This is a genomic window from Achromobacter sp. Marseille-Q4962, assembly GCF_943737005.1.
GTDB lineage: Bacteria > Pseudomonadota > Gammaproteobacteria > Burkholderiales > Burkholderiaceae_B > Achromobacter.
The window spans coordinates 56629-111251 of the sequence record NZ_CALSFU010000003.1 but is presented as its reverse complement, the minus strand read 5'-3'; the positions used below and the strand labels follow the sequence as shown (position 1 = coordinate 111251).

Below are 54623 nucleotides of genomic sequence, written 5' to 3'. Positions count from 1 at the left end.
CAGAACGCGTAGCCCGAGCCGTCCGGATGGTGCATGCCGCGCGCGTTGTTCAGGCAGAACTGGAAGATGAGCGCGCGCGCGCGGTTGGGGTTGCGCAGCGTGAACGCCGGGTGCGACATGAGCTCGCGCGCGGTCTGCACGGTGGCGTGGCGCGCCGTGGCCTGCAGGCTGAACCATTTGTCCACCACCAGGGGGTTGTCCTTCCAGCGCGCGTAGAAGCCGGCGAGCGCCTGCTGCGGGTACTCGCCATGGCCGTAGTTCAGCAGCGCGCCGAGCGCGGCCAGGCTGTCGGTCATGTTGCCGGCCTGCTCGTACTGCTGCCGGGCCAGCCGCTGCGCTTCGTGCTCGCCCGCCGCCATGAGGTGGGCCAGCGCGAGGTTCTTCAGGGCGCGCTTGCCCGCGGGCTCGGGGGCGGGGCTGTAGGGGCCGGGCGTCTGGTTGGCGTCGAAGGCGGCGCGGAACTCGGCCTGGAGCTGCCTGCCCAGCTCGGCGCGCAGGAAGTCGCGCGCCACCGCCAGGGCCGGCGGGTCGATCGCTTGCATGCGTTCGGCCAGGGTCTTCTCCGACGGCAGCGCCAGTGCCCGCGCCCGGTAGGCCGCGTCGATGGACGGGTCGGTGAGCAGGGCGCGCCAGGCGGCGATGAAGGCCGGGGCCGCGTGCAGCGTGCGGCCCGCCTGGCGGGCGCCCGCCAGCGCCAGGATCTGCCGCGTGGCCAGTTCCTGGCCGGCTTCCCAGCGCGCGAACGGATTGGGGTCGTGCGCCGACAGCAGCGCCAGTTCCTCGTCGGTCCAGTCGTAGACCACGATGACGGGGGCGGAGAAGTCGCGCAGCAGCGAGGGCACCGGCGGCGCGTCGATGTCGTCGAACACCCACTGCTGGCTCTCGGTGGTGAGTTCCAGCAGGGCCGTGTCGCGGACCTGGCCTTCGTGGCGCAACGGCAGCGGCCTGCCTTCGCGGTCGAGCAGGCCGATGGCGAACGGAATGTGGAAGGGCGCCTTCACGTAGTCCGGGCCGGCCTTCTTCTCCACGCCGACCGGCGCGCATTCCTGCGACAGCGTCACCTTGCACTGGCGCGCGGCCGCGTCGTGCTCAAGCTTCACCGTGACGTGCGGCGTGCCCGCCTGGCGGTACCAGCGCCGGAACACGGAAAGATCGCGGCCCGGATGCTGGCGCATGTAGACCGATTCCATGGCGGCCACGAAATCGTCGCAGGTGACGGCCTGGCCGTCGTGGCGGCGGAAATACTCGTCCATGCCCGCGCGAAAGCCTTCCTCGCCCAGCAGCGTATGCTGCATGCGGATCACTTCCGCGCCTTTCTCGTAGACCGTGGCGGTGTAGAAGTTGCCGATTTCCTGGTAGCTCTCGGGGCGGATGGGGTGCGCCATGGGGCCGGCGTCCTCGGGGAACTGCGCCGCCCGCAGCGCCACCACGTCGTCGATGCGCTTGACGGTGCGGGCGCTGGCCGCCGCCGTGGCGTCCAGGCCGCGCGCCATCATGTCGGCGCTGAATTCCTGGTCGCGGAAAACCGTGAGCCCTTCCTTGAGGCTGAGCTGGAACCAGTCGCGGCAGGTTACGCGGTTGCCCGTCCAGTTGTGGAAGTACTCGTGTCCGATGACGGATTCGATGCCCTCGTAGTTGGCGTCGGTGGCCGTTTCGGCGTCGGCCAGCACGTAGGCCGCGTTGAAGATGTTGAGGCCCTTGTTCTCCATGGCGCCCATGTTGAAGTCATGTACGGCCACCACCATGAAGCGGTCCAGATCCAGCTCGAGCCCGAAGCGTGTCTCGTCCCAGCGCAGGGCGCGCACCAGCGAGTCCAGCGCCCATTCCGTTTTGGTTTCCGAGCCGGGGTCGCTGTAGACCTGGAGCAGCACCTCGCGCCCGCTGGCGGTGCGCACGCGGGTTTCGCGGTGCGTCAGGTTGCCCGCCACCAGGGCGAAGAGATAGCAGGGCTTGGGAAACGGATCTTCCCATTGCACCTCGTTGCGTCCGTCGGGCAGGGCGCGCGCCGCCACCAGGTTGCCGTTGGACAGCAGCACAGGATACTGGCCGGGGGCGCGCAGCGTGACGCGGTAGCGCGACATGACGTCGGGCCGGTCGGCGAACCAGGTAATGCGGCGAAAGCCCTCGGCTTCGCACTGGGTGAAGAAATTGCCGCCCGAGACGTAAAGTCCCATGAGCGTGGAGTTGGCGTCGGGCCGGCAGCGGCTCACGGTTTCCACCCGGCACTCGGAAGGCAGGCCATGGAGGGTAAGGCTGTGTCCGGTCAGGCTGTAGCGTTCCGGGGGCAGGGGCTGGCCGTCCACCGCCACCGAGACCAGCTCCAGTTCCTCGCCGTCCAGGACCAGCGCCGCGTCGTTGCCGGCGTCGGCTTTGCGCCTGACTTGCATGATGCTGCGCACCTCGGTGGACTCGGGCGCGAGGTCGAAACTCAGGTCGACTTCGGGGATCTCGTAGGGGTAGGGCTGATAATCCTTGCGGTAAACGGTGATGGGCGTATCGGTACGCATGGAATTGCCGTCCGGAATGAGGGAAGAATCCCAATTGTAGTGGGTGCCCGTCCGCCGCGCCGGAGGCCATTTGGCCGAGCCCGGCGCAATGCCGGCCATGGCGCGATCCACGGGCAAAACTTTTGGCGCCCCCGCATGTCCAACCTCGGTATCATGGCGCCAACGCGCGTGAAGGAGCAGCAAATGTCGTGGTTGTCGAAATCCGGAGCCTGGCGGTGCGCGGGCATATTCGCGGTGCTGGGGGCGGTGGCGCTCAGCGGGTGCGCCGCGCCGTCGGTTTCCGCTCACGTCACCTCATTCCAGCAATGGCCGGCGGGCGTCGAGGGCCAGACATACCGTTTCGTACCGGCCGACGCGTCTCAAACCAACAATCTCGAGTACCAGTCTTTCCAGGACACGGTGCGCGCCGCCATCGGGGCGACCGGCCTGGTGGAGGCGCCCGCAGGCGCGCCTGCCCGCTTCGACGTGAGTTTCCATTATGGCGCCAGCCAGACCCAGGTCACGGTGCGGCGTCCGTACGATCCGTATTTCTACGGCGGCTACGGATACGGTTATGGCGGCTTCTACGGGCCGGGGCCCTGGGCGCCCTATGGCGGATACTGGGGTCCGGCCTGGGTGGACGTGCCCGCCGTGGCGTACCGCAATTCGCTTACGCTGCAGATCCGCGATACGCAGCGGGGCGGAAAGGAGGTCTACCGCTCCACCGCCTATATATTGAGCGACCGGGGCGACCTGCTGCGCATGATGCCTTACCTGACGCGTGCAATATTTGATAATTTTCCCGGCAATAATGGCGCCGAGCGCGAGGTGGAATACCCGCTGCAATAAAGCGCGGCAGGCCGCCGGATCATTGCAATGTTAATAAAAAATCGGCGCACCGGAACGGTGCGCCGATTTTCTTTCAAAAAGCTTTCATTCCTTGATGAGGAAGCTCTCGCGCGAGGCGCCATTGGCTTCTTCGGCGGCGAGCCAGCGCGGCGCCTTGCCGCGGCCGCTCCAGGTTTCGCCTGTTTGCGGGTGACGGTATTTCGGCGCCACGGCGCGCTTGGCGGCGGTGGCGGCGCGCGCGGCGCCTCCCGCCTTGCGGCGCGAAGCGGTGCGGGCCGGCTTGGCCGCGCCGAAGGCGGCGGCGATCTCCTCCGGGGTAATGTCATATTCGCGCATGGAATTGACGATGGAGGTGATGACCGGCTTGCGCCGCTTGTTTTGAAGGGCTTCCGCCTTCTTCTGGAGCTTGGTGATTTCCTTTTCGATCTTTGCTTGCAGAGCTGCGTAGGATTCTCGGGCCATGGTTTATTCCTGATTATGGAACTGCTTTATCGCCGGCAGAGTCTTGTTTAATTGTTGTGCCCCGAATAATACAGAAATTATGGGCGCCGCACGCATAAGTCGGACCAATTACTTTGTATCAAATGCACCGAGGTTCGCGAGGATTCCCGGGGAAAACTCCCTGGTTGTGCAACTATTGGGAAGGATTTCCCCAAATATGGGATGACGCATCCTCGATGCATCGGGGTTTATTTTGTTACCCGCCAGTAGGTTTTATGGATGCGCGCGGCGGACGCGGCTTTTTTATCCCGGCGCGTTCCGAAGGCCACGATTTCTTGTATTCGTTCTTATCTGTTGAGAGCGTCGCCGTGACAGGCGGCATATAAGCTGCTATTTGGCAAGCCTGTTTGGCGGCCCGTGCGGCCAAAGGGCTGCGTCAATATCCGTTCCATTAATCCGGGCGCCGCGCCCGGGAAATCTGACGCGGCCCGCGGCGGCGGCCGCGGCCCCGGGCGAACGGCGGCGCCCGACGGCGCGTGGCGGCGCGCCGTTGCGCCTCGTTGCGCTCCGGTCCGCGACGGCCGGCCCCGGTCGGCGTTACGATAGCGTCCTGCAATTCATTTTCCGGCGCGCAGCCGGGCATCCGAAACCATCCATGAAAATCACCGATCCCGCCATCGCTTCCCTGGCTACCGCCAAATCGCTGCTGCTCGACCCCTGGGGGCTGACCGAGGCCGACATGGCGCGCGCGCTGGGCGAGATATTCACGCACAAGGTCGACTACGCGGACCTCTATTTCCAGTACACACGCAGCGAAGGCTGGAGCCTGGAAGAGGGCATCGTCAAGACGGGCAGCTTCTCGATCAGCCAGGGCGTGGGCGTGCGCGCCGTCAGCGGCGAGAAAACCGCCTTCGCCTATTCTGATTCGCTGTCGCCCGAGGCGCTGCTGTCTTCCGCCCACGCGGTGCGCGGCATCGCCCGGCGCGGCGCGGGCAAGGTCAAGGTGGCCGCGCACGTCGAGCCGGAAGCGGGGCGCAGCCTCTACGCGGACATCGACCCGGTCGCGACCCTGACCGCTCCCGAAAAGGTGGCGTTGCTGGAACGGGTGGAGCGTATGGCGCGCGCCCGCGATCCGCACGTCATCCAGGTCATGGCCGGCCTGGGCGCGGAATACGACGTGGTGCTGGTCGCCGGCAGCGACGGCCGGCTGGCGGCGGACGTGCGGCCGCTGGTGCGGCTGTCGCTCACCGTCATCGCCGAACGCAACGGCCGGCGCGAGATGGGCCATGCCGGCGGCGGCGGCCGCCTGGGACTGTCGTACTTTTCCGACGAAGTGCTGCAAGGCTACGTGGAGCGCGCCGTGCACGAGGCGCTGGTCAACCTGGAGGCGCGGCCGGCGCCCGCGGGCGAAATGACAGTGGTGCTGGGATCGGGCTGGCCCGGCATCCTGCTGCACGAGGCCGTGGGCCACGGGCTCGAGGGCGACTTCAACCGCAAGGGCTCCAGCGTGTTTTCGGGGCGCATCGGCCAGCGCGTGGCGTCCAAGGGCGTCACCGTGGTGGACGACGGCACCTTGCCCGACCGCCGGGGCTCGCTGAACATCGACGATGAAGGCAACGCCACCCAGCGCAACGTGCTCATCGAAGACGGCATTCTGCGCGGCTACATGCAGGACACGCTCAACGCCCGCCTCATGAAGACCTCGGCCACCGGCAACGGCCGGCGCGAGTCGTTCGCCCACCTGCCCATGCCGCGCATGACCAACACCTACATGCTCGCGGGCGAGACCCCGCCCGAGGAGATCGTCTCCTCGGTCAAGCGCGGGCTCTATGCCGTCAATTTCGGCGGCGGCCAGGTCGACATCACGAGCGGGAAGTTCGTGTTCTCGGCGTCCGAAGCCTACATGATCGAAAACGGCAAGGTCACCTATCCCGTGAAGGGCGCCACCCTGATCGGCAACGGCCCCGACGCCATGAACCGCGTCAGCCTTATCGGCAACGACCTGCAGCTCGATTCGGGCGTGGGCACCTGCGGCAAGGACGGGCAGAGCGTGCCGGTGGGCGTGGGCATGCCTACCGTGCGCATGGAAGGGCTCACGGTGGGCGGCACCGCCTGAGCCGCGCCGCCGCCTCCGGTTCTCCGCCGCCGAGCGCGGTTCGCGGCTTCCCAAAAGGAAGCGCTTTCCGCCTCGGGGCGGTCCGGCGGAAAAAAACGGGCGTGACGGCCCGTTTTTTTTGTGCTAGAGTTTTTCCCCATGAAATTCGCGTCCCCCGCTTTTTACTTTTACTTTTATGGTTTTCTGAAGCCGCTGGCGGAGGAAGGGACGCGCTCAATCTGAAGTTTGGAAAGAATCCCCCCAAAAAAGCCGCCAGCGAACTGGCGGCTTTTTTTGTGCCGCCGGTAAAGGAAAGGATTCCCGCGGCGGGCAACCCAGGAGCTGTACCGTGTCACACAATACCGACGACCTTCGCATCCGTGAAATCAAAGAACTGAATCCCCCCGCGCACGTCATGCGCGAATTCCCCTGCTCCCGCGAAGCTTCGGAAACCGTGTTTGCCGCCCGGCAGGCCATGCACCGCATCCTGCACGGCATGGACGACCGCATGATCGTCGTGATCGGGCCGTGTTCGATCCACGACACCCGCGCCGCCATCGAGTACGCGCAGCGGCTCAAGCCCGTGCGCGACCGGCTCGGCGCCGACCTGGAAATCGTGATGCGCGTGTACTTCGAGAAACCGCGCACCACGGTCGGCTGGAAGGGCCTCATCAACGACCCCGGCCTGGACGGCAGCTTCGACATCAACCGCGGCGTGCGCGTGGCGCGCGAGCTCCTGCTGGACATCAATTCCATGGGGCTGCCGGCGGGGTGCGAGTTCCTGGACATGATTACGCCGCAGTACATCGCAGACCTGGTTTCGTGGGGGGCCATCGGCGCGCGGACCACCGAGAGCCAGGTGCACCGCGAACTGGCGTCCGGGCTGTCCTGCCCGGTGGGGTTCAAGAACGGCACGGACGGCAATGTGAAGATCGCCGTGGACGCCATCAAGGCGGCGTCGCAGCCGCATCACTTCCTGTCGGTGACCAAAGGCGGGCACTCGGCCATCGTGTCCACCGCGGGCAACGAAGACTGTCACGTCATCCTGCGCGGCGGCAAGACGCCCAACTACGACGCCGCCAGCGTGGAGGCCGCCTGCCAGGAAATGGCCAAGTCGGGTCTGGCGCAGCGGGTCATGATCGACGCCAGCCACGCCAACAGCAGCAAGAAGCCCGAGAACCAGCCGCTGGTGGTCGAGGACGTGGCGCGCCAGATGGAAGCGGGCGACCCCCGGCTGGTGGGCATGATGATCGAAAGCCACCTGCTCGGCGGGCGCCAGGATCTGGTGCCCGGCACGCCGCTGGTCTACGGCCAGAGCATCACCGACGGCTGCATCGACTGGGACGCGTCGGTCGCCGTGCTGGAGCGGCTGGCCCACGCGGTGCGCGAACGCCGCCGCGTGGCGCTGACCTCCGGCAAATAGGGCAGGCAGCCGCTGCGGCGCAGCATGGCGGGAAGCGTAGAATGCCTGGATTCCCCGAACCCGAGTCTGCACATCATGAACGCTCCCTCGCCTGCCGAATCCCTGCGCCGTCCGATTCCCCCCGCTTGTCTCGACGCCTTGCGCGCGCGTTTCGGAGAGCGTTTCTCCGAGGCGCACGCCGTGCGCGAGCATCACGGCCGCGATGAGTCGCCGTACCCGGCCATGCTGCCCGATGCCGTGGTCTTCGCGCAGTCCACCGAAGAGGTGGCCGAGATCGCGAAGCTCTGCAATGCGCACCGGGTGCCCATCATTCCCTATGGCGCGGGCTCGTCGCTCGAAGGCCACATCCTGGCCATCCAGGGCGGCATCAGCATCGACCTGTCCCAGATGAACCGGGTGCTCGCGGTCAACGCCGAAGACCTCACCGCCACCGTGCAGGCTGGCGTGACGCGCAAGCAGCTCAACGAGGAAATCCGCAGCACGGGCCTGTTCTTCCCCATCGATCCGGGCGCCGACGCCAGCCTGGGCGGCATGGCGGCCACGCGCGCCTCCGGCACCAATGCCGTGCGCTACGGCACCATGCGCGAGAACGTGGTGTCGCTTACCGTGGTGACGGCGGATGGCCGCGTCGTGCGCACCGCCGGCCGCGCCCGCAAGTCTTCCGCGGGCTACGACCTCACGCGCATTTTCGTGGGCAGCGAGGGCACGCTGGGCATCATCACCGAAGTGACGGTGCGGCTGTATCCGCAGCCCGAGGCGGTGTCCGCCGCGGTGTGCAATTTCCCCACGCTGGACGCGGCGGTCCAGAGCGTGATCGAAATCATCCAGATGGGCGTGCCGGTGGCGCGCGTGGAATTCATGGACGCCGCCAGCGTGCGGGCCGTGAACCAGCACAGCAAGCTGACGCTGCGCGAGACGCCGCTGCTGGTGTTCGAGTTCCACGGCAGCCCGGCGGGCGTGCAGGAGCAGGCCGAGACCGTGCAGGCCATTACCGCCGAACACGGCGGCATGGACTTCGAATGGGCCGAACGGCCCGAAGACCGCAGCCGGCTCTGGACCGCCCGGCACAACGCCTACTTCGCCGGCCTGCAGCTGCGGCCCGGATGCCGTTCCAGCACCACCGACGTCTGCGTGCCCATCTCGCGCCTGGCGGACTGCGTGCGCGAAACCGTCGAAGAGCTCGACCGCGCGAGCTTCCCCTACACCATCGTGGGGCACGTGGGCGACGGCAACTTCCATGTGCTCATGCTGCTCGACGCCGACAGCAAGGAAGAGTGGGAGGAGTCCGAGCGCATCAACCACAACCTGGTGCGCCGCGCCATCGCCGCCGACGGCACCTGCACGGGCGAGCACGGCGTGGGGCTGCACAAGATGCAGTTCATGGCCGAAGAGCACGGCGAAGACGCGCTCGACCTGATGCGCAGCCTCAAGCATGCCTTCGACCCCAACAACATCCTCAACCCGGGCAAGATCGTGTCCTGGTGAGCGGCGCGGCGCACGGGGCCGGGGGAACCTCGCTGCCCGGCCTGCCGCGGCCGTTGCGGCCAGATTTGGTTGCACATTTCACAATCGGTTTGACACCGCCGCGATTGTCCGAATCGCGCAACAAGCCCGCCGCCGTCCCGCCTTGCGCGGCGCGGCGTAGCGGGCAGGCCCGCGCTCCCGCCAATGCGCCCTCAAGCGCGCCTCGGCGTTTGCCGCGGCGCAGCGGGTGCGGGTAAATCCCGGCCTGCACTGGCCGACCGCTCGCGCTATTGTTGCGCTCATGAATTCACTGGTCGAAACCGGCCTTGCCCAAGCGCAGGCGCCTTATTCGCCGCAGCAGCTGGCGCAGGCCCTGCAGGCCGTGCTGCCGGCGCATTGCGTGCTGTTCCGCGAAGAAGACACCCGTCCTTACGAGTGCGATGGCCTGTCCCTTTACCGCACGTTGCCGGCGGTGGTCGCCCTGCCCGAAACCGAGGAGCAGGTGCAGGCCGTCATGCGCGTCTGCAAGCGGCTCAACGCGCCGGTCGTGGCCCGGGGCGCGGGCACCGGGCTTTCGGGCGGCGCCATGCCGCACGCGCAGGGTGTGCTGCTGGGGCTGTCCAAGTTCAACCGCATCAAGCAGATCGACCTGGCCAGCGCCACCGCCGTGGTGGAGCCGGGCGTGCGCAATCTCGCCATCTCGGAAGCGGCCGCGCCCTACGGCCTTTACTACGCGCCCGATCCGTCCAGCCAGATCGCCTGTTCCATCGGCGGCAACGTCGCCGAGAATTCGGGCGGCGTGCATTGCCTGAAGTACGGCCTTACCGTGCACAACGTGCTGCGCGTGCGCATGGTGACCATAGACGGAGAGGTGGTGGAACTGGGCTCCGATGCGCCCGATGCGCCCGGCCTGGACCTGCTGTCGGTGTTCATCGGCTCGGAAGGCATGCTGGGCGTGGTGACCGAAGTGACCGTCAAGCTCGTGCCCCGGCCCGTCTGCGCGCAGGTCGTGATGGCGAGCTTTTCGAGCGTGGAGGCGGCGGGCAATGCGGTAACGCAGGTGATCGCGGCCGGCATGATCCCGGCTGGCCTCGAAATGATGGACCGGCGCGCCACCCACATGGTGGAGCCTTTCGTGCGCGCCGGCTACGACCTGGAGGCGCAGGCCATCCTGCTGTGCGAGTCCGACGGCACCCCTGAAGAAGTGGCCCACGAGATCGGGCGCATGGAGGCCGTGTTCCGCGCGGCGGGCGCCACGCGCTGCCAGGTATCCGCCTCGGAAGCCGAGCGCCTCAAGTTCTGGGCCGGGCGCAAGAACGCCTTCCCCGCCGCGGGGCGCGTCTCGCCCGACTACTACTGTATGGACGGCACGATTCCGCGCCGCCATCTGGCGCGCGTGCTGGGCGCCATCGAGCAGATGGAAGACGAGTTCGGGCTGCGCTGCGCCAACGTATTTCATGCGGGCGACGGCAATCTGCACCCGCTGATTCTCTTCGATTCGAACAAGCCGGACGAAGTCGAGCGGGCCGAGAAGTTCGGCGCCGCCATCCTCGAGCTGTGCGTGCAGGTGGGAGGAACCGTGACTGGAGAGCACGGGGTGGGAATGGAGAAGATCAATCAAATGTGCGTGCAATTTTCCCGAGAGGAACTCGATGCCTTCATGGCGGTGAAGCGGGCCTTCGACCCGCCTTGCCTGCTGAATCCGGAAAAGGTCATTCCCACACTGGCGCGCTGCGCCGAATACGGCAAGATGCACGTGCACGCGGGCGAACTCAGATTCCCGGATCTCGCGCGTTTCTGAGGCTGCCGTCCCATGAATTTCGTCCTGTCGGAATTGTGCGACCAGGTCATGACGGCGCGCGCCGGGCACAAGCCGCTGTTCGTGACGGGCGGCGGCAGCAAGGCCTTCTATGGCAACTATCGTCCTCTCACTCCGCAGGACGGCCATTGCCTGCTCGACATGACGCCGTATCGCGGCATCGTGAGCTACCACCCCTCCGAACTGGTGGTGACGGCGCGCGCCGGAACGCCGCTGGCCGAACTGGAGGCGGCCCTGGCCGAGCACGGGCAGATGCTGGCTTTCGAGCCGCCGCATTTCGGCCCCTCGGCCACCCTCGGCGGCTGCGTGGCCGCCGGCCTGTCGGGGCCGCGCCGCATGCACGCCGGCGCCTTGAAGGATTTCGTCCTGGGCGTGCAGCTGCTCGACTCGGAAGGCCGGGTGCTGACCTTCGGCGGCGAAGTCATGAAGAATGTGGCGGGCTATGACGTGTCGCGTCTGCTGGCGGGCTCGCACGGCATCTTCGGCGCGATCCTCGAAGTGTCGCTGAAGGTGGCGCCGCGCCCCATGGACGAACTCACGCTGTGCCTGCCGGCCAGCCAGGCGCACGCGCTGGCGAGCTTCGCGCTCTGGCGCGGCAAGCCGCTGCCGGTGTCGGCCACCGCCTGGACCGGGCCGGACGACGGCGGCGAGGGTGAGATGCGCGTGCGTCTTTCGGGCGCGCCGCCCGCCATCGCGACCGCCCGGCGCCAGCTCGGCGGCGAGCCCATGGAGCCGGAAGCGGCGCGGGCGTGGTGGGCTTCGCTGCGCGAACAGACGCATTCTTTTTTCGCGGCGGACGAGCCCTTGTGGCGGCTGGCGCTGCCTCCCACGGCGGGGCCGGTCGGCAAGGGGCCGGAGCTGATCGAATGGGGCGGCGGCCAGCGCTGGCTGCGCGGCGAACACGACGCGGGCGAGCTGCGCGCGCTGGCCGCCGGGCTGGGCGGCCACGCGACGCTGTTCCGCGCCAACGGCGCCCGTGCTCCCGCCGACGGCGTCTTCCATCCGCTGTCGGCCGGCGTGGCCGCCATCACGCGGCGCCTGAAACAGGAGCTGGATCCCGCGGGCCTCTTCAACCCGGGCCGCCTGGTTCTCGATTTATAGGGTCCGACGCATCATGCAAACCAAGCTGGCAACCTGGGCAAGCGGCACCGAGCTGGGCAAGGAGGCGGACGCCATCCTGCGCCGCTGCGTGCACTGCGGCTTCTGCACGGCGACCTGTCCGACCTACCAGGTGCTGGGCGACGAGCTGGACGGCCCGCGCGGACGCATCTACCTCATCAAGCAGGTGCTCGAGGGCGCTGCGCCCACGCAATCCACGCAACAGCACCTGGACCGCTGCCTGACCTGCCGCAATTGCGAAACCACCTGCCCGTCGGGCGTGCAGTACGGGCATCTGGTGGACATCGGCCGCCAGATCGTGGATGAGCGGGTGCGCCGTCCCTGGCGGGAAAGGGTACGCCGCGAGTTCCTGCGCCGCCTCATGCTGTCGCGTGCGTTCGCGCCCGCCATGCGGCTGGGCCAGGCGGTGCGCGGCGCGCTGCCCGCCGCGCTCAGGCGCAAGGTGCCGCCGCGCCGCGACCCGGGCGCGCTGCCGCGCGGCCAGCGGCATGCCCGGCAGGTGCTCATGCCGCTGGGCTGTGTGCAGCCCGCCATGATGCCGGCCATCGACGCCGCGACCGTGCGCGTGCTGGATGCCGTGGGTATCGGCGCGCGGCTCGTGCCGGGCGCGGGTTGCTGCGGCGCGGTCAGCTTCCATCTCGACGCGCAGGGTGCGGCCCTGGATCAGATGCGGGCCAATATCGATGCCTGGTGGCCGCTGGTGCAGGATGGCAAGATCGAGGCCATCGTCATGAACGCCTCGGGCTGCGGCGCCATGGTCAAGGAGTATGCGCATCACCTGCGCGGCGATCCGGCCTACGCCGAGCGCGCGGCGCGCATCGTGGCGCTGGTGAAAGACGTGGCGGAAATCGTGGCGCCGCACGCGCAGGCCCTGCGCGAGAAGCTGCCGCAAGGCACGCGCGCGGCGTTCCACCCGCCTTGCACGCTGCAGCATTGGCAGGGGCTGCGGCCGCTGGCCGAACAATTGCTCGCGGACCTGGGCTTCGAATTGCAGCCCTTCGCCGACCGGCACCTGTGCTGCGGCTCCGCGGGCGCGTACTCGGTGCTGAACCCGGGCATATCCACCGAGCTGCGCGACCGCAAGCTGGATGCGATCGCGGCCTGCGCTCCCGATGTGATCCTCTCGTCCAACATGGGCTGCATCGGCCACCTGCAAAGCGGCACCGACACGCCGGTTCGCCACTGGGTGGAAGTGGTGGACGAGCAACTGCGGCGCGCCTGAGACGGCGCGCCTGAGGCGGGCCGCCGTGCCGGGCGGGAAGGCGAGGGGCCTTCCCGCACCAGCTCATTCCACCGCTTTCACCATGTCTTCGAGCACTTTCTTGGCGTCGCCGAACACCATCATCGTGCGGTCCATGTAGAAGAGCTCGTTGTCCAGGCCGGCATAGCCCGAGGCCATGGAGCGCTTGTTCACGATGATGTTGCGCGCCTTGTAGGCTTCGAGAATGGGCATGCCGGCGATGGGGGAGTTGGGGTCGTTCTTGGCCGCCGGGTTGACCACGTCGTTGGCGCCCAGCACCAGCACCACGTCGGTCTGCCCGAACTCCCCGTTGATGTCTTCCATCTCGTAGACCTGGTCATACGGAACCTCTGCCTCGGCCAGCAGCACGTTCATGTGGCCGGGCATGCGGCCGGCCACCGGGTGGATGGCGTATTTCACGGTGACGCCATGCTCGGTGAGCTTCTCGGCCAGTTCCTTCAGCGCGTGCTGCGCGCGCGCCACGGCCAGGCCGTAGCCGGGCACGATGGTCACGGTTTCGGCATTGGTGAGCAGGAAGGCGGCGTCGTCCGGGCTGCCCGACTTGACGCTGCGCTGCTGCGCCGCTGCGCCCTGGGAGCCGGCGGCGGCCGGCCCGCCGAACCCGCCTAGGATCACGTTGAAAAACGAGCGGTTCATCGCCTTGCACATGATGTAGGACAGGATGGCGCCCGAGGATCCCACCAGCGAGCCCGCGATGATGAGCATGGGGTTGTCCAGCGAGAAGCCGATGCCGGCGGCGGCCCACCCCGAGTAGCTGTTGAGCATGGACACCACCACCGGCATGTCGGCCCCGCCGATGGGAATGATGATGAGCACGCCCAGCACGAAGGCGATCGCCGCCATGAGAACGAAGGGCGTCCATTGCTGCGTGGCCATGAACCAGAAGCCGCAGGCCAGCATCAGCAGCGCCAGGGCGAGATTCAGCAGGTGCTGGCCCGGGAACACCACCGGCGCGCCCTGGAACAGCCGGAACTTGTACTTGCCCGACAGCTTGCCGAAGGCGATGACCGAGCCGGAGAATGTGATGGCCCCCACGAAAGTGCCCACAAAGAGCTCGAAGCGGTTGCCCACGGGTATGGGAGCCCCCGGTACGGCGATGCCGAAGGCCTGGGGCTCGGCCACCACGGCCACGGCGATGGCCACCGCCGCCAGGCCGATCATGCTGTGCATGAAGGCCACCAGTTCGGGCATCTTGGTCATTTCGACCCGCTTGGCCATGAGCGTGCCGATGGAGCCGCCCACCAGCAGCCCCAGCACCACCCAGCCCAGGCCGATGGCGGCGGAGCCGCGCGCGAGGCTGACGATGAGCGCCGCGGTCGTGAGCACGGCTATCGCCATGCCCGCCATGCCGAACGCATTGCCCATGCGCGAAGTGGTGGGGTGAGACAGCCCCTTGAGGGCCTGGATGAAGCAGACCGAGGCGACCAGATAGAGCAGGGTGACAAGGTTCAGGGAGATCATTTGGCTCCCTCCTTGGCGGGCTTCCTGTCTTTCTTCTTGAACATCTCGAGCATGCGCCGCGTGACGAGAAAGCCGCCGAACACGTTGACGGCGGCCAGCGCCACCGCCAGCACGCCCATGCCGCGCGCGAGCCCGCCCTCGGTAAGCGCCGCGGCCAGCATGGCGCCCACGATGATGATGGCGGAAATGGCGTTGGTGACCGCCATGAGCGGCGTGTGCAGGGCGGGCGTGACGTTCCAGACGACGTGGTAGCCCACGTACACGGCCAGCACGAAGATGATGAGATTCGTCAGGGTGGGGTTGATGGCTTCCATCTTCAGCTCCCGCGGGTGACGCGGCCGCCTTCGCAAACGAGGCAGGCCGCCACGATTTCGTCTTCGCGCCGGATGGCCGGCGCGCCTTCGGCATTGATGATCAGCTTGAGGAAATCCTGCACGTTGCGGGCATAGAGCGCCGAGGCGTCGGTGGCGACCAGGCCGGGCAGGTTGGTGAGCCCGACCAGCGTGACTCCGTGCTTTTCCACCACTTTTCCTTTCTCGGACAGAGGGCAGTTGCCGCCGCGTTCCACGGCCAGGTCGACCAGCACGGAGCCGGGCTTCATGGCGGCGACCGTCTCGGCCGGCACCAGGGTCGGCGCGGGACGGCCGGGGATGAGCGCGGTGGCGATGACGATGTCGGCCTGGCGACAGCGCTCCGACACGAGCGCGGCCTGGCGCGCCATCCAGGCCGGAGGCATGGGGCGGGCATAGCCGCCCACGCCTTCGGCGATTTCGCGCTCTTCGTCGGTTTCATAGGGCACGTCGATGAACTTCGCGCCCAGCGACTCGACCTGCTCGCGCGCGGCGGGGCGCACGTCCGAGGCTTCGACCACCGCGCCCAGGCGCTTGGCCGTGGCGATGGCCTGCAGGCCCGCGACGCCGGCGCCCAGCACCACGGCGCGCGCTGCTTTCAGGGTGCCTGCCGCGGTCATCATCATGGGAAAGAGCCGCCCGTAGTAGTGGGCGGCCAGCAGCACGGCCTTGTAGCCGGCCAGGTTGGCCTGCGAGGAGAGCACGTCCAGGCTCTGCGCCCGCGTGATGCGCGGCGCCGCTTCGAGCGCGAACGCGGTGAGGCCGGCGTCCGCCATGGCCTGCAGGCCTTCGGCGTCGTAGGGGTCCAGCATGCCCACGAGCAGGGCGCCGGGTTTCATGGCGGACAGCTCGGCCGCCGAGGGCGCGCGCACTTTCAGGACCAGATCCGCGCCCAGGGCCTGCGCCGCGTTTCCGAGCGAGGCGCCGGCGGCCTCGTAGGCTTCGTCGAGATAGCGGGCCGCCGTGCCGGCGCCGCGCTCCACGGTGACTGCGTGGCCCCCCGCCACGTACTTCTTGATGGTTTCCGGTGTAGCTGCGACACGGGTTTCCCCGTCTCGGGTTTCTTTTGGTATCCCGATGTGCATCGACGCCTCTCCTCAGAAGGTTCGGAGCTAGTTATTGCATGGAATGGGCGGCAAGTCCAGGGAGGCGAAAAAAAGCCCCATGGCTTGCGCCATGGGGCTGGGGCGGCCGGCGCTACGGCCCGGCCGTCGCGCCGCGCGGGGACGGCTCCGGCGTCACGCCGCCTGCGCGCGCGTCCAGTCGATCAGCGCGGCGGTCAGTTCGCGCAGATGCGTCTTGAGGCGGACGTAGTTTTCGCTGGGGCGCAGCGAGACTTCGTCCATGTAGAGCTTTCGGTTGATCTCGATCTGCAGGCTGTGGCGGCCTTCCTGGGGCCGGCCGAAGGCGCGGACCAGCTCGACGCCCTTGTACGGGTCGTTGACCGACACATCGTAGCCGCGCTCGCGCAGCCAGGCCGCGACGAACTCACGGAAGGCGGGGTCGCTGGTGCTGCCGTCGCGGTCGCCCAGCACGAAATCGGGGTGCACCAGGCCGGGGCGGTCGGTGGCATAGGCGCCGGCCACGCTGGGCATGGAGTGGCAATTGATGTGCCAGACCTTGCCGAAGCGGGCATGCGCCGCGTCGAGCACGCGCGCCAGCGCCTCGTGATAGGGCTTCCAGCAGGCGTCGATGCGGTGGCGCACTTCATCGACCGTGAGCTTGCGGTCGTACAGCGGCGTGCCGTCGTCGAGCATGCGCCAGATCAGGCCCTTGCCCAGCCTGACCTTGGACGAGGCGTTCAGGGGCCCGGGCCACGGCTGGTCGAGCAGCAGTTCGTCGATTTCATCGGGGGCGCGGTTGGCGTCGATGTAGGCGCGCGGAAAGCCGGCGGCGATCAGCGGCACGCCGAGGTCCACGGCGTCGCCCCAGAGGTCGTCCACCCACGTGTCCTCGGCCGTGCGCAGCGCGCCGAAGTCGACCGCCGGCGCGAAGTCGGGGGGATAGGCCGTGCCGCTGTGCGGAGAGTCGAGCACGAGCGGGGCCGAAATGTCCGAATTCGGATATTGCTGCGGCAGGTCGAGCCGGTAGGACAAGGGTTGGGTAATACGCATAGGGGATAGGACGTTCGTTTATCGGAGGCCCCGCAGGCACGCCGCCAGGGCGGCGCGGCGGGGCCTTGGACCGCTCAGTCGATCTTCACGTTGGCTTCTTTGGCCACGCGCTTGTTCTTGGCGATCTCGGCGTCGATCTGGGCCTTGAACTCGGCGGGGCTGTTGGCGGCCGGGGTCGCGCCCATGCCGGCCAGGCGGGACACCACGTCGGATTCGGCGCTGACCTTCTTCACGGCGGCGTTCAGCTTGTCCACCACGGGCTGGGGCAGCTTGGCCGGGCCGACCAGGCCGAACCACGAGGCGTCATTGACGGCGGGCAGGCCGGCTTCGGCGAAGGTGGGCACGTCGGGCAGGGCGGCGACGCGCTTGGGCGAGGCCACGGCCAGCGCGACCAGGCGGCCGGACTGCACGTGGGGCAGCGAGGAGGGCAGGTTGTCGTACATGACGTCGACCTGGCCGGCCAGGGCGTCGTTCAGCGCCGGGCCCACGCCGCGGTAGGGCACGTGCATGATGTTGGTGCCCGAGGCCATCTTGAAGAGCTCGCCCATCATGTGCGAAACCGAACCGTTGCCGGCCGACGCGTAGGTCAGCTTGCCGGGCTCGCTCTTGGCCAGCTTGACGAAGTCGGCCATGGTCTTGGCCGGAACTTTGGGGTTGACCGTCATGATGTTGGGCACGGCGGCCAGGTTCGAGATGGCGGTGAAGTCCTTCTCGGCGTCGAACGGCAGGTTCGGGTAGATGGCCGGGTTGATGCCGTGGGTGCTGACGGTGGCGATGCCCAGGGTGTAGCCGTCCGGGGCGCTGCTGGCCACGAACGCGCTGCCGATGGAGCCGCCGGCGCCGCCGCGGTTTTCCACCACCACGGTCTGGCCCAGCTCCTTGCCCAGCTTGTCGGCGAAGAGACGGCCGACGATGTCGGTCGTGCCGCCCGGCGGGAACGGGACGATCAGGCGGATCGGCTTGTTCGGGTAGGCGTCTTCGGCGTGGGCGATGCCGGAGGCGAAGGGAGCGGCGAGCGTCGCGGCGGCGACGCACAGGCCAAGGATTACATTACGGCGTTGCATGAATTCCCCTGTGAATTGGAAAGCGGATGCGCAAAGGCAGACGCACACCAGATGATTCTTTCTTGTGCACCGGGTTTGCGCAAACGAAAGTTTCTCCGTAAGCTATTACTTTTTTTCATGCCTGCGCCAGGAATGGAAGACGGTGAAGTTACATTTTTGTAACTTCATGCAATAAAAAAGCCTTTTCCGCGTTGCGGCATGCCCCTGCATCCATGCGGCGTTTCTGTCCCTCCCTCACCGATCTGCAGGCTTTCGAAGTGGCCGCGCGCCACAGCAGTTTTACCCGCGCCGCGCAGGAACTGTGCGTGACTCAAGGCGCGGTAAGCAAGCAGGTGAAACATCTCGAGGACTTCCTCGGGGTCGAACTATTCCTGCGCATCAGGCAAGGACTGGTGCTGACGGAGGCCGGCCGCAGCTATCTGGCCAAGATTCAGGCCGGCCTGGGCCAGATCGAGGCGGCCACGGTGGAGCTTATCGCGCACCAGGGGCGCGGCGGCACCCTGCATCTCACCTGTATGCCCACCTTCGGCGCGCGCTGGCTCATCCCGCGCCTGACGGCCTTCATGCGGCTGCGGCCCGACATCCACGTCGAATTCCTGCCGCACCGGCAGGGGTACGACTTCTCCACCCCCGAACTGGACGCGGCGGTGCGCTTCGGCGAGGGCATCTGGCCAGGCAGCGGCGCGGATTACATCGTGGGCCGGGAGATTCTTCCTGTTTGCAGTCCCAAGCTCATCCCGGGCGGCTGTACGTCCGCCGAGGCGCTGCTGGCCTATCCGCTGCTGCATCACACCTCCGCGCTCGAGGGCTGGCGCGACTGGTTCGAGCAGGCCGGCTGCGACACGCGCCGCAGCCTGGAAGGCGCGCGCTTCGACCAATACGCGCTGCTCTCGCAGGCCGCGGCCGCCGGTTTCGGAGTGGCGCTGATTCCGCGCTGCCTGATCGAGGACGAACTGCGCGACGGCAAGCTGGCCGTGGCGATCCAGCTCCCGATCCGCGCCCGCATGGGGTACTACCTCTGCTACCCGGAGCAAAAGGCCAACCTGCCCACCCTGCAGGCGTTCCGCTCCTGGCTCATGGAAGTCTCGCGCGCCGCCGAGCCGCAGCCCGCCCCGGACGAGGAAGCCCTGCAACACGCCCTAAAATAGCGCTCACCATGAATCACACATCCAGCAAGAAGGGCCGCGTCGTCGTGGGCATGTCCGGCGGCGTCGATTCTTCGGTCACCGCCTGGCTGCTCAAACAGCAGGGCTACGAGGTCGTCGGCCTCTTCATGAAGAACTGGGAAGACGACGACGATTCCGAATACTGCTCCACGCGCCAGGACCTGCTCGACGCGGCCAGCGTGGCCGACCGCATCGGCGTGGAGTTCGAGTTCGTCAACTTCGCCGCCGAATACAAGGACCGCGTGTTCGCGGAGTTCCTGCGCGAGTATTCGGCCGGCCGCACGCCCAACCCCGACGTGTTGTGCAACGCCGAGATCAAGTTCAAGGCGTTTCTGGACCACGCCATGGCGCTGGGCGCCGAGCGCATCGCCACGGGGCACTACGCCCGCGTGCGGGAAGTGCCGGCCGAGGGCGGCGGCTCGGAATTCCAGTTGCTCAAGGCGCTGGACGGCTCCAAGGACCAGAGCTATTTCCTGCACCGGCTGAATCAGGCGCAGCTGTCGCGCACGCTGTTTCCGCTGGGCGAGATCCACAAGACCGAGGTGCGCCGCATCGCGCACGAGATCGGCCTGCACAACGCCGCCAAGAAAGACTCCACCGGCATCTGCTTCATCGGCGAGCGCCCTTTCCGGGAGTTCCTCAACCGCTACCTGCCCACCGAGCCGGGGCCCATCCTCACGCCGGAAGGCCAGCAGGTGGGGCGCCATGAGGGTCTGTCCTTCTACACCCTGGGGCAGCGCAAGGGGCTGGGCGTGGGCGGCGTGAAGGGCCGCCAGCGCGAAGACGGCACGGCCGAGGCCTGGTACGTGGCGCGCAAGGACTTGCAGCGCAACGTGCTGTACGTGGTGCAGGGGCACGACCATCCCTGGCTGCTGTCGGGCAGCCTACGCGCGCAGGACGCGAGCTGGGTGGCGGGCCGTCCCCCCGCCGAGGGCGCCTACGGCGCCAAGACGCGCTACCGGCAGGCCGATGCCGCCTGCCGGCTGCAGGATGCCGGCGCGCAGGGTTTCACGCTGGCCTTCGACCAGCCGCAATGGGCGGTCACGCCGGGGCAATCCGCCGTGCTGTACGACGGCGACGTCTGCCTGGGCGGCGGCATCATCGCGTGACGCCGGTCGCCGCGCGCGGCCGCATTCATGATTTCACATCGACGAGGAGAGGGGACTTGGACATCACCATGGTGTTGTGCCTGCTGGCGCTGGGGGCGGTAGTGGGTTTCGCGGCCGGGCTGCTCGGTATCGGGGGCGGCATGTTGCTGGTGCCGTTCCTGACCATGCTTTTCACGTGGCAGGGCATGCCGTCCGATCTGGTTGTGCACGCAGCCATCGCCACGTCCATGACGTCCATCCTCTTTACCTCGATTTCCAGCGTCCGGGCGCACCATCAGCGCGGCACCATACGCTGGGGCATCGTGGCGGCCATGGCGCCGGGCATCATCGTCGGCGGCCTGCTGTCGGGCGGCGCGGTGTTTGCCGCGCTCAACACGCTCTGGCTGTCGCTGTTCTTCGCGCTCTTCGTCGGTTATTCGGGCTGGAACATGCTGCGCAACAAGAAGCCCAAGCCCAGCCGCCAGATGCCGGGAGTGGTGGGCACCTCGGCGGCGGGCGCCGGCATCGGCTTCTTGTCGGGGCTGGTGGGCGCCGGCGGCGGCTTCCTGTCCGTGCCCTTCATGGTCTGGTGCAACGTGGCCCTGCACAATGCCGTGTCCACCTCCGCCGCCCTGGGTTTTCCCATCGCGCTGGCCAACAGCGTGGGGTATGTGGTGTCCGGCCTGTCCGAAGGCGCGTCGCAGCCCGGCATGATCGGGTTCATTTACTGGCCGGCGCTGGTGGCGCTGGTATGCACCAGCGTGCTGACCGCGCCGCTGGGCGCGCGCATGGCGCACCGCCTGCCGGTGGCCACGCTCAAGCGGGTCTTCGCCTGCCTGCTGTTCGCGCTGGCGGCCTACATGCTGGTCAAGGCCTGGCAGACCTACGCGGCGGGCTGAGCCCCGCCGGCGCGAACGAAAACGCCGCCTGGAGGCGGCGTTTTCGCTGGGGCGCGAGGCGCGGGGAGCGCGCGTCCCTCAGGCCGTCCGGGGCACGGTGTCGATGAACGACTGGCGCTGCGAAAGCTTTTCGAACAGGCGGGTGAGGTTCTCGTGGCGGGAGCGCCAGCCGAGATCGGCGAAGCGCAGGTCGAGGTAGCCCAGGGCGCAGCCCACGGCGATATCGGCCAGGCTGTAGTTGATGCCCATGCAGTAGGCGTTTTCGCCCAGGCTCTTGTTCATGGCGTCGAGGCTGGCGTGGATCTTGCCGTACTGGCGGGCGATCCATTCGGGGCTGCGCTGCGACTCGGGACGCTGGTTTTCCTTGACGACCGTGACACAGGCGTCCAGCACGCCGTCGGCGATGGCCTCCCAGCACTTCACGGCCGCGCGGTCGCGGCCGGGCTGCGGAATGAGGCGGGCAACCGGGGACAGGGTGTCGAGATACTCGACGATGACGCGCGAATCGAACAGGGCTCCGCCGTCTTCCATGACCAGGCACGGCACCTTGCCCAGCGGGTTGTACGTTTGGATCTGCGTGTCGGCGGACCAGACGTTTTCGAGTTCGAGCCGGTAGTCCAGCTTTTTCTCGGCCATGACGATACGCACTTTGCGCACGTAAGGACTGGTAAGCGAGCCGATCAGTTTCATGGAGTCACAAGCGGAGTCGGAAAGCGGCCGAAGTATAGCAGGCTGCATGGCGGCCCCGCCGTCGCAAGCCTGCGGTTTAGCCAGTTTGCCACAATGTGGGGCCCCCCCGGATGATAAAATCGTCGGGTTTTCCCCGTCCGACGGCCTTTTCCCTCCAGACCCCCCTTCCAGACCCATGCAGATCGCCAACCAGCTCAGCCAACTCAACGCTCTTTCGCCACTGGATGGCCGCTACGCTTCCCGCGGCGACGCGCTGCGCGGCCTGCTGTCGGAGGCGGGCTTCATGGCGCACCGCGTCGAGGTCGAGGTGGCCTGGCTCATCGCGCTTTCCGACGCCGGCCTGCCCGAGCTGCCGCCCTTCACGGCGGCCGCCCGCAAGCACCTGCTCTCGCTGGTCCAGCATTTCTCCGAGGCCGACGCGGCCCGCATCAAGGAAATCGAGCGCGTCACGAACCACGACGTGAAAGCCGTGGAATACTGGCTCAAGGAAAAAGTGGCCGACGACGCCGAACTGGCCCGCGCCGCCGAGTTCATCCATTTCGCCTGCACCTCCGAAGACATCAACAATACCTCGCACGCGCTCATGCTGACGCGCGCGCGCGACCGGGTGCTGGTGCCGCGCCTGCGCGAAATCGCCGCCAAGCTCACCGAAATGGCCGCGGCGCATGCCGACCAGCCCATGCTGTCGCGCACCCACGGCCAGCCGGCCAGCCCCACCACCCTGGGCAAGGAGTTCGCCAACGTGGCCGCGCGCCTGGATCGCGCCATCGCGGCCGTGGCGGCCGTCGAGCCGCTGGCCAAGCTCAACGGCGCCACCGGCAACTACAACGCCCATCTCTCGGCCTATCCCGAAATCGACTGGCCCGCTTTCAGCCAGCGCGTGCTGGCCGGCCTGGGCCTGACGCAGAACCGCCACACCATCCAGATCGAGCCGCATGACTGGATGTCCGCGCTGTTCGACGCGGTGGCGCGCGCCAACATCATCATCCTGGACCTGGATCGCGATATCTGGGGCTACGTCTCGCTGGGCTACTTTAAGCAACGGCTCAAGGAAGGCGAGGTGGGCTCCTCCACCATGCCGCACAAGGTCAACCCCATCGACTTCGAAAACTCCGAAGGCAACCTGGGCCTGGCCAACGCGGTGCTGCGCCACCTGTCCGACAAGCTGCCGATCTCGCGCTGGCAGCGCGACCTCACCGATTCCACCGTGCTGCGCAACTTGGGCGTCGGCCTGGGCTATTGCCTCGTGGCCTGGGATGCGTGCCTGCGCGGCCTGGGCAAGCTGGAAGTCAATGCCGCGGCCATCGACGCCGACATCGACGCGTGCTGGGAAGTGCTGGCCGAGCCGGTGCAGACGGTCATGCGCCGCTATGGCCTGCCGCAGCCCTACGAGCAGCTCAAGGCGCTGACGCGCGGCAAGGGCATCACCGAAGAAGCCCTGCGCGAATTCATCGAAGGGCTGGAGCTGCCCGAAGAGCCCAAGGCGCGCCTGCTGGCCATGACGCCGCGTTCCTACATCGGCCTGGCCGCCGAGCTGGCGCGCGCGCTGTAATTTCCGCGCCGCGCTGCGGGGCGCGGCGTTTCCTCGCTCAGGGGCGCACGCCCTAGTCACACACGGGAGGTTTTCATGAAGAAGTTGTCCACGTTCGCGGCGCTTGCCTGTATGACCTTCGGGCCGCTGCTGGCGCAGCCGGCGGCCGCCCAGTTCGCCAAGCCCGAGGACGCCGTCAAGTACCGCGAGGCCGCGCTGACGCTCATGGCATCGCATTTCGGGCGCATGCAGCCGGTGGTCAAGGGCCAGGCGCCCTACGATGCCGCGCAGATCAAGGCGAACGTGGCGGTGCTGAAGACCCTGTCGACGCTGCCCTGGGCGGCCTTCGGCCCCGGCACCGAGGGCGGCGAGGCTCGCCCCGAGGTCTGGAGCGACGCCGAGGGCTTCAAGCAGAAGCAGCAGGCGTTCCATGACAACATGGCCAAGCTGTCGGCCGCCGCCGACGCCGGCGATCTCGGCAAGCTGCGCGCCGCGTTCGGCGACGTGGGAGCAAGCTGCAAGTCCTGCCACGACTCCTATCGCAAGAAGAAATAAGCCCGCCGGGCAAGCGAAAAGGAAAAGCCCTGGGCGGCGAACCGGCCCAGGGCTTTCTTTTGTGTGTCGATGGTCGCCGCGGCTTGCGGGAACGCTGCTTACGAGAACGACATGCCGGCCACGACTTCCAGCGAGCGTATCCACGCCACCAGCGCCCAGACACAGGCGCCGAGCAGCAGCGCGCGCAGCCACACCGCGGGCCCGTCGTCGGCGGGCGGGGTGCCGGCGGGCAGGTCGCGCGGATCGGCGTTGCCGGTGATCATGGGGCCCACGATGCGCTTGCGGCGCACCAGGGCATACCACGCGATAGCCAGCAGGTGCAGGGCGACCAGGGCGATGATGATCCACTCGTTGAGCTTGTGCCAGGAGGTGAGGGCGCCCGCCACGGATTCGCTCACGTATCCATACAGCGGCCCCTGCGTCATGATGTCGTCGGTGGCGAACAGGCCGCTGGCCGCCTGCAGGCCGACGACCAGCAGCAGCGCCAGGACGGACAGCGCGCCCAGCGGATTGTGGCCGGCGGGCGCGGCGGCGCCCCTGAGGTAGGCGGCCACGGCCGAGGGCCCGCGCACGAATTGCGAGAAACGGGCATAGCGCGGCCCGATGAAGCCCCAGGCCAGCCGGAAGATCACCAGGCCCAGCGCCGCGCAGCCGAAGCGCACGTGCCAGTCCATATAGAGCCCGCCCAGCTTGACGCTGACGAAGGCGCCGATCACGCAGAAGGCGAACGTCCAGTGGAAAAGGCGGGTCGGGAGGTCCCAGATGCGGATTGCGAGCCTGTTGTTTTGCATGCGGATTCCGTTGCGAGCCAGATTGCCGCCGATGAATTTAGCACGGGCCACGCGCGGCCCGGCCTGGCGCGGCGCGGCCCGGCCTGACGCGGCGCGGCCCGGCGCCTCAGCGGCGCGTCTGCGGGCGCAGGGGTTCGATGCGGTGCACGTGCTCGTGGCGGAACCGGAAGCGCCGGACCGTGGACGCGCCGCAAGGCACGAGTTCGGTCGTGTAGGTCGTGGTGCCGTCGATCGGCGCGTTGTAGATGACCTTGGCCCGTACGGCCGGGCCATGCGCCGGCTGCAGGTGCACCACGTCGCCCACGTGGATGGGCGTGTTGTCCAGCGCCATGTGGGCGGGACGGCGGATCAGTTCGGTCTTGGTGAAAAGGGTGTTCATGTTTGTCCTCTTTCAAGTTCTAGTTATGGAAAGCCGCAGCCGGCCGTGGCGCGGTTGCGGTTTGGTGGCGGACCAGGCAAGGTTGGAGCCGTGGCGGGCCGGAAGGTTCCGGAAAAAACTGCCCCGGAAGGCGGGATCGGCGCGCGAACCGGGAAATGGCGCGGCCGGCGTGTCGCGGATCGCCACGCGCCTTTACTGCGGCGGATGGCCTGCGCGGCATTTCTCGCGCAGCGATCGTTGTGGGGATCCCGCCGGGCCGGCTTCCGCGATTCGACTTCCGCGAACCTTCGAAGCGCCTCGCGAAACCCGCCGCGCCCAGGGAGCGAGCGCCCTGGCGCACGTCCGGGACGCTTGTTCCGCGGCTGGCGGAGGGCCTTGCCGGGATACTTGCTTTACGCGCCCGTCGGGTTGCGCGCCTGGCGCCTTGTTTGGCGTTTACCTTTCGGCGGTTACCTTTCGGCGTTTAATTCTGGCGGTTGCCTTGATGCCGCTTCTTGATGCGGCTTGATGCCGCGCTTGTCTTGCGGCCGCGCTCGCCTGGAGTCGTCGTGCCTATGTGTGTGCCTATCGTTTTAGGTGTCGTTGGGCACAACTTTTCAAGTATATGCACTAACTTGCTGTTTTGTCAAGAACTTTCGGCCGGCGGGCTCAATGCCGCCGGGCGGCGGCCTGGCGCTGCGCTTCGATGATCAGGTTTTCGAGCCGGGCGGACATGCGCAGCGCCACCTGCGCAGCCGTGCTGCCGTCGGGACGCCGTTCGGTTTCCAGGGCGAGTCCGACGCGTTCGCCGTCGAACGCCTCCGGCGCGGCCTGGATCTCGACATAGCGCGCAAGCAGCGCGTCCACCGCCTTTTGCGCGTCGGCCAGCGCCTCGTCCGACAGCCTGTCCGCGCCGAGATACTGGTTCACCACGCGCGCCAGGTCGTTCATGAAGAACAGCAGGGCGGCGGCGCCCTTGCAGTCGGGCTGGGCAAAGCCCCAGGGGGAAGCGTCTTGCGTCATGGCTCGAAGTGAAATGCGAAGCGCGGGTTGTGCGGGACCGCCATTGTAGGCCAGGCTCGGACGCGCTCCGGGGCGCGCCTGATGCATACTTCGGTCCTCATGATAAGACTTGCGCAAACTTCCGATATGAGCGGCCTGGCCGGCATCGAACGCTCGGCCGCCGCCCGTTTCCTGGGCACCCCCATGGCCTGGCTCGTCCAGGGGCCGACCCTGCCTGCGGGCGTCCTGGAGTCGGCGCGCCGCGACGGCCTGCTTTGGGTGGCCGAGACGCCCGGCGGCCTGGCGGGGTTCGCGGCCGCGCAGGCGGCGCCGGGCGCGCCGGGCGATCTGTTCGTGCTGGAAATGTCGGTGGCTTTGCCCTGCCAGGGGCGCGGCCTGGGCCGCGCGCTGCTGGCCGCCGTGATCGCCCATGCGCGCGGCCCCGGCGGCTTTCGCCGCGTCACACTCACGACGGACCGCGAACTGCCCTGGAATGGCCCGTTCTATCGTCGGCAGGGGTTCGAGGAAATCCAGGGCCCGGACATGCCCGCCTACCTCGAGGCCCGCCTGCGCGAAGAGGCGGCGGGCGGCCTGGACGCGGCGCGCCGCTGCGCCATGGCGCACCCGCTTTCGCCCTGAGCGCCGGCGCCGTGTCACATATCGCTTCGATAGCAACAAAATCCGGTTTGGCCGGGCGCCGGGGAGGCTTCGGGGTAAGCTGCCGCCAGTCCGGGTTGGCAAGGAGAAACCATATGCGATTGCTGCGTGCCTGCGCGGCGGCCCTGGTGCTGGGGCCGGTCCTGATGCTGGGCGCCTGCGTCAACAAGGAGCCCCAGGAGCGGGCCGCGTTCATCCAGCTGCTGCAGACGCGGGCGGCGCAGGGCGTCTTTCTGCCCTTGCCGCCGCTGGGCGGGCCCGACAAGGATGCGTTGGGCGATTACGCCGATACCTACGGCATTCTCACCCGCTTTCAATCGGATATGGCCGCGGCGGCGCAGCCGCTGCGCGAGGTGCTGCAACTGGAGGCGCTGCAGAGCGTGGAGCAGATCGCGCAGCGCGCCGGCGACCTGCGCGCCGCGCGCGAGACGCTGGCCGCCAGCGAGCGCGCCGTGCGCGAAGCGCGCGAGCGGGCCGACAAGGCGCGGTCGGAACTGGAGCTGCCGCCCGATCTCGCGCCGGTCTTCGACGGCGTGTACGACGAGGCGGTGAGCGCCCCGGCGGCGGATTTCACGCAGGCGGCGGGGCGGCTGGACGCGGTGGCGCGCCATGCGCTGGACATCGCCGACTTCGTCGCGGCGCACCCGGCCGAGGTCACGCTGCGCGACGGACAGGCCCAGGTGGACAAGCCTTCGCTGCAGCGCGAACTGAACCAGCGCCTGGAGGCGCTCAACGCCATGGCCGCCGACCTGGAAAGCGCACGCGGATTTCTCGCGGCGGCCGCGGGGCCGTCGTCCTGAAACCGCCGGCATTTGTACAATGCGGGTCTCGCGGCTCAGGCCGGACCTGGGATGAATCATGAGCCAATCTTCCAGCTTGCACTACCGGACATTCCTGTTCCTGCTGATAGCCGTTACCGTGGCGTTCGGCTGGCTGCTCTGGCCGTTCTATGGCGCCGTTTTCTGGGGCGCGATTCTCGCGATCATCTTCGCGCCGCTGCAGCGCCGGCTGGTGACGCGCCTGGGTGGGCGGCGCAACCTGGCCTCGCTGATCACGCTGCTGCTCGTGCTGCTGCTGGTCATCCTGCCGCTCATCGCCATCAGCGGCTCGCTGGTCCGCGAAGGCGCCGGGCTTTACCAGAACATCAAGTCCGGCCGGATCAATTTCGGCGAGTATTTCCAGCAGGTCATGGCGGCCCTGCCGCCTTCGGTGCACGACATGCTGTCCCGCTTCGACCTGGCCGACATCCCCAGCCTGCAGGAGAAACTGAGCGCGGCCGCCATGCAGGCCAGCCAGTTCCTGGCCACGCAGGCGCTCAGCATCGGGCAGGACACGTTCCAGTTCGTGGTGAGCTTCGGCATCATGCTCTACCTGCTGTTCTTCCTGTTGCGCGACGGCCCGCAGCTGTCGGCGCGGCTGCGCCGCGCGGTGCCGCTGAGCGAGGAGCACAAGCGGCATCTGTTCCGCAAGTTCACCACGGTGGTGCGCGCCACGGTGAAGGGCAACATCGCCGTGGCGGCGTCCCAGGGCGCGCTGGGCGGCATCATCTTCTCCGTGCTGGGCATCCAGGGGGCGCTGCTCTGGGGCGTCATCATGGGCTTTCTGTCGCTGCTGCCCGCCGTCGGCGCGGGGCTGATCTGGGCGCCTGTGGCCGTGTACTTCCTGCTGACCGGCGACATGGTCAAGGGCATCGTGCTTATCGGCTTCGGCGTGCTGGTCATCGGCATGGTGGACAACGTGCTGCGTCCCATCCTGGTGGGCAAGGACACGAAAATGCCCGACTACGTGGTGCTGATTTCCACGCTGGGCGGCATGGCGCTCTTCGGCCTGAACGGTTTCGTCATCGGCCCGCTCGTGGCGGCGCTTTTCATGGCGAGCTGGGATCTGTTCGCCCCGGCGACGCCCGCCGATGCCGACGCGGCGCCGGCGGCGGACAGGGCCGCGCAGCGGCCGTCCGCGCGCGACTAGGACGAGCCTGCGGGCCCTTGCGCCGGCGCCGCCGATCCCGGTGTATGGTTGAGCAAGGGCCGGCGGCCGCCGGCCTGTCTGCAAGGAGCATGCCGAGCATGGAATGGAAACTGTACAAATCCGGCTGGATCGAAGAGCGCAATTTCGATATCGAATTCGCCGAGGAAGCCGAAGGCATACACGTGCGGGTGCTGGTTTTCGGGTTTCCGTCCCTGGAGGACACCCGGAACGTCTTTCCCAACATCCGGATGGCCGAAAAGGGCGCCTTGACGCTGCTTGAAAGCCAGTTTCCCGGCACGCCCGATTTCGATCCGCGATAGTCCGCGCGGCGGCGCGCGATGCGTCGCGGCACGACAGGTTTTGGGATAAATTGGGGACGCGGAATACCGGCGCTGCAGGCCGGTGCACGCGGCGCGCGCCGCTGACGATCCGCGATCATTTCGGCGTGGGCTCCGGCGCGGCGGCCGGACGGTCCTCTGGAGGAGAGATGGCGGGGCGAGGGCATAGCGGGCGGTGCGTTTTCCTGGGCATGCCATAGGCATGGGCGAACTCTCCAGGCGGGGTTCCGCGCGCCGCCGTTCCCGCAGGTATTCCATGAAGACGGGCCTGCTCGTGCTGGTGGCGGCCTGCATCGTGCCCGCGCTCGTCGTGGCCCTGGTTGCGGTGTACCAGAGCTACGCCACGCAGCGCGACCGCATTTTCCGCGACGCGATTTTCGTCACCCGCAATCTGGTCGCCATCCTGGACCGCGAACTCGCGGGCGTCGAAGCCGGGCTGCAGATGCTGGCCAGCTCGCCCGACCTGGTGGCCGGGGATTTCGCCTCGTTCCACCGCCGCGCGCAGGGTTCGGTGCGCTTCCAGATCGCCGAGAACTATGCCCTTATCGACAGCGACGGCCGTACCTTGCTGGACACCGCGCGGCCCTTTGGCTCGCCCTTGCCCGCCAGCCCGGCGACCGTCCAGCTCCTGGACGTGTTCAAGACCGGACAGCCCGTGCTGACTTCGCTGTTTCGCAACGCGGCCGACGGCAAGCTCGCGGTCGCGCTGGGCGTGCCGGTCATGCGCGACGACAAGGTGATCTACTGCCTTAGTGTGCGGCTGGCGCCGGAGCGCATCGGCAATGTGCTGGCGCGCCGGGCGCTGCCCGACGGCTGGGTGGCGTTCGTGCTCGACGATACGGGCGCCATTCTGGCCCGCACCCGCGACACGGCGCGCTTCGTGGGCGAGAAGCCCCTGCCCGCGCTGGCCGGCGCGATCCAGCGCGAAGCCGAAGGGGCGCTCGAAACCACGGCCCGAAACGGAACCCGCGTGTATACGGCGTTCAGCCGGTCGGCGCTGTCCGGATGGACCGTGGCCGGCGGGGCGCCCATGGACCTGCTGGTTTCCGAACTGTACCGCTCGATTGCCTGGGTGGCGGGCGGCACGCTGCTGGTATTCGGCCTGGGGCTCTGGCTGGCCTCGAGACTGGCCAAGCGCCTGACCTCGGCCGTGCAGGGCCTGGTGGCGCCCGCCCTGGCCCTGGGCGAGGGGCGGGCGGTGGCGGTGCCGGACACGCCGGTGCGCGAGGCGGCGGAAGTGGGAGCGGCCATGCTGCAGGCCTCGCGCATGCTGGCGCACGCGCAGCACATGGCGCATTACGATCCGCTCACGGGGCTGTGCAACCGCGTCCTGTTCGGCGAGCTCGTGCTGCGGGAACTGGCCGTGGCGCAGCGTTCGAACGACACCTTCGCCGTGCTTGCCATCGACCTGGATGGGTTCAAGGCCGTGAACGACCGGCATGGGCACGCCGCGGGCGACATGGTGCTCAAAGAGGCCGCCACGCGCATGGCGCGCGCCGTGCGCGTGTCCGACGTCGCGGCGCGCCTGGGAGGCGACGAGTTCGCCGTGCTGCTGCTGGGTGCCAGCGCGGAAAACGCCCGTCCCGTGGCCGAGGCGCTGGTGGAAAGCCTCTCCATGCCCTATCCCGACGTGGACGTCGCCGTGTCGGCCAGCGTGGGCATCGCGGTCTACCCGTACTCGGGCATGACGCTCAGGCAGTTGCTGGACCGCGCGGACGCGGCGCTGTACAAGGCCAAGGGCGACGGCAAGCGCCGCGTGGCGTCGGATCTCTAGCCTGGCGGCCGGGCCGCCGCCGCATTACTCCGCAAGCAGCGACTGCACCACGGCGAAGCCGATGGGAATGACGAGAAGCGAGGCGAACGTGGAACTGACGATGGCTGCCGATATCCTGAGCCAGAGTTCGGTGCCGGCGCTGCGGACCGTCTGGACTACCAGCGCGGCGATGCCCGCGATCATCAAACAGCTCATGAAAACAGCTACGTAAGTCATGTCGCCTCCGTCCTCGCTTTGCATTTAAGGGGATACGGCGCCGCTTAGCGGTCTGCTTGTTTGATCTGATTTTGCGCCGGTATGCGGGGAATGCATCCTAGGGTTTTCCGCAGCGGGCGCGCGGAGTGTGGCGTGTTTGCCGCGCACCCTGCAGCATGAATCCATGTGCGGTCGCAGCATCGCCGCCGTGCCGCCCGCAACGCGCTGCGCTACGATTCCGGTATCCATCGGGTGTTCAACAGAGGCCTTCATGCCGCACAGACTGCGTCCGGGCACGCGCGCCACCTTGCAGGTCCGTCAGCTGCTGCCGGGCGAATTCGCCTGGATCATCACCTTGCTCGACCCCGGAACCGGCAATGTGCGCAGCACAAATTACTCTCCGCGCCGCTACGCCAGCCAGGACGAAGCCTCCGCCGCCGGCAAGGCGGCCGTGCTGGAAATCCTGGGCGCGGACACGCCGCCTGCGCCCTGATCGCGCGGGCGCCGCCCCAGGCGCGCGCCGGGCGTCCGGATCACCCGGGGCCAGCGCGCCCTTCCTCCACGGGAACGGCGATTGCTGCTAGCCGCCGCGACGCGCGATTCACGCGCAAGCGGAGGCCATCATGCCCGATCCCACGCACCGCAACCCCGGCTCCCCCGACGACGCGCCGCCCGACGACCCCGTGCAGCCGGGCCGCGACCGGCCCGACGATCCCCGGCCCGATCCGGGCCGCCCGCCCGACGATCCGGATGGCGGCCCGCTGCCGCCGCCCGATCCCGCGCGGCCGCGCGACATCGATCTGGCCTGAATCCCGCCCGCCGGGCGGGATGTTCCTTTTTTCCATTTTTCCAAGGAGGCAATCATGCGCGCCATTCTGCTTTGGCTGCTGGGCGTTCCCATTCCCATCATCATCCTGCTGGCCCTGTTCTGGCATTGAGTTCCTGCGCCGTCGCCGTTCTTACCTACCTGAAGATGAAGAAGGAATGACCATGGAAAACGCCTCTTGCGCTGGCACGCACCCCTATGGCGCCAGTCTTGCTCCCCCGGAATCGGCACGCTCGGCGGTGTCATGGGCCGCGGTGTTCGCGGGCGCCGTCATTGCCGCCGCGCTCTCGCTCGCGCTGTTCGCCGGCGGCGCCGGCCTCGGGTTTCTTTCGGTGTCGCCGTGGGCGGGCGAAGGGGCCTCGGCGCCCGCCGTCGGCGCCGGCCTCATCGGATGGACCTTCTTCACGCAGATCGTGGCCTACGGCATCGGCGGCTATGTGGCGGGCCGGCTGCGCACCAAATGGGCGGACGCGCATTCCGACGAGGTGTATTTCCGCGACACCGCCCACGGCTTCCTGGTGTGGGCACTGAGCGCGGTCGTGAGCGCCGCGCTGCTGGGCTCCGCCCTGGCCACGCTGGCGTCGGGCGCGGCCAAGGTCGGGGTGTCGGTCGCCGCCGGCGCCGGCATGGCCGCGACCGCCGCGGCCGGGGCCGCGGCGTCGGGAGGCGGCATGGAGCGGTCGGCGGGATACCTGGCCGACACGCTGTTGCGGTTCGGGCAGCCGGACGCCGCGGGCGACCGGAACGCAGCCCGCGCCGAGGTCGCGCGCATCGTGGCGGTGAGCGTGGCCCGCGGCGACATGACGCAGCAAGACCGCGACTACGTGGCCAAGGTCGTGGCCGCGCAGGCCGGGCTCGATCCGCAGGCCGCGCAAAAACGGGTCGACCAGGCAATGCAGGAGGCCAGGCAGGCCGCGGACGAAGCCAGGCAGAAGGCCAAAGAGGCCGCCGACGCGGCCCGCAAGACCGCCGCGGCGCTTGCGCTCTGGGGTTTCGCCTCCATGCTGGTGGGCGCTTTCGTGGCCAGCCTGTGCGCGACCTGGGGCGGCCGCCGCCGGGACAGCTGAGGCCGGCCTCTCGTCGGATCCGGCTGATGGTCCTCCGGCGCCGGCGGGCGGCTCGACGCTACCATAGGCGGTTTCGACGAACCGCGATCCGGGGGGAGCCATGAGCGCACAGCAAGCGCAGACGCGCAAGACCATTCCTGACATCCGCCAGGCCAAGGGGCCGGGCAAAGTGGTGGCACTGACGGCGTACACCGCGCCCATGGCCCGCCTGCTCGATCCGCATGCGGACCTGCTGCTGGTCGGCGATTCGCTCGGCATGGTGGTGTACGGGCTGCCCAGCACCCTGGGCGTGACGCTGGATATGATGATCGCGCACGGAGCGGCCGTGGTGCGCGGTTCTTCGCTGGCTTGCGTGGTGGTGGATCTGCCGTTCGGCAGTTACCAGGCATCTCCCGCACAGGCTTTCGAGGCATCCGCCCGCGTCCTGGCCGAAACCGGGGCGCAGGCCGTCAAGCTCGAGGGCGGTGCGGAAATGGCCGATACCGTGCACTTCCTGGCGACGCGCGGCGTGCCGGTGGTCAGCCATATCGGCCTGATGCCGCAGCAGGTCCATGCCGTGGGCGGCTACAAGGCGCAGGGCATGCAGAGCGACCGCGGCGCGCGCATCGTGAGCGACGCACGGGCGCTCGAAGCCGCCGGTGCCTTTGCCCTGGTGGTCGAGTGCACCGCCGAGCCGGTCGCCCGTCAGGTGACCGAGGCCCTGCGCATCCCCGTGATCGGCATCGGCGCCTCGCCGGCCTGCGACGGACAGATCCTGGTGGTCGACGACATGCTGGGCATGTCCGGCGCGCGCGTGCCGCGCTTCGTCAGGCAATACGCGCAACTGGGCGCCGAGATTTCCGGGGCCGCGGCGCGCTACGCGCAAGACGTGCGCGCCGGCGCGTTTCCGGCGGCCGAGCATTGCTTCGGGGTGGGAAACAGGAAGGCGTAGGGGAGGGGCGTGGCCCGGAAGGGGCTCTTGGGGCTCCCAGGGCTGGGGCACCCGGCGTTTTCGCGCGGGCAGGGTTCAAGAGCCCCTGACGGAAAGCCCCGGCAACGAAAGCGCCAGACAAAGAAAAACGTCAGACAAAGAAAAAACGCCCACTCGCGTGGGCGCTTCGGTATTCCTTGGTGGCGCATCCCTGATTCGAACAGGGGACCTGCGGATTATGATTCCGTCGCTCTAACCGGCTGAGCTAATGCGCCATTCGTTCTTGCCCGGCCCGCGATCAACGATCCGCTATGAGCTGACCCGCTAAATGGCGGCCCTGGCTAACGAAGAAAGAAATTCTAGCACGAAAGAAAAATGCCATGCAACAGGGCGGCCCCGAAATTTTTCCGCGCCGTTTTTCTAGGCGTCGCGGGCGAGCCGGATGCCGGTGAACTGCCAGCGCGCCTCGGGCGGGAAGAAGTTGCGGTAACTGGGCCGCAGGTGGCCGCGCGGGGTGGCGCAGGAGCCGCCGCGCAGCACGTACTGGTTGCACATGAATTTGCCGTTGTACTCGCCGACGGCGCCGGGATCGGGCCGGAATCCCGGATAGGCGCCGTAGGCGCTGCAGGTCCATTCCCAGGTGTCGCCGTACATCTGCACCGGGCCGCGGTGTTCCTTGCGCGGCGGGGCGGGGCGCGGATCCAGGTGTCCGCTTTCGAGCAGGTTGGCGCGCAAGGCGTGCACGCTGGCGGGCAGGCGCCGGCAGGCATGCTCCCATTCGGCTTCGCGCGGCAGACGCACGCGCGCCCAGCGCGCGTAGGCGTCGGCCTCGTAGTAGCTGACATGAGTGACAGGGGCCTGCAATTCCAGCTCCTGCATGCCGTGCAGGGTGAAGACGCGCCACTGGTCGCGCTGGCCGTGCCAGTACAGCGGGGCCTCCCAGCCTTCGGCGCACACGCGTTCCCATCCCAACGAAAGCCAGAGCTCAGGCCGGCGGTAGCCGCCGTCGCGGATGAATTCGAGGTATTCGTGCTGGGTTACCAGCCTGTCGGCCAGGTAGTAGGGCTGCAGCAGCACCTCGTGCGCCGGCCCCTCGTTGTCGAAGGCGAAGCCCGTGCCGTCGTGGCCGATGCGCGTCGCGCCGCCGTCAAAGCGCGTCCAGCCCGCCGGCGTGCCGGGCGGCAGCGCCGGCGAGCCGGCGGGCGCGTAGGCGGGCCGCAGCGGATTGGCATGGAAGAGGTGCTTGACGTCGGTGAGGATCAGCTCCTGGTGCTGCTGTTCGTGGTTCAGTCCGAGCGCCAGCAGCGCGTCGAAGGCCGGCTCTCCGCCCAGGCGGCCGATGAGGGCGCGCATGCCTTCGTCCACGTGCCGGCGGTACTCCAGGATCTCCGCCAGGGCGGGGCGCGTGAGCAGCCCGCGCTGGGGCCGCGGATGCTTGTCGCCGATCGCGTTGTAGTACGAGTTGAACAGCATGCGGTATTGCGGATGGAAGGCGGCGCGCGAAGGCAGGAAGCGGCTCAGCAGGAAGGTCTCGAAAAACCAGGTGGTGTGGGCCAGGTGCCATTTGACCGGGCTGCAGTCGGGCATGGACTGCGCCTGGCAGTCTTCCGCGCCGAGCGGCGCGGCCAACGTCATGCTGGTCGCGCGCACGGCGTCGTATTGCTCGTGCAGGCCGGGTTGGCCGGCAGCCTGGGCGGCGCCGGCGGCATGGGTGAGCAGGCAGGCGGATTCCATCGCGATCCTCCAGGAGCATGGCGGCGCGGGCCGCGTTGTTTCCGACGCCGGAGCGGGGGGCCAGAGGCGCGTTGACGGCCCTAGGCGCGGGCGCCGAACACCGAGAACCAGCCGCGCGAGTCCGACCAGTGCCGCACGCTGGCAAAGCCGGCGCGTTCGAGCAGCGCGGTAAACGCTTGCGGCGTGAACTTGTACGAGTTTTCCGTATGGATGCGCTCGCCCGCGGCGAACAGGCGTTCTCCTTCCGGCCAGGCGACGCGCACGTTCCGGCGGGCTTCCAGGTGCATTTCGATGCGGGAGCGCCGGCGGTCGAACAGCGCGACGTGGCGCCAGTCGTCCACGTCGAAATCGGCGTCCAGCACGGCGTTGACGTGCCGCAGCAGGTTCAGGTTGAAGGCGGCGGTGAGGTGCAGCGCGTCGTCGTAGGCCGGCTCCAGGATGGCGCTGGACTTGACGAGATCGACGCCGACCAGCAGCCCGCCGTCGGGGCACAAGGCGCGGATGCGTTCGAGCATGGCCAGCGCGCCGTCGGGATCCAGGTTGCCGATGCTGGAGCCCGGGTAGAAAAAAAGCCTGCCGGCTTCCGGGATGTCCGCGGGCAGGCTCAGCGATTGCGAGAAATCCTGGCCCAGGGGCGTGATGCGCAGCTCGGGATACGAAAGCCGCAGCCGCCGCACGGCGGCCTGCAGGTAGTCCGCCGAAATGTCCACTGGCACGTAATGCCGCGGGCGCAAGGCGGGAAACAGGCGCTCGGCCTTGGCGCAGTCGCCAGCGCCCAGGTCCACCAGGGTTTGCGCCGTGCCGGCGTGGCGCGCGATGTCCGCGCCGTGCCGTTCGAAGATCTCGGCTTCGCAGCGCGTGGGGTAGTACTCGGGAAGCTGGGTGATGGCGGAGAAGAGCGACGAGCCCAGCGCGTCGTAGAGGAACTTGGGGTCGATGTGGGCGGGCCGGTCGAGCAGCCCGGCCTGCAGCTCGCGCTGGTCGGCCTGCCGGGGCAGGCGCGGCGCGGAGGCTTCCGTCGGCGGACAGGCAAGCAGCGCGGAGGGGGAAACCATGCGTTCAGCTCCTTTTCGAGGCCGGTGAAGCGCATTGCAAAAGTCTATTGTGCTTGCCGCAGGGGTTGCGGTGTCAAGCGCCCGGCTTTTCGAGCAAAGGACTTTTACGAATTCGCGGGCGCCGATGCCGGCATCGGGCCGCCGGGCGGCGCTGAAATATCGGTTTACTGCTGGTTGCCAAACCGTGGGGCGCGCTGGCGCATTTGGGGGCCACAATGCCTGCAAGGGTTCGCGTTCGCGTTCGCGCCGGCGCCGGCAGGCAGCTTGCGCCCGCGCGGCCGGACCGTCCTGCAACCGGATTGAAGGAGCGGCTATGAATCGAAAGCACCAACGCGCCGAAATGGCCTTGCATCGCGAGCGGGTCAGCGACAGCTTGCATGAGCTGCTGGCGGGCACGGAAGACCTGTTGCGTTCGACGGCTTCCTATACCGGCTCCGAGATCGAGGCGGCGCGTTCGCGCCTGAAGCGCCAGCTTGCGGACCTGCGCGATTCCGCGGGCGAATGGGAAGGGGTTGCGCGGGAGCGCGCGCGCCGCGCCCGTGCCCGCGCCGACGACTATGTGCATGAGAACGCGTGGAAATCGGTCGGCCTGGCGGCGCTCGTGGGCATATTGGCGGGCTTCTGCCTGCTGGCGGGCAGCCGCCGCTAGGAACGGCCGCGGGCTGCGCGCCATGCACGGGGGCCGGGGCATGGCGCGAGCGGGGCGCGGGCGGCCGCGCCATGGAAATTGTTTTCGAGAATGCTTGAGCGCTGGCTGCAGGGGCGCGTCAGGCGGGCGCGCCCCGCGGCTGGCCCTGCGCCAGCGCGCTGACGAGATCCTGGGCCGGCTGGAAGGAATGCGCCTGGGCCATGGCCCAGCCCGTGCGGAACACCTGATGGCGGAATTCGCCGCGCAGCAGCTCGCCGGGCCGCAGCTCGGGGAACAGGGCGGAGAGCAGGCGGATTTCGCTGGGGGAGATGCGCCGGGCGATATGGTGCGGCCTGAGCTGCCCCGGATGCGTGAGGCCGGCGGCGCCCAGCAGTTCGGCCAGGGCGTGCAGGGTGTTGCGATGGAAGTTGGCCACGCGCTGGGCCTTGTCGGGCACCACCAGTGCGCGCTGCCGCAGCGGATCCTGCGTGGTGACGCCGGTGGGGCATTTGCCGGTGTGGCAGGCCTGCGCCTGGATGCAGCCGATGGCGAACATGAAGCCGCGCGCGGCGTTGCACCAGTCCGCGCCCATCGCCATGACGCGCGCCATGTCGAAAGCGGTAATGATCTTGCCGGAGGCGCCCAGCTTGATCCGGTCGCGCAGGTTGACGCCCACCAGCGTGTTGTGCACCAGACGCAGGGCCTCGCGCAGCGGCGTGCCGACGTGGTCCACGAATTCCACGGGCGCCGCGCCGGTGCCCCCTTCGGCGCCGTCCACCACGATGAAGTCGGGGGTGATGCCGGTTTCGAGCATGGCCTTGACGATGGCGAACCACTCCCAGGGGTGGCCCACGCACAGCTTGAATCCCACGGGCTTGCCGCCGGAGAGTTCGCGCAGCCGGGCCACGAACTTCATCAGCCCGATCGGCGTGTCGAAGGCGGAGTGACTGGCGGGAGAGTTGCAGTCCTGCCAGGGCGTCACGCCGCGCGCCTCGGCGATCTCGGGCGTGACCTTCGCGCCCGGCAGAATGCCGCCGTGGCCGGGCTTGGCGCCCTGCGACAGCTTGATCTCGATCATCTTCACCTGCGGCGTACAGGCGTTCCTGACGAAAGCTTCTTCGGAGAAGGCGCCGTGCTCGTCGCGGCAGCCGAAGTAGCCCGAGCCGATGTTCCAGATCAGGCTGCCGCCCGGCTGGCGATGATGGCGGCTGATGCCGCCTTCGCCCGTGTCGTGCGCGAAATCGCCCTGCCGGGCGCCTTCGTTGAGCGCCAGCACGGCATTGGCCGACAGCGCCCCGAAGCTCATGGCGGAGATGTTGAACACCGACATCGAATAGGGCTGCAGGCAGTCGGGGCCGCCGACCATGACGCGGAAATCGGTGTCGCCGACGTGGGTGGGCGACAGCGAGTGGTTGATCCACTCGTAGCGGTCGCCGTACACGTCTTCCTGCGTGCCGAAGGGGCGCTTGTCGATTTCGCGCTTGGCCCGCTGGTACACGATGGAGCGCTGGGCGCGGGAGAAGGGCGCGGCCTGCGTGTCGTCTTCCAGGAAATACTGGCGGATCTCCGGGCGGATGAATTCGAAGAGGAACCGCAGATTGCCCAGCACGGGATAGTTGCGCCGGATGGCGTGGCGCGTCTGGACCAGGTCGTAGACGCCCAGCAGCGCGAGCAGCCCGAGCGGGACGGCGGCCCACAGCCAGGCGGAGGTGTGCGCGGCGCTCAGCGCGCCCGTGACGACGGCGCCTGCGGCGACCAGGAAAAAAGCGGTATAGCGGCCTGCGATCCAGCGCATGGGCGTGTCTCCGTGTGGCGAGATGCTGCAACCATACACCAGGAAGCCAGCGGCCCCGGCGCTGTTGCTGGGGGCGCCGGGGCTGGGGCTGCGCTTCCCCGCCAGGGCGCCTGCCGGTCGCCAGGCCTTGCGGGGCGCGGCCTGCAAGGCATCAGGGCGCCGCCCAAGACAATGGCCCCCGCGAGCGGGGGCCATTCGTGGAATTCTGTTTTTCAGCAGCTCGACGCAGGCGGCGTTTTTTCCACCGCCAGGCCGAAGGCCGGGCGCAGGCGCACGCCCAGCGCGCTGCCGGCGAAGGCGGCCGGCAGCCACAGCCACGCGTGCAGGCTGCCCGACAGGATGCCGCTGAAATAGGCGCCGATATTGCAGCCGAAGGCCAGGCGCGCGCCATAGCCCAGCAGCAGGCCGCCGATGACGGCCCCGGCCAGCGAGCGCGCGGGCACTTTCCAGACGGGGGCGAATTTGCCCGCGGCGCTGGCGGCGGCCAGGGCGCCCAGCATCAGCCCGATGTCCATGACCGTGGTCACGTCGCGGCTCAGCGGCTGCGCGAGCGCTGTCTGCCTGGTCCAGTATGTCCAGGTCGCCACGTCGGAGCCCAGCGCGTCCAGCGTCTTGGCGCCCCACAGGGCGAACGCCGAGGTGATGCCCCAGGGGCGGCCGGCCAGCGCCAGGGTGGCGAAGTTCAGCGCCACCAGCGCCACGCCGCCCCACAGCAGCGGCCAGGGGCCCTGCAGCAGCGTGGCCGGGCGGCTGGTGCGCGAGGCAAAGGAAATCACGTGGCCGTGGCGGCGCTTTTCGAGCCGCGTGGCTACCCAGGCGATGAGCGCGAAAACCGCCAGGTTGGCGACCAGCGCCGGCGCCAGCCCCCAGGTCTTGATCAGCGAGGTGGGCGCCAGCGCGGGCAGGTGGGACCACCAGTCGAAGTGCGCCGTGCCCAGCACCGAGCCCACGATGAAGAACAGCAGCGTGACCACCATCCGGGTGTTGCCCCCGCCCACGGCGAACAGCGTGCCCGAGGCGCAGCCGCCGCCCAGCTGCATGCCGATGCCGAACAGGAACGCGCCCAGCAGCACCGACACGCCCGGAGGCGACACGAGGCCGTTGACCGGCTGGCCGAACAGGGTGCCCTGCGCCAGGAAGGGGAAAAACAGCAGCACGCCCACGCCCAGCATGAACATCTGCGCGCGCAGGCCGGCGCCGCGGCGGTCCGAGACGAACACGCGCCAGGCCTGGGTGAAGCCGAATGACGCATGGTAGAGCGTGACGCCGAGCAGCGCGCCCACGATCCAGAGGGCGCTTTGCCGCCAGCTCACGGCTTGCAGCAGGTAGGCCGCGCCCGCCAGCACCAGCAACAGCGCCGCCAAGAGGGGCTTGCGGTTGATCTGGACGGGCGGCAGGGCCGAAGGCAGGGGCAGGGCGGACGCGTTGGTGCTCATGACGATGGGGATCCCGGGGGAGAAAAGGGAAACGCAAACGGGCGCGTCTCCGCACCCGTTTCCGATACGCGCAGTCTAGCGCGGGGTTTTAATTCCTCAAAACACTTATTTATGATTGATAAATAACTATTGGTAATAAGATGGCGCGCGGCTCATGCCGGGGGATGGGCGCTGATCCAGGCCACCAGCAGGCTGACGGTCAGGATGGAACCCACCGTCGACACCAGGATGGCGCGCGAGGTGGCGCGCGCGTCGCGGCCGTACATCTGCGCCAGCATGAAAGGGCCGGTGCCAATGGGCAGGGCGCTCATCAGCACGGCGGTCCAGGCCCACAGCGGCGGCATCGAAAATACCTGGAACGCGAGCAGCGCCGTGGCCAGGGGCTGCAGCAGCAGCTTGCCGGCCACGAGTTTCAGCACGCCGCGGCCCGCGGCCGAGGTTTCCGTTTGGGCCAGGAACAGCCCGATGGTCACCAGCGCGCATGGGCTGGCCGAAGCGCCCAGCAGATCGAGGTAGCGGTCCAGCCCGGAAGGCAGCGCCAGGCCGGTGGTGGACCAGATCATGCCCAGCACCGGCGCGGCCAGCAGCGGGTTGCGCATCAGCGCGCGCCCCACCCTGAGCAGGGTGGGGCCCAGATGCGGGGTCTGCTGGCGGTCGTATTCGATGAGGGCGATGGCGAAGCCGAACAGCACGCTGGCCGTCAGCAGCGTGGTGAAGGTGGCCGGCGCCAGGCTGTCGGCCCCGAACAGCGCCAGGCAGAGCGGAATGCCCATGTAGCCGGCGTTGGCGTAGGACGCCGCCAGTCCTTCGATACTGCGGTCGGTCAGCGCGCGCGCCGCGCCGCGGCGGTCCATGAAGGCGGCGGCGAACGTGACGGCAATGCCGCCTGCGAACGCGCCCACGAATCCCCAGTGCGCCATGTGCGCCAGGTCCACCTGCGTCATGGCGCGAAACAGCAGCGCGGGCAGCGAGAGGTAGACCACATAGCGGTTGAGCGCGTCCGTGGCGCCGCTGCCCAGGATCCGCCAGCGCGCCGCCAGCCAGCCTGTGAGAATCAGGGCGAAGACGGGCAGGGCGGCGGTGATGACGGCGTTCATGGAAACGGCGGGAGCGGCGCAAAGGCGCACATTCTACTGGGCGGGGCGCCGGGCGGTTCCGCGCGCCGCGCATCCCTGCGAGAATGCCGGTAGCTATCGGTATCTGTTATCCGTATTTCAATTGCTGCAAAAGGAGCCGGCATGTCAGCCTCGCAACCCGACAACATAAGCATCAGACTGGGCACCTGGGATCGCCTGCGCGATGACGCGTCCGCGGTGCGCCACGAAGTATTCGTCGTGGAGCAGAACGTGCCTCCCGAAGTCGAGATGGACGATGACGACGCCGTGTCGGTCCATGCCGTGGCCTATGGCGAGAACGGCGAGCCGCTGGGCACCGGACGTCTGTTGCCCGATGGCCACATCGGCCGCATGGCCGTGCTGCGCCACGCACGGGGGTTGGGCATCGGCGGCAAGCTGCTCGATGCCTTGATCGAGCAGGGGCACGGCGACGGCCACCGCATGCTCATCCTGCACGCGCAGACCCACGCCACCGGCTTTTACGAGGCGCACGGTTTCGTCGCGCAGGGCGAACCGTTCATGGAGGCGGGCATTTCCCACGTGGTAATGACGCGCGTGCTCGAGCCCCGGGGCTGACCGGACGCGCCCCGGCGAGGGGCGCGGGCTTGCGCGGCGGAGGGCTTTCCGCAGCGCCTTCGCCACAGTATTCCGCGCGCATCTGCCCCGCGCGCCTGCCTTTGCGTTCTTGCTTTCGCGCTTCTGCTCCTGGCTTGTTTCGGCGCAAAAGAAAAAAACCCCGGACGCTTTCGCGTACGGGGTTTTCTTGGCGCATCACGCTGGTAATTCGTGATGTGGTAATTGGTGCCCAGGAGAGGACTCGAACCTCCACACCTTGCGGCACATGGACCTGAACCATGCGCGTCTACCAATTCCGCCACCTGGGCGCTGTTGCCTTGCGTTGCGGCGTTGCTTTGTAAGCGGCGCCTCGTGCCCGGCAGCAGAGAAACGAAATTATGCATAGTTTTCCGGAAGTGCGCAAGCGGCGCAAAAAAATTTTGCGGGCCGCTTGCGCAAGGCGAGCGGGGCAGCGAGCGGCGGGGGCGGCGGCATGTGGCAGACTGCGGATCTGCGCTGCCTTGTGGCTGCCGCGTTCCCTTCCGCTTTTCTTTTTCCGCGTTCCGTTGCCGTGTCCCGTTCCGTATGCCCGCGCTGCGCCCGTCCCCGGCCGCTCTGCCTGTGCCCGCTGATTCCGAGCCTGTCCAGCCGCACCCGGGTGCTGGTGCTGCAGCACCCCTCCGAATCGCGGCATGCGCTCAACACCGCCAGGCTGGCGGTGCTGGGCCTGGAGCGGGCCCGCCTGCTGGTCGGCGCGCAATTCGGGCCGCAGGCGTGGGAGGCGCCGGGCCTGCGCAGCGTGCTGCTGTTTCCCGGGGAGTCGTCCCAGCCCCTGGCGGCGGCGTCCGGCGACGGTCCGTTGCAGCTCATCGTGCTGGACGGCACCTGGAAGCAGGCGCGGAAAATGCTGCGCGACAATCCGGAACTGGCGGCGCTGCCCCGCGCGCATCCGCCCATGGAGCCGGCGGGCGCGGCCTCGCGCTACCGCGTGCGCCATGCCGACCTGCCGGGAGCGCTCTCCAGTATCGAGGCCATCGTGCGGGCGCTCAATGTGCTGGAGGCGCCCGCGGCGTACGATGCCTTGCTCAGGCCGTTCGAGGCGCTGGTCGACGCGCAGATCCGGGCCATGGGGCAGGATACGTATGAGCGTCACCACCTGCGCCGCAGCCCGGGCCGCAAAGGCCGGCAGGCGTAGGGCGGCAGGAGCAGGAGCGGCGTCCCGGCGGGGGCAGGGAGCAGGCAGGAGGAGCAAGAGCGGCTGGCCGGAAAGCGCAGCGGAAATGCAAAAGCCCCGCGGGTCGGCCGCGGGGCTTTCGAGGGTGTCCGGAAGCTTCCGGATACCGCTGGCGTTGCGGCAAGGCCGCAGCGCCTGGAAAATTCTGTGGTGCCCAGGAGAGGACTCGAACCTCCACACCTTGCGGCACATGGACCTGAACCATGCGCGTCTACCAATTCCGCCACCTGGGCACTGAATGCGACCGGGTTTGTCCGCCGGTGTTTTCATGTTTTTCGCCGTGTTTCCCATGCATGGTCGAGCCATGAAAAACTAGCTATGAAAGCACACAAGCTATAAACTCTGGTCTTTCTGCTTCAGTGTTCAGCCTTGGGCGAACCACAGAAGCTGCGCATTATAAACGGAAATTTTAGCTTTGGCAAAAAGATCGAATAACGACTCGAATAACAACAGATCAACACCCTTGCCCGAAGCCCCGCCGGACTTCGACCCCGATGTTCCGTCCCGTGAAGCCATCCTGAAAGCGCTGCGTTCGGCGGGAGCGCCGCTCTCGCCGCAGGAACTGGCCAATCGCATGGGCGTGGAGCGGCCGGCAACGGTGACGGGGTTCGAGCGCCGCCTGGCCGCCATGGAACGCGACGGCCAGTTGCTGCCCAACCGCAAGGGCGTGCTGTTGCTCGCCACCAAACTCGATTTCATCGCCGGCAAGGTGCTGGGGCACCGCGACGGCTTCGGCTTTCTGCTGCGCGACGACGGCGGGCCGGATCTGTTCCTGTCGCCGCGCGAAATGCTCAAGGTGCTGCACGGCGACCGCGTGCTGGTCAAGCCCACGGGCGAATACCGCGGCAAGCCCGAGGGCACCATCGTCGAAGTCATCGAGCGCCGCACCAACAAGCTGGTGGGCCGCTTCCTGCACGAGCACGGCCTGTCCATCGTCGTGCCCGAAGACCAGCGCATCAAGCACGACATTCTCATCCCGCCCGGCGACACCAACGGCGCCCAGCACGGCCAGGTGGTGTCGGTTGAGATCATCGCCCAGCCCACCCGGCACACGCAGCCGCTGGGCCGGGTGTCCGAAGTGCTGGGCGAGATCGACGATCCCGGCATGGAGATCGAGATCGCGGTGCGCAAGTTCGACGTGCCCGTCGAATTTTCCGAGGCGGCGCGCAAGCAGGCCGCCCGGCTGCCCGACTCGGTGCGCAAATCCGATCTGAAAGACCGGGTCGACCTGCGCGACGTCCCGTTCATCACCATCGACGGCGAAGACGCGCGCGATTTCGACGACGCCGTGTATTGCGAGCCGGTCGAGCTGGGCGCCGGGCAGCGCAAGCGCCCGGGCTGGCGCCTGCTGGTGGCCATCGCCGACGTGAGCCACTACGTGCGCCCCGGCGACGCCCTCGACGACGACGCGCTGGAGCGCGGCACCAGCGTCTACTTCCCGCGCCGCGTGATTCCCATGCTGCCGGAGTCGCTCTCCAACGGGCTCTGCTCGCTCAACCCCGACGTCGACCGCCTGGTGCTGGTGTGCGACATGGTCATTCCGGCCACGGGCGCCAAGGCGGGCACGGTGACGGCCTACCAGTTCTTCAATGCGGTCATCCACTCGCACGCGCGCACCACCTACACCAATGTGTGGGAGGCGCTGCAGCAGCCGACCGGGCCCGCCGCGCTGGCGATGCGCGCCGTGCTGCCCCAGGTGCAGCACCTGTACGAGCTCTACCAGCTGCTCGCCCAGGCCCGCCGCAAGCGCGGGGCCATCGACTTCGATACGGTCGAAACCAAGATCGTCTGCAACGAGCTCGGCCGCATCGAACAGATCGTGCCCATGGTGCGCAACGACGCACACAAGCTCATCGAGGAGTGCATGCTGGCGGCCAATACCTGCGCCGCCGACTTCATGACGCGCAGCAAGCACCCGGGCCTGTTCCGCATCCACGAGGGCCCCACGCCCGAGCGCCTGCAGTCGCTGCGCGAGTTCCTGCGCACCCTGGGGCTGTCGCTGGGCGGCGGCGATACGCCCACCGCCAAGGACTACGGCGAGTTCCTCGACAGCGTGCGCGGGCGTCCCGACTATCCGCTGCTGCAGACCATGTGTCTGCGGTCCATGCAGCAGGCCATCTACAGCCCCGACCTGCTCGGCCACTTCGGCCTGGCGTATCCGGGCTACAGCCATTTCACCTCGCCCATCCGCCGCTACCCCGATCTGCTCACGCACCGTGTCATCAAGGCGCTCCTGGCGGGTCAGCGCTATGTGCCCAGCCTGGAAGACCAGCCGGTGGTCATCGGCCGCTCGCAGCGCGAGCACGAGCATGCCATCTGGGAAAAGCTGGGCCTGCTGCTGTCAGCCAGCGAGCGGCGCGCGGACGAGGCTTCGCGCGACGTGGAGGCCTGGCTCAAGTGCTGGTTCGTCAAGGAACGCGTGGGCGAGGATTTCAGCGGCACGGTTACCGGCGTGGCCAGCTTTGGCATCTTCGTCACGCTGGACACGCTGCACGTCGAAGGGCTGGTGCACGTCTCCGAGCTGGGGGGCGAGTATTTCCAGTTCAACGACGCCATGCACGAGCTGCGCGGCGAGCGCACCGGCCTGCGCTACCGGCTCACCGACAAGGTGCAGGTGCAGGTTTCGCGGGTCGATCTCGAGGCGCGGCGCATCGAGTTCCGTCTGGTGCAGGGCACCAGTTTCGACGCCTTGCGCAAAGCCGCCGCGCGCGGCCCCGACGAGCCGCCGCGCCGCGTGAAGAAAGCCGCCGCGCCCAAGCCGGCCGCGCTCAAGGGCCAGACCGCCAGGGAGCGCCGCGCCGAAGCCAAGAAGGCCGGCAAGCCGGCCCAGGCGTCCAAGCGCGCCGCGCCCGCCAAGAAGGCGGCCCGCAAGCGCCACTGACGCGGCGGCAGTCTTCGGCCGGTCCGCTTGTGCGGGCCGGGCGGGGGCTGCGGCAGGCGCTAAGGCGGTAACATTGTCCCTGGCCGGCGCGCTCCGGCCGCCCGCTCCGGGTCCGGCGCGGGATTTCCGTTTTTCTAAAGGTTCTTGCATCTATGGCGTCGACCCAAATACTCGCCGGGTTTCACGCGGTGACCGCGCGCTTGCGCCACGCGCCCGATTCCATCAAGGAAATCTACGTCGAGGCGTCGCGCCGCGACAAGCGCATGCAGTCGTTCATCGAGCAGGCCGAGCGCGCCGGCTGCCGCCTGCATCCGGTCGGCATGGATCGCCTGGACGGACTGGCCCGCGGCACGCGGCACCAGGGCGTGGTGGCGCTGGCCGAGGAGCGCCAGCTCGCGGTCGACGTGGACGAGGTGCTCGACGTCATCGAAGGGCCGGCGCTGCTGCTCATCCTCGACGGCGTGACCGACCCCCACAACCTGGGCGCCTGCCTGCGCACGGCCGACGCGGCCGGCGTGCATGCCGTGATCGCGCCGCGCGACCGCGCGGTCGGCCTGAACAGCACGGTGCAGCGCGTGGCCTGCGGCGCGGCCGACACCGTGCCGTACCTCATGGTCACCAACCTCGCGCGCACCATGCGCGGCCTGAAGGACCGCGGTGTCTGGCTGGTGGGCACCGACGACCAGGCCAGCGAAAGCATGCACCAGATCGATGCGCGCCAGCCCATGGCCTGGGTAATGGGCGCCGAAGGCGAGGGCATGCGCCGGCTCACCCGCGAAACCTGCGATCAGCTCGTGCGCATTCCCATGCTGGGTTCGGTCGAGAGCCTGAACGTCAGCGTGGCGAGCGCCGTCTGTCTGTACGAGTCCGTGCGCCAGCGGCAGGCGTAAACTGGCCGCTTTCCCGTTTCGTTCCCCGTCTCGTTCCCACATCGCCCCTACGTACCGCCCATCATGCACCAGAACGGCTTCACCACCACCATCCTGCATTCCGACCGCGAGCAATCCGTCGAGCACGGCGCGGTGCACAAACCCATGCATCCGTCCTCCGAGTTCGCGTACGAAGATGCGCGCGAACTCGCCGCCGTGTTCCAGGGCAAGGCGGGGTTCACGTATGCGCGCCAGGGCACGCCCACCACCACGGCCCTCGAGGCCAAGGTGAGCCGCATGGAAGGCGGCAAGGGCACGGTGTCGTTCGCGACCGGCATGGCGGCGCTGTCCGCCATCTTCACCACCTTGCTGCGCCGCGGCGACCACCTCGTGTCCAGCCAGTTCATCTTCGGCAACACCAACAGCCTGCTGGGCACGCTGCAGGAGCTGGGCGTGGAGATCACTTTCGTGGACGTCACCGACGCGGCGCAGGTGCGCGCCGCGCTGCGTCCCGAGACGCGCATGGTCTTCACCGAAACCATCGCCAACCCCGGCACCCAGGTCGCCGACCTCGCCGTCATCGGCCAGATCTGCCGCGAGCACGGCCTGGTCTACGTCGTGGACAACACGCTCACCTCGCCCTGGATGTTCCAGCCCGCTTCCGTGGGCGCCTCGCTGGTGATGAATTCGCTTTCCAAGTACATCAGCGGCCACGGCAATGCACTCGGCGGCTCGGTGACGGACACCGGGCTGTACGACTGGTCGGGCTATGCGAACATTTACGAGGCCTACCGCAAGGGGCCGTCCACGAGCTGGGGCCTGACCCAGGTCAAGAAAAAGGGCCTGCGCGACATGGGCGGCACGCTGGCCGCCGAGCCCGCGCACCGCATCGCGGTGGGCGCCGAGACGCTGGCGCTGCGCATGGCGCGCCATTGCTCCAACGCCCTGGCGCTGGCGCGCTTGCTCGAATCCCATCGCGGCGTGGCCAGGGTGCACTATCCCGGCCTGCCCGGCCATCCCCAGCACGAGCGCGCCAAGGCGCTCTTCGGCTCCCGTTTCGGCGGCCTGCTGGGCGTGGAGCTCGCCGAGGGCGTGGACTGCTTCGATTTCCTCAACCGCCTGCGCGTCGTGCTGATGGCCACGCACCTGGGCGACACGCGCAGCCTGGCGCTGCCCGCCGCCCATACCATCTATTACGAGATGGGGCCGGAGCGCCGCAGGCAGATGGGCATCGCCGACAGCCTGATCCGCGTCTCGGTGGGCATCGAGGACGAGGCCGACCTGCTGTTTGACTTCGATCAGGCGCTCAATGCCTGTCTGCCGGGATAATCCAGCGGATCGCGGGCGGCGCGCCGCTCGCGCGTATGTTCAGTCGGGGCGCAATCATGCTCATACAGATCGCGGACGTCTTCAGTCCGCAAGAAGCTGCCGAAATCCGGCGTCGGCTCGAAGCCGCCGAGTGGGTGGACGGCAAGGTCACAGCAGGCTATCAATCGGCCGGCGTGAAGAAAAACAGGCAATTGCCCGAAACGCATCCGCTGGCGCAGGAGCTGGGCAACCTCATCCTGCAGCGCCTGTCGGCCAACAACCTGTTCATGTCGGCGGCGCTGCCGCGCAAGATATTTCCGCCGCTCTTCAACTGCTACGAAGGCGGCGAGGCGTTCGGCTACCACATCGACAACGCCGTGCGCGGCGTGGGCGCCACCGGCGAGCGGGTGCGCACCGATCTGTCCGCCACGCTGTTCTTCTCCGAGCCGGATTCCTACGACGGAGGCGAGCTGGTCATCGACGACACCTATGGCCCGCGTTCGGTGAAACTGCCCGCCGGCCACATGGTGCTGTATCCCGGCACCAGCCTGCACCGCGTCAATCCCGTGACGCGCGGCGCGCGCATCAGCTCCTTCTTCTGGATGCAGAGCCTGGTGCGCGAAGACAGCCAGCGCGCGCTGCTCCTGGAAATGGATGTGGCGATCCAGCGGCTGACGCATGACGCGGCGGGCCACCCCTCCATCGTGGCGCTCACCGGCGTCTATCACAATTTGCTGCGCCGCTGGGTCGACGTTTGAAACGCGGTCCGGGCGCGTTCGCGCATGCCGCGCCCGCGGCGGCCTGCGCGTTTTTGTTTATTGCTAAAAGATTGAAAAGCTAGTATTGGCGCGGGTTCCACAGCGGTTTTCGCTTGACAGCCGCTTGTCGCCAGTGCCTAATACACGTCTGCGTCGCCCATGGTTCGACGGCTTGATGCCGGCCGATCCCAGGCGGCGCAGCAGTTTAAAAGTTGTGCTTTGCAGCGCAAGAAAAAAGTTTATCCACTAGTCTGTTCGTCGCTTGCCGGCTTGCGCCAGGGTTGCGTGGCTTGAAAATCGCCTGGCGCGGTTGTCCGGCAAACTCTATACCTTGTGAGGGGTACACCTGAATGAACAAAACCGAACTCATCGATCACATCGCCAGCAAGGCCGATATCTCGAAGGCTGCCGCCGGCCGTTCGCTCGACGCCCTGATCGGTGCCGTCAAGACCACCCTCAAGAAGGGCGGCACGGTTACGCTGGTCGGCTTCGGCACGTTTGCCGTGTCGGCCCGCGCCGCCCGCACCGGCCGTAACCCGCGCACCGGCGAAACCATCAAGATCAAGAAGGCCAAGGTGCCGAAGTTCCGCCCCGGCAAGGCCCTGAAGGACGCCGTCAACTGAATCGGCTCGGGGCAGGTCGCTGGCTGTTGCCCAGCTTGATTCGCCCGGCCCGACCAGACGGTCCTGATTTGCCCATGATTACGCGGTCCGGTATACTCCGGCCCGCGTAATGCTTTTGAGTGCCCCGACAGGGTGGCTCGCGGCGCAAGGCCCCGGCGAAATCCGAGACCGCGCCGCATGCCTCGTCAAGCCGGGTGCTTAGCTCAGTTGGTAGAGCGGCGCCCTTACAAGGCGTAGGTCACAGGTTCGACCCCTGTAGCACCCACCATAAAGCTGCGCGTCTCTTTCCGGGTCCGGTTCGCGCCAGGCCCGTCGAAAACACCGAAAGCCCGCCCATCGAGATGGCGGGCTTTTTGTTTGCCCGTCATCGGTTTGCCCGTCATCGGTTTGCCTGTCTTGGTTTGCTTCCCGTCGGTTTGCCTGCCGTCGATGCTGCGTCCGGAAATCGAACGGGACTGACTTACTGTGAAAAGGACGTGCGAATCATTCGCATTTAAGCTATGATGCTTGGCTTGTACCGGCTTGCCGGCGTCGCCTTGCGGTGCGCGTCTACCAGGCGGGCCGGATAGTCAATGCACCCCTGGCTGATTCATGCCTAGTCTTCAACACGGTTGGAATTCTTCAACGCCGTCCTCATCCCTTGCTTTACGCACAGGCGCCGGCCTGGCAGTCCTCGCGCTGCATGCGGCGGTGGTGGGCGCCATTTTCCTGGCGCCCGCTGAAAATCCGCAGCTGGAGGAACCCGAGGCCATCATGGTGAGCGTCGTGGATGCGCCGATTCCCCAGATCGCCAAGGCGGAGCCCGCACCCGAAGTGCCGCAGCCGGTGGTCGAGCCGGAGCCTGAGCCGCCCGAGCCGGAAATCGAGCCGGAGCCCGAACCCGATATCAAGCCCGAACCCGAGCCGGAGCCCGAACCCGAGCCCGTGGTCGAAAAGCCGCCCATGCCGGCGCCCAAGCCACCGCCGCCCAAGCCCAAGCCGAAACCCAAGCCCAAGCCTCAGCCCAAGCAGGAAGTGAAGGCCGAGCCCAAGCCCCAGCCGCCGGCGCCGCCCAGCGGCGCGCCGGAGGGCACGCAGGCGCCGCAGGGGCCGCAGCAGGGGCCGCCGCCGGACCAGCCGGTGCTGGTGTCCAGCATCGAGTTCAGCGGAGCCCGGCCCATGCCCAACTACCCCATGGCCTCGCGCCGGCTGCGCGAGGAGGGACGGGTGCTGGTGCTGGTGGAAATCAACACCCAGGGCCTGGTGGACCGCGCCTCCATCGACACGTCCTCGGGATACCCGAGGCTGGATGACGCGGCCCTGACGGCCGCCCGCAAGGCCCGCTTCAAGCCCTATACGCGCAATGGCGTGGCATACCCCGCCAAAGCCAAGATTCCATTCGATTTCGTCATGAGGAACTGAGATGTCCAACGCTCTGCATCACGCCACTCTGCTGGCGCAGGCAGCCACCGGCCAGGCCGCGCCGGCAGCGGCGAGCACGGCGCCCGCCGCCGCCTCTGCCGCCGGCTCCGCTCCGGCCGCCGCCGCCGCCGCGCCCGCGGCCCAGCAAGCCGCCTCCACCGGGGCCGACGCCGTCCAGCAAGCCGCCGGCGCGGTTTCCCAGGCCGCCGACGCCCTGCACGGCGCCGCCGCCTCGCTGCCCCCGCCCCCGGCCGCGCCCGACATGGGCTTTCTGCACTTTGTCGCCCAGAGCGACTTCGTCGGCAAGACGCTCTTCGTCATCCTGATCCTGATGTCGCTCGTCACCTGGTATCTCATCGTGGTGAAGGCGGTCAGCAACATCAGCATGCGCAAGCGCTCGGCGGATTTCCTGAACAAGTTCTGGAACGCCAGCTCGCTGGAGCAGGTCGAGAACGAAATCGTCACGCACGGCGCGCGCGATCCCTTCTCGCACCTCGCCAGCCACGCCATGCATGCCCAGCAGCACCACAACAAGTTCGGCGCCACCAAGCTGGAGGAATCGGGCTCGAGCTCCGATTTCGTCACGCGCACCATGCGCAAGGTCATCGACGAAGAAACGGCCAAGCTCGAAAACGGCCTGACCGTGCTGGCCTCGGTGGGCTCCACCGCGCCGTTCGTCGGCCTGTTCGGCACGGTGTGGGGCGTGTACCACGCGCTCGTGGGCATCGGCCTGTCCGATGGCGTCACCATCAACCGCATCGCCGGGCCCGTGGGCGAGGCGCTCATCATGACCGGCCTGGGCTTGGCGGTGGCGATTCCGGCGGTGCTGGCGTACAACGCCTTCGTGCGCAAGAACCGCGTGTTCCTGTCGCGCCTGGACGCCTTTGCGCATGATCTGTTCGCGTTTCTCGCCACCGGCCAGCAGGTTGCGCTGTCCGACGGCAAGGTGCGCGCCCTGCGCCGCCAGCAAGGCGCGGCTCAACGCGGGAGCGAATAATGGCTTTTGGCAGCTTCGAGGGCAAGGGATCCGGCAGCCATACCGTGTCCGAAATCAACATGGTGCCGCTGATCGACGTCATGCTGGTGCTGCTGGTGATCTTCATCATCACCGCGCCCTTGCTGGCGCATTCGATCAAGATCAACATGCCCCAGGTGGCCGCCGAGCAGATCGAGGAAGAGCCCAAGACCGTGGACCTGGCCATCGATGCCAGCGGCGCGCTGTTCTGGGACGAAAAGCCGGTGAACATCGACGACCTGCCCAACCGGTTCAAGTCGCTCGCCGGCACCAAGCCGCAGCCCGAGATCCGCATCCGCGCCGACCAGAACACGCGCTACGAGGTCCTGGCCAAGGTCATGGCCGCGGCGCGGCGTTCGGGCATGACGCGCATTGGCTTCGTCACCACGCCTCCGGCCACCTCTGCGGCGCCGGCGGCTCCGGCACCGGCGCCGGCCCCCGCCGCGCACTGAACGCCGCACCGGGAGCGCCCCCGGGCCCGGTCCGGCCGCCGGGGCCCGATCGGCCATGGCCTGTCCACCCTTTGGTGCGGCGGGCCATTTTTTTCCGGGATCGCGCTAGAATCGCGGCATGCGAGTTCTGGTAATCGAAGACGACACCACCCTGGGCCATGCGCTCCAGGAATTCCTGGCCGACCAGGGTTATGCGGTCGACTGGCTGACCGACGGCGACCGCGTGCTGGGCGCCCTGGCGGGCCAGCCTTACGACCTGCTCCTGCTCGACCTCAACCTGCCGGGCATGAGCGGCCTGGACGTGCTGCGGCAACTGCGCCAGGACGGTAACCAGGTTCCCGTGTTGATCCTCACCGCGCGCGACGGCCTGGACGACCGCGTCGCCGGCCTGGATGCCGGCGCCGACGACTACGTCACCAAGCCTTTCGAGCTGCCGGAGCTGGCGGCGCGCGTGCGGGCCTTCGGCCGGCGCCGTTCCGGCCAGGCGCAGCCCCTGATCGAGGTCGGCCCGCTGGCGTTCGACACCGTGGGCCGCGAAGTCCGCGCCAACGGCCAGCGCCTGGCGCTTTCGGTGCGCGAGCTTTCGGTGCTCGAGATGCTCATGGCCCGCGTGGGCCGCGTGGTCACCAAGCGCCAGATCGTGAATTCGCTTTCCGCCTGGGATGCGGATTTCAGCGAGAACGCCGTCGAAGTCTACGTCTACCGCCTGCGCAAGCGCCTGGAAGGCACGGGCGCGAGCATCCAGACCGTGCGCGGCTTCGGCTACATGCTGGATGTGGAGTCGGCCTGACAGGCACGGCTCGCGGGGCTGCCCGCGGCTTCCTGGCAGCCATTTTCCATCGCACAGGGCCAGTCCACGCCAAATGACGCAGGAACGCAGCCTACCGCCCCGCACCCCCGTCTCCCGCCCGCTCCTGCCCTCGGGCTCGCTCGCACGGTATCTGGTCATACGGCTGATGCCGCCCATTCTGCTGCTGGTCCTGCTGGACCTCGCCGCCACCTGGGTCATCACGCACAAGATCGACATGTCGCTATGGATGCTGGAGGATTTCTTCTGGCTCATGGTGGTGGGGCAGGTGGCGCTGGTGGCGGTGTTCACCTGGGTGGTGGTGCAGGGCGTGCGCTCCGGCCTGCGCTCGGTGAACCTGCTGTCCGAGGAGATCCGGCAGCGCTCCATCGACGACATGCAGCCGCTGGAGGTTGCCGGCGTTCCGGTCGAGATCGAGCCCCTGGTGGCGCATACCAACGACCTGCTGATCCGCCTGGACGCCTCGCTGGCCGCGCAGCGCCGCTTCATCGGCCATGCGGCGCACCAGCTGCGCACGCCGCTGTCGGGGCTGAGACTGGAGTCCGAGCTCATGCTGGCGCGGCCGCTGCCCGACGACGTGCGGGCCCGAGCGGAGCGCATCAAGGCCGTCAGCGACCGCATGATCCGGCTGGGCCAGCAGCTGCTGGTGCTGGCCCGCGCCGACCCCAACGCCCGCCCGCAAGACAGTTTCGTGCGCATCGACCTGTGCGAATGGGTGCGGGCCCACGGGGCGGAATGGTTTCCGCGCGCCCGCGAGGCGCACTACGAGCTGGACCTCGTGGCGCCCGACACGCCGATCTGGATCGACGCCGACCCGCTGCTGCTGGCCGAGCTGCTGGGCAACCTCATCGACAACGCGCTGCGCTACGGCAATGCCCGGGGCCGCATTACCCTCATCGTGGGGGCGAATCCGCCTTCGCTCACCGTGGAAGACGATGGCCCCGGCATTCCGCCGCAGGAACGCGACCGGGTGTTCGAGGCGTTCTACCGCTCGCCCACCGCCACGGCGGGCGGCTCCGGCCTGGGCCTGGCCATCGTGCGCGAGATCGCGCACGCGCACGGGGCGTGGTGGAAGCTCACCAGCCGGCCCGATTTCCCCGGCACGCGGATTTCCGTCGTGTTTCCCGGCCCCCGCAAGGGAGCCCAACTCACCCGCCAAGAACCCACACCATGAGCCAGGGAACGGCCAGCATTC

At 68.2% G+C, this 54623-nt stretch carries 52 protein-coding genes and 4 tRNA genes (2 of these 56 only partly in view); 36 read left to right on the top strand and 20 right to left on the bottom strand.

Annotated elements, in window-relative coordinates:
- Positions 1-2507, bottom strand: partial view of an aminopeptidase N gene (pepN, locus tag NGJ44_RS03440; RefSeq protein WP_251863123.1) — the 5' portion only. 199 nt of this gene lie to the left of the window's left edge; 2507 of the gene's 2706 nt are visible here — the first part of the coding sequence; the start codon lies at positions 2505-2507; its stop codon lies off the left edge, out of view.
- Positions 2508-2690: 183 nt separating this feature from the next.
- On the opposite strand from pepN, the gene NGJ44_RS03435 reads away from it, so the two are divergent.
- Positions 2691-3335 (top strand): DUF4136 domain-containing protein, encoded by a 645-nt coding sequence (locus NGJ44_RS03435; RefSeq protein ID WP_053244658.1) that lies wholly within the window; start codon positions 2691-2693, stop codon positions 3333-3335.
- Positions 3336-3419: 84 nt separating this feature from the next.
- Here NGJ44_RS03435 and NGJ44_RS03430 read toward each other — a convergent pair whose 3' ends face one another.
- Positions 3420-3797 (bottom strand): H-NS histone family protein, encoded by a 378-nt coding sequence (locus tag NGJ44_RS03430; protein ID WP_251863122.1) that lies wholly within the window; start codon positions 3795-3797, stop codon positions 3420-3422.
- A gap of 634 nt (positions 3798-4431) precedes the next feature.
- Here NGJ44_RS03430 and tldD point away from each other — a divergent pair.
- From tldD to glcF, 6 genes are all read left to right on the top strand, one after another.
- A complete protein-coding gene (tldD, locus tag NGJ44_RS03425; RefSeq protein ID WP_053245454.1) occupies positions 4432-5892 on the top strand; it encodes a metalloprotease TldD in 1461 nt (486 codons plus the stop codon).
- A 328-nt stretch (positions 5893-6220) separates the two neighbouring features.
- Positions 6221-7294 (top strand): 3-deoxy-7-phosphoheptulonate synthase AroG, encoded by a 1074-nt coding sequence (gene aroG / locus NGJ44_RS03420; RefSeq protein WP_053245455.1) that lies wholly within the window; start codon positions 6221-6223, stop codon positions 7292-7294.
- A 75-nt stretch (positions 7295-7369) separates the two neighbouring features.
- Positions 7370-8779, top strand: coding sequence for an FAD-binding oxidoreductase (locus NGJ44_RS03415; protein WP_053245456.1), 1410 nt, complete (start codon positions 7370-7372; stop codon positions 8777-8779).
- A 280-nt stretch (positions 8780-9059) separates the two neighbouring features.
- A complete protein-coding gene (locus NGJ44_RS03410; RefSeq protein ID WP_251863121.1) occupies positions 9060-10559 on the top strand; it encodes an FAD-linked oxidase C-terminal domain-containing protein in 1500 nt (499 codons plus the stop codon).
- A 12-nt stretch (positions 10560-10571) separates the two neighbouring features.
- Positions 10572-11678: a glycolate oxidase subunit GlcE gene (gene glcE / locus NGJ44_RS03405; protein WP_251863120.1), complete on the top strand. Its 1107-nt coding sequence runs from the start codon at positions 10572-10574 to the stop codon at positions 11676-11678.
- Positions 11679-11691: 13 nt separating this feature from the next.
- Positions 11692-12918 (top strand): glycolate oxidase subunit GlcF, encoded by a 1227-nt coding sequence (glcF, locus tag NGJ44_RS03400; protein ID WP_251863119.1) that lies wholly within the window; start codon positions 11692-11694, stop codon positions 12916-12918.
- Between the two features lie 63 nt (positions 12919-12981).
- On the opposite strand, the gene NGJ44_RS03395 is transcribed toward glcF, so the two are convergent.
- The 5 genes from NGJ44_RS03395 to NGJ44_RS03375 all read right to left on the bottom strand — a co-directional run bounded on the left by NGJ44_RS03395 (position 12982) and on the right by NGJ44_RS03375 (position 17946).
- Positions 12982-14418 (bottom strand): NAD(P)(+) transhydrogenase (Re/Si-specific) subunit beta, encoded by a 1437-nt coding sequence (locus NGJ44_RS03395; protein WP_053246804.1) that lies wholly within the window; start codon positions 14416-14418, stop codon positions 12982-12984.
- Positions 14415-14732: an NAD(P) transhydrogenase subunit alpha part 2 gene (locus tag NGJ44_RS03390; RefSeq protein ID WP_053246805.1), complete on the bottom strand. Its 318-nt coding sequence runs from the start codon at positions 14730-14732 to the stop codon at positions 14415-14417. The genes NGJ44_RS03395 and NGJ44_RS03390 overlap by 4 nt, the downstream gene beginning before the upstream one ends.
- Positions 14733-14734: 2 nt before the next feature.
- Complete coding sequence (locus NGJ44_RS03385; protein WP_053246806.1) at positions 14735-15853, bottom strand: Re/Si-specific NAD(P)(+) transhydrogenase subunit alpha; 1119 nt, start codon at positions 15851-15853, stop codon at positions 14735-14737.
- 153 nt (positions 15854-16006) lie between these two features.
- Entirely contained in the window at positions 16007-16882 is an 876-nt protein-coding gene (locus NGJ44_RS03380; RefSeq protein WP_053246128.1) for an N-formylglutamate amidohydrolase, read from the bottom strand.
- Positions 16883-16956: 74 nt separating this feature from the next.
- Entirely contained in the window at positions 16957-17946 is a 990-nt protein-coding gene (locus tag NGJ44_RS03375; protein ID WP_251863118.1) for a Bug family tripartite tricarboxylate transporter substrate binding protein, read from the bottom strand.
- A 212-nt stretch (positions 17947-18158) separates the two neighbouring features.
- On the opposite strand from NGJ44_RS03375, the gene gcvA reads away from it, so the two are divergent.
- The 3 genes from gcvA to NGJ44_RS03360 all read left to right on the top strand — a co-directional run bounded on the left by gcvA (position 18159) and on the right by NGJ44_RS03360 (position 21099).
- Positions 18159-19094 (top strand): transcriptional regulator GcvA, encoded by a 936-nt coding sequence (gene gcvA / locus NGJ44_RS03370; protein ID WP_053244785.1) that lies wholly within the window; start codon positions 18159-18161, stop codon positions 19092-19094.
- An 8-nt stretch (positions 19095-19102) separates the two neighbouring features.
- A complete protein-coding gene (gene mnmA, locus NGJ44_RS03365) occupies positions 19103-20221 on the top strand; it encodes a tRNA 2-thiouridine(34) synthase MnmA (protein WP_053246129.1) in 1119 nt (372 codons plus the stop codon).
- Positions 20222-20289: 68 nt separating this feature from the next.
- Positions 20290-21099 (top strand): sulfite exporter TauE/SafE family protein, encoded by an 810-nt coding sequence (locus NGJ44_RS03360; protein WP_502802103.1) that lies wholly within the window; start codon positions 20290-20292, stop codon positions 21097-21099.
- A 78-nt stretch (positions 21100-21177) separates the two neighbouring features.
- Here the strand turns inward: NGJ44_RS03360 and NGJ44_RS03355 are convergent, their stop codons facing one another.
- Positions 21178-21789, bottom strand: a complete 612-nt coding sequence (locus NGJ44_RS03355) for a glutathione S-transferase (protein WP_053246131.1) — start codon at positions 21787-21789, stop codon at positions 21178-21180.
- 175 nt (positions 21790-21964) lie between these two features.
- On the opposite strand from NGJ44_RS03355, the gene purB reads away from it, so the two are divergent.
- Positions 21965-23341 (top strand): adenylosuccinate lyase, encoded by a 1377-nt coding sequence (purB, locus tag NGJ44_RS03350; RefSeq protein ID WP_053246132.1) that lies wholly within the window; start codon positions 21965-21967, stop codon positions 23339-23341.
- A gap of 75 nt (positions 23342-23416) precedes the next feature.
- Positions 23417-23875, top strand: coding sequence for a c-type cytochrome (locus NGJ44_RS03345; RefSeq protein WP_053246133.1), 459 nt, complete (start codon positions 23417-23419; stop codon positions 23873-23875).
- 98 nt (positions 23876-23973) lie between these two features.
- On the opposite strand, the gene NGJ44_RS03340 is transcribed toward NGJ44_RS03345, so the two are convergent.
- The 3 genes from NGJ44_RS03340 to NGJ44_RS03330 form a co-directional block, all read right to left on the bottom strand.
- A complete protein-coding gene (locus NGJ44_RS03340) occupies positions 23974-24666 on the bottom strand; it encodes a cytochrome b/b6 domain-containing protein (RefSeq protein ID WP_053246134.1) in 693 nt (230 codons plus the stop codon).
- A gap of 106 nt (positions 24667-24772) precedes the next feature.
- Positions 24773-25045 carry a hypothetical protein gene (locus tag NGJ44_RS03335; protein ID WP_251863116.1) on the bottom strand — a complete coding sequence of 91 codons (273 nt, stop codon included), beginning with the start codon at positions 25043-25045 and terminating at the stop codon, positions 24773-24775.
- A gap of 648 nt (positions 25046-25693) precedes the next feature.
- Positions 25694-26047, bottom strand: a complete 354-nt coding sequence (locus tag NGJ44_RS03330; protein WP_251863115.1) for a hypothetical protein — start codon at positions 26045-26047, stop codon at positions 25694-25696.
- A 126-nt stretch (positions 26048-26173) separates the two neighbouring features.
- On the opposite strand from NGJ44_RS03330, the gene NGJ44_RS03325 reads away from it, so the two are divergent.
- From NGJ44_RS03325 to NGJ44_RS03305, 5 genes are all read left to right on the top strand, one after another.
- A complete protein-coding gene (locus NGJ44_RS03325; RefSeq protein ID WP_251863114.1) occupies positions 26174-26665 on the top strand; it encodes a GNAT family N-acetyltransferase in 492 nt (163 codons plus the stop codon).
- A gap of 113 nt (positions 26666-26778) precedes the next feature.
- A complete protein-coding gene (locus NGJ44_RS03320; RefSeq protein WP_251863113.1) occupies positions 26779-27483 on the top strand; it encodes a DUF3053 family protein in 705 nt (234 codons plus the stop codon).
- Between the two features lie 58 nt (positions 27484-27541).
- On the top strand, positions 27542-28651 hold the full coding sequence (locus NGJ44_RS03315) for an AI-2E family transporter (RefSeq protein WP_251863112.1): 1110 nt from the start codon (positions 27542-27544) through the stop codon (positions 28649-28651).
- A gap of 98 nt (positions 28652-28749) precedes the next feature.
- Positions 28750-28971 carry a hypothetical protein gene (locus NGJ44_RS03310; protein ID WP_251863111.1) on the top strand — a complete coding sequence of 74 codons (222 nt, stop codon included), beginning with the start codon at positions 28750-28752 and terminating at the stop codon, positions 28969-28971.
- Between the two features lie 274 nt (positions 28972-29245).
- A complete protein-coding gene (locus NGJ44_RS03305) occupies positions 29246-30763 on the top strand; it encodes a GGDEF domain-containing protein (RefSeq protein ID WP_251863110.1) in 1518 nt (505 codons plus the stop codon).
- A gap of 24 nt (positions 30764-30787) precedes the next feature.
- Here the strand turns inward: NGJ44_RS03305 and NGJ44_RS03300 are convergent, their stop codons facing one another.
- Positions 30788-30979: a hypothetical protein gene (locus tag NGJ44_RS03300; RefSeq protein WP_251863109.1), complete on the bottom strand. Its 192-nt coding sequence runs from the start codon at positions 30977-30979 to the stop codon at positions 30788-30790.
- A 250-nt stretch (positions 30980-31229) separates the two neighbouring features.
- On the opposite strand from NGJ44_RS03300, the gene NGJ44_RS03295 reads away from it, so the two are divergent.
- From NGJ44_RS03295 to panB, 4 genes are all read left to right on the top strand, one after another.
- Positions 31230-31451 carry a hypothetical protein gene (locus tag NGJ44_RS03295; protein WP_251863108.1) on the top strand — a complete coding sequence of 74 codons (222 nt, stop codon included), beginning with the start codon at positions 31230-31232 and terminating at the stop codon, positions 31449-31451.
- 130 nt (positions 31452-31581) lie between these two features.
- Positions 31582-31767 carry a hypothetical protein gene (locus tag NGJ44_RS03290; RefSeq protein ID WP_251863107.1) on the top strand — a complete coding sequence of 62 codons (186 nt, stop codon included), beginning with the start codon at positions 31582-31584 and terminating at the stop codon, positions 31765-31767.
- Positions 31768-31948: 181 nt separating this feature from the next.
- On the top strand, positions 31949-32851 hold the full coding sequence (locus NGJ44_RS03285) for a hypothetical protein (protein WP_251863106.1): 903 nt from the start codon (positions 31949-31951) through the stop codon (positions 32849-32851).
- A 100-nt stretch (positions 32852-32951) separates the two neighbouring features.
- Positions 32952-33782 carry a 3-methyl-2-oxobutanoate hydroxymethyltransferase gene (gene panB / locus NGJ44_RS03280; protein ID WP_251863105.1) on the top strand — a complete coding sequence of 277 codons (831 nt, stop codon included), beginning with the start codon at positions 32952-32954 and terminating at the stop codon, positions 33780-33782.
- 177 nt (positions 33783-33959) lie between these two features.
- On the opposite strand, the gene NGJ44_RS03275 is transcribed toward panB, so the two are convergent.
- The 3 genes from NGJ44_RS03275 to egtD form a co-directional block, all read right to left on the bottom strand.
- Positions 33960-34036 (bottom strand) — tRNA-Met (locus NGJ44_RS03275).
- Between the two features lie 145 nt (positions 34037-34181).
- Positions 34182-35495, bottom strand: a complete 1314-nt coding sequence (gene egtB / locus NGJ44_RS03270; protein WP_251863104.1) for an ergothioneine biosynthesis protein EgtB — start codon at positions 35493-35495, stop codon at positions 34182-34184.
- A gap of 80 nt (positions 35496-35575) precedes the next feature.
- Positions 35576-36550 (bottom strand): L-histidine N(alpha)-methyltransferase, encoded by a 975-nt coding sequence (egtD, locus tag NGJ44_RS03265; protein ID WP_251863103.1) that lies wholly within the window; start codon positions 36548-36550, stop codon positions 35576-35578.
- A gap of 313 nt (positions 36551-36863) precedes the next feature.
- Here egtD and NGJ44_RS03260 point away from each other — a divergent pair, with 313 nt between their 5' ends.
- Entirely contained in the window at positions 36864-37199 is a 336-nt protein-coding gene (locus tag NGJ44_RS03260) for an ElaB/YgaM/YqjD family protein (RefSeq protein WP_251863102.1), read from the top strand.
- Positions 37200-37317: 118 nt separating this feature from the next.
- Here the strand turns inward: NGJ44_RS03260 and NGJ44_RS03255 are convergent, their stop codons facing one another.
- From NGJ44_RS03255 to NGJ44_RS03245, 3 genes are all read right to left on the bottom strand, one after another.
- Positions 37318-38973: an FMN-binding glutamate synthase family protein gene (locus NGJ44_RS03255; protein WP_053245304.1), complete on the bottom strand. Its 1656-nt coding sequence runs from the start codon at positions 38971-38973 to the stop codon at positions 37318-37320.
- Positions 38974-39185: 212 nt separating this feature from the next.
- Positions 39186-40409, bottom strand: a complete 1224-nt coding sequence (locus NGJ44_RS03250) for a YeeE/YedE family protein (protein WP_251863101.1) — start codon at positions 40407-40409, stop codon at positions 39186-39188.
- A 152-nt stretch (positions 40410-40561) separates the two neighbouring features.
- Positions 40562-41506: an AEC family transporter gene (locus NGJ44_RS03245; RefSeq protein WP_251863100.1), complete on the bottom strand. Its 945-nt coding sequence runs from the start codon at positions 41504-41506 to the stop codon at positions 40562-40564.
- 141 nt (positions 41507-41647) lie between these two features.
- Here NGJ44_RS03245 and NGJ44_RS03240 point away from each other — a divergent pair, with 141 nt between their 5' ends.
- Positions 41648-42100 (top strand): GNAT family N-acetyltransferase, encoded by a 453-nt coding sequence (locus NGJ44_RS03240; RefSeq protein ID WP_053245302.1) that lies wholly within the window; start codon positions 41648-41650, stop codon positions 42098-42100.
- 223 nt (positions 42101-42323) lie between these two features.
- On the opposite strand, the gene NGJ44_RS03235 is transcribed toward NGJ44_RS03240, so the two are convergent.
- A tRNA-Leu gene (locus tag NGJ44_RS03235) sits at positions 42324-42408 on the bottom strand.
- A 242-nt stretch (positions 42409-42650) separates the two neighbouring features.
- Here NGJ44_RS03235 and NGJ44_RS03230 point away from each other — a divergent pair.
- Positions 42651-43274, top strand: a complete 624-nt coding sequence (locus NGJ44_RS03230; protein ID WP_053245306.1) for a tRNA-uridine aminocarboxypropyltransferase — start codon at positions 42651-42653, stop codon at positions 43272-43274.
- A gap of 187 nt (positions 43275-43461) precedes the next feature.
- Here NGJ44_RS03230 and NGJ44_RS03225 read toward each other — a convergent pair.
- Positions 43462-43546, bottom strand: a tRNA-Leu gene (locus NGJ44_RS03225).
- A gap of 182 nt (positions 43547-43728) precedes the next feature.
- On the opposite strand from NGJ44_RS03225, the gene rnr reads away from it, so the two are divergent.
- The 12 genes from rnr to NGJ44_RS03165 form a co-directional block, all read left to right on the top strand.
- Complete coding sequence (rnr, locus tag NGJ44_RS03220; protein WP_053245301.1) at positions 43729-46194, top strand: ribonuclease R; 2466 nt, start codon at positions 43729-43731, stop codon at positions 46192-46194.
- A 152-nt stretch (positions 46195-46346) separates the two neighbouring features.
- On the top strand, positions 46347-47084 hold the full coding sequence (rlmB, locus tag NGJ44_RS03215) for a 23S rRNA (guanosine(2251)-2'-O)-methyltransferase RlmB (protein ID WP_053245300.1): 738 nt from the start codon (positions 46347-46349) through the stop codon (positions 47082-47084).
- 63 nt (positions 47085-47147) lie between these two features.
- On the top strand, positions 47148-48392 hold the full coding sequence (locus NGJ44_RS03210; protein WP_053245299.1) for a cystathionine gamma-synthase family protein: 1245 nt from the start codon (positions 47148-47150) through the stop codon (positions 48390-48392).
- Between the two features lie 56 nt (positions 48393-48448).
- Positions 48449-49129, top strand: a complete 681-nt coding sequence (locus NGJ44_RS03205) for a Fe2+-dependent dioxygenase (RefSeq protein ID WP_053245298.1) — start codon at positions 48449-48451, stop codon at positions 49127-49129.
- A gap of 350 nt (positions 49130-49479) precedes the next feature.
- Positions 49480-49752 (top strand): HU family DNA-binding protein, encoded by a 273-nt coding sequence (locus tag NGJ44_RS03200; RefSeq protein WP_003812968.1) that lies wholly within the window; start codon positions 49480-49482, stop codon positions 49750-49752.
- 192 nt (positions 49753-49944) lie between these two features.
- A tRNA-Val gene (locus NGJ44_RS03195) sits at positions 49945-50020 on the top strand.
- 323 nt (positions 50021-50343) lie between these two features.
- Positions 50344-51153, top strand: a complete 810-nt coding sequence (locus NGJ44_RS03190) for an energy transducer TonB (RefSeq protein WP_251863099.1) — start codon at positions 50344-50346, stop codon at positions 51151-51153.
- Position 51154: 1 nt separating this feature from the next.
- Positions 51155-52150 (top strand): MotA/TolQ/ExbB proton channel family protein, encoded by a 996-nt coding sequence (locus NGJ44_RS03185; RefSeq protein ID WP_251863098.1) that lies wholly within the window; start codon positions 51155-51157, stop codon positions 52148-52150.
- The gene (locus NGJ44_RS03180) at positions 52150-52620 is read left to right on the top strand and encodes an ExbD/TolR family protein (RefSeq protein ID WP_251863097.1); all 471 of its coding nucleotides are present in this window, start codon (positions 52150-52152) and stop codon (positions 52618-52620) included. Before NGJ44_RS03185 ends, NGJ44_RS03180 begins: the two co-directional genes overlap by 1 nt.
- Before the next feature lie 118 nt (positions 52621-52738).
- Positions 52739-53410, top strand: a complete 672-nt coding sequence (locus tag NGJ44_RS03175; RefSeq protein ID WP_053245720.1) for a response regulator transcription factor — start codon at positions 52739-52741, stop codon at positions 53408-53410.
- A gap of 73 nt (positions 53411-53483) precedes the next feature.
- A complete protein-coding gene (locus NGJ44_RS03170; protein ID WP_251863096.1) occupies positions 53484-54602 on the top strand; it encodes a sensor histidine kinase in 1119 nt (372 codons plus the stop codon).
- A protein-coding gene (locus NGJ44_RS03165; RefSeq protein ID WP_053245721.1) for a potassium transporter Kup crosses the window boundary here: on the top strand, positions 54599-54623 show its 5' portion. Its footprint extends 1892 nt past the window's final position; 25 of the gene's 1917 nt are visible here — the first part of the coding sequence; it begins with the start codon at positions 54599-54601; its stop codon lies beyond the right edge, outside the window. Before NGJ44_RS03170 ends, NGJ44_RS03165 begins: the two co-directional genes overlap by 4 nt.

Excerpts from the sequence above, each read along its gene's own strand:
- NGJ44_RS03435 (WP_053244658.1), top strand. The coding sequence starts at position 2,691 with ATGTCGTGGTTGTCGAAATCCGGAGCCTGGCGGTGCGCGGGCATATTC.
- NGJ44_RS03430 (WP_251863122.1), bottom strand. The coding sequence starts at position 3,797 with ATGGCCCGAGAATCCTACGCAGCTCTGCAAGCAAAGATCGAAAAGGAA.
- tldD (WP_053245454.1), top strand. The coding sequence starts at position 4,432 with ATGAAAATCACCGATCCCGCCATCGCTTCCCTGGCTACCGCCAAATCG.
- NGJ44_RS03415 (WP_053245456.1), top strand. The coding sequence starts at position 7,370 with ATGAACGCTCCCTCGCCTGCCGAATCCCTGCGCCGTCCGATTCCCCCC.
- NGJ44_RS03410 (WP_251863121.1), top strand. The coding sequence starts at position 9,060 with ATGAATTCACTGGTCGAAACCGGCCTTGCCCAAGCGCAGGCGCCTTAT.
- glcE (WP_251863120.1), top strand. The coding sequence starts at position 10,572 with ATGAATTTCGTCCTGTCGGAATTGTGCGACCAGGTCATGACGGCGCGC.
- glcF (WP_251863119.1), top strand. The coding sequence starts at position 11,692 with ATGCAAACCAAGCTGGCAACCTGGGCAAGCGGCACCGAGCTGGGCAAG.
- NGJ44_RS03395 (WP_053246804.1), bottom strand. The coding sequence starts at position 14,418 with ATGATCTCCCTGAACCTTGTCACCCTGCTCTATCTGGTCGCCTCGGTC.
- NGJ44_RS03390 (WP_053246805.1), bottom strand. The coding sequence starts at position 14,732 with ATGGAAGCCATCAACCCCACCCTGACGAATCTCATCATCTTCGTGCTG.
- NGJ44_RS03385 (WP_053246806.1), bottom strand. The coding sequence starts at position 15,853 with ATGCACATCGGGATACCAAAAGAAACCCGAGACGGGGAAACCCGTGTC.
- NGJ44_RS03380 (WP_053246128.1), bottom strand. The coding sequence starts at position 16,882 with ATGCGTATTACCCAACCCTTGTCCTACCGGCTCGACCTGCCGCAGCAA.
- NGJ44_RS03375 (WP_251863118.1), bottom strand. The coding sequence starts at position 17,946 with ATGCAACGCCGTAATGTAATCCTTGGCCTGTGCGTCGCCGCCGCGACG.
- gcvA (WP_053244785.1), top strand. The coding sequence starts at position 18,159 with ATGCGGCGTTTCTGTCCCTCCCTCACCGATCTGCAGGCTTTCGAAGTG.
- mnmA (WP_053246129.1), top strand. The coding sequence starts at position 19,103 with ATGAATCACACATCCAGCAAGAAGGGCCGCGTCGTCGTGGGCATGTCC.
- NGJ44_RS03360 (WP_502802103.1), top strand. The coding sequence starts at position 20,290 with ATGGTGTTGTGCCTGCTGGCGCTGGGGGCGGTAGTGGGTTTCGCGGCC.
- NGJ44_RS03355 (WP_053246131.1), bottom strand. The coding sequence starts at position 21,789 with ATGAAACTGATCGGCTCGCTTACCAGTCCTTACGTGCGCAAAGTGCGT.
- purB (WP_053246132.1), top strand. The coding sequence starts at position 21,965 with ATGCAGATCGCCAACCAGCTCAGCCAACTCAACGCTCTTTCGCCACTG.
- NGJ44_RS03345 (WP_053246133.1), top strand. The coding sequence starts at position 23,417 with ATGAAGAAGTTGTCCACGTTCGCGGCGCTTGCCTGTATGACCTTCGGG.
- NGJ44_RS03340 (WP_053246134.1), bottom strand. The coding sequence starts at position 24,666 with ATGCAAAACAACAGGCTCGCAATCCGCATCTGGGACCTCCCGACCCGC.
- NGJ44_RS03335 (WP_251863116.1), bottom strand. The coding sequence starts at position 25,045 with ATGAACACCCTTTTCACCAAGACCGAACTGATCCGCCGTCCCGCCCAC.
- NGJ44_RS03330 (WP_251863115.1), bottom strand. The coding sequence starts at position 26,047 with ATGACGCAAGACGCTTCCCCCTGGGGCTTTGCCCAGCCCGACTGCAAG.
- NGJ44_RS03325 (WP_251863114.1), top strand. The coding sequence starts at position 26,174 with ATGAGCGGCCTGGCCGGCATCGAACGCTCGGCCGCCGCCCGTTTCCTG.
- NGJ44_RS03320 (WP_251863113.1), top strand. The coding sequence starts at position 26,779 with ATGCGATTGCTGCGTGCCTGCGCGGCGGCCCTGGTGCTGGGGCCGGTC.
- NGJ44_RS03315 (WP_251863112.1), top strand. The coding sequence starts at position 27,542 with ATGAGCCAATCTTCCAGCTTGCACTACCGGACATTCCTGTTCCTGCTG.
- NGJ44_RS03310 (WP_251863111.1), top strand. The coding sequence starts at position 28,750 with ATGGAATGGAAACTGTACAAATCCGGCTGGATCGAAGAGCGCAATTTC.
- NGJ44_RS03305 (WP_251863110.1), top strand. The coding sequence starts at position 29,246 with ATGAAGACGGGCCTGCTCGTGCTGGTGGCGGCCTGCATCGTGCCCGCG.
- NGJ44_RS03300 (WP_251863109.1), bottom strand. The coding sequence starts at position 30,979 with ATGACTTACGTAGCTGTTTTCATGAGCTGTTTGATGATCGCGGGCATC.
- NGJ44_RS03295 (WP_251863108.1), top strand. The coding sequence starts at position 31,230 with ATGCCGCACAGACTGCGTCCGGGCACGCGCGCCACCTTGCAGGTCCGT.
- NGJ44_RS03290 (WP_251863107.1), top strand. The coding sequence starts at position 31,582 with ATGCCCGATCCCACGCACCGCAACCCCGGCTCCCCCGACGACGCGCCG.
- NGJ44_RS03285 (WP_251863106.1), top strand. The coding sequence starts at position 31,949 with ATGGAAAACGCCTCTTGCGCTGGCACGCACCCCTATGGCGCCAGTCTT.
- panB (WP_251863105.1), top strand. The coding sequence starts at position 32,952 with ATGAGCGCACAGCAAGCGCAGACGCGCAAGACCATTCCTGACATCCGC.
- egtB (WP_251863104.1), bottom strand. The coding sequence starts at position 35,495 with ATGGAATCCGCCTGCCTGCTCACCCATGCCGCCGGCGCCGCCCAGGCT.
- egtD (WP_251863103.1), bottom strand. The coding sequence starts at position 36,550 with ATGGTTTCCCCCTCCGCGCTGCTTGCCTGTCCGCCGACGGAAGCCTCC.
- NGJ44_RS03260 (WP_251863102.1), top strand. The coding sequence starts at position 36,864 with ATGAATCGAAAGCACCAACGCGCCGAAATGGCCTTGCATCGCGAGCGG.
- NGJ44_RS03255 (WP_053245304.1), bottom strand. The coding sequence starts at position 38,973 with ATGCGCTGGATCGCAGGCCGCTATACCGCTTTTTTCCTGGTCGCCGCA.
- NGJ44_RS03250 (WP_251863101.1), bottom strand. The coding sequence starts at position 40,409 with ATGAGCACCAACGCGTCCGCCCTGCCCCTGCCTTCGGCCCTGCCGCCC.
- NGJ44_RS03245 (WP_251863100.1), bottom strand. The coding sequence starts at position 41,506 with ATGAACGCCGTCATCACCGCCGCCCTGCCCGTCTTCGCCCTGATTCTC.
- NGJ44_RS03240 (WP_053245302.1), top strand. The coding sequence starts at position 41,648 with ATGTCAGCCTCGCAACCCGACAACATAAGCATCAGACTGGGCACCTGG.
- rlmB (WP_053245300.1), top strand. The coding sequence starts at position 46,347 with ATGGCGTCGACCCAAATACTCGCCGGGTTTCACGCGGTGACCGCGCGC.
- NGJ44_RS03210 (WP_053245299.1), top strand. The coding sequence starts at position 47,148 with ATGCACCAGAACGGCTTCACCACCACCATCCTGCATTCCGACCGCGAG.
- NGJ44_RS03205 (WP_053245298.1), top strand. The coding sequence starts at position 48,449 with ATGCTCATACAGATCGCGGACGTCTTCAGTCCGCAAGAAGCTGCCGAA.
- NGJ44_RS03200 (WP_003812968.1), top strand. The coding sequence starts at position 49,480 with ATGAACAAAACCGAACTCATCGATCACATCGCCAGCAAGGCCGATATC.
- NGJ44_RS03190 (WP_251863099.1), top strand. The coding sequence starts at position 50,344 with ATGCCTAGTCTTCAACACGGTTGGAATTCTTCAACGCCGTCCTCATCC.
- NGJ44_RS03185 (WP_251863098.1), top strand. The coding sequence starts at position 51,155 with ATGTCCAACGCTCTGCATCACGCCACTCTGCTGGCGCAGGCAGCCACC.
- NGJ44_RS03180 (WP_251863097.1), top strand. The coding sequence starts at position 52,150 with ATGGCTTTTGGCAGCTTCGAGGGCAAGGGATCCGGCAGCCATACCGTG.
- NGJ44_RS03175 (WP_053245720.1), top strand. The coding sequence starts at position 52,739 with ATGCGAGTTCTGGTAATCGAAGACGACACCACCCTGGGCCATGCGCTC.
- NGJ44_RS03170 (WP_251863096.1), top strand. The coding sequence starts at position 53,484 with ATGACGCAGGAACGCAGCCTACCGCCCCGCACCCCCGTCTCCCGCCCG.